This window comes from Methanobacterium alkalithermotolerans (assembly GCF_018141185.1).
Classification (GTDB): domain Archaea; phylum Methanobacteriota; class Methanobacteria; order Methanobacteriales; family Methanobacteriaceae; genus Methanobacterium_F; species Methanobacterium_F alkalithermotolerans.
The window spans coordinates 749728-807398 of sequence record NZ_CP058560.1; the positions used below are offsets into that span (position 1 = coordinate 749728).

General features: G+C 34.6%; 60 protein-coding genes and 1 tRNA gene (2 of these 61 only partly in view). 40 read left to right on the forward strand and 21 right to left on the reverse strand.

Annotation, left to right across the window (positions count from 1 at the left end):
• The 7 genes from hisA to pyrI all read left to right on the forward strand — a co-directional run.
• On the forward strand, positions 1 to 458 hold the 3' portion of the coding sequence (hisA, locus tag HYG87_RS03545) for a 1-(5-phosphoribosyl)-5-[(5-phosphoribosylamino)methylideneamino]imidazole-4-carboxamide isomerase (protein ID WP_211533852.1). 277 nt of this gene lie to the left of the window's left edge; only the last 458 of its 735 coding nucleotides appear in the window; its start codon lies beyond the left edge, outside the window; its stop codon occupies positions 456 to 458.
• Between the two features lie 102 nt (positions 459 to 560).
• Entirely contained in the window at positions 561 to 1016 is a 456-nt protein-coding gene (locus HYG87_RS03550; protein WP_211533853.1) for an adenylyltransferase/cytidyltransferase family protein, read from the forward strand.
• Positions 1017 to 1224: 208 nt separating this feature from the next.
• Entirely contained in the window at positions 1225 to 2235 is a 1011-nt protein-coding gene (argC, locus tag HYG87_RS03555) for an N-acetyl-gamma-glutamyl-phosphate reductase (protein ID WP_211533854.1), read from the forward strand.
• Positions 2236 to 2468: 233 nt separating this feature from the next.
• The gene (locus HYG87_RS03560; protein ID WP_211533855.1) at positions 2469 to 2963 is read left to right on the forward strand and encodes a flavodoxin family protein; all 495 of its coding nucleotides are present in this window, start codon (positions 2469 to 2471) and stop codon (positions 2961 to 2963) included.
• A gap of 59 nt (positions 2964 to 3022) precedes the next feature.
• A complete protein-coding gene (locus HYG87_RS03565) occupies positions 3023 to 3859 on the forward strand; it encodes a protein translocase subunit SecF (protein WP_211533856.1) in 837 nt (278 codons plus the stop codon).
• Positions 3856 to 5085, forward strand: coding sequence for a preprotein translocase subunit SecD (locus HYG87_RS03570; protein ID WP_211533857.1), 1230 nt, complete (start codon positions 3856 to 3858; stop codon positions 5083 to 5085). The genes HYG87_RS03565 and HYG87_RS03570 overlap by 4 nt, the downstream gene beginning before the upstream one ends.
• A gap of 271 nt (positions 5086 to 5356) precedes the next feature.
• A complete protein-coding gene (gene pyrI, locus HYG87_RS03575) occupies positions 5357 to 5821 on the forward strand; it encodes an aspartate carbamoyltransferase regulatory subunit (protein WP_211533858.1) in 465 nt (154 codons plus the stop codon).
• Positions 5822 to 5897: 76 nt separating this feature from the next.
• On the opposite strand, the gene HYG87_RS03580 is transcribed toward pyrI, so the two are convergent.
• The 3 genes from HYG87_RS03580 to HYG87_RS03590 all read right to left on the reverse strand — a co-directional run bounded on the left by HYG87_RS03580 (position 5898) and on the right by HYG87_RS03590 (position 9169).
• A complete protein-coding gene (locus tag HYG87_RS03580; protein ID WP_211533859.1) occupies positions 5898 to 7130 on the reverse strand; it encodes a GMC family oxidoreductase N-terminal domain-containing protein in 1233 nt (410 codons plus the stop codon).
• Positions 7131 to 7239: 109 nt separating this feature from the next.
• Complete coding sequence (locus HYG87_RS03585) at positions 7240 to 7626, reverse strand: 4Fe-4S binding protein (RefSeq protein WP_211533860.1); 387 nt, start codon at positions 7624 to 7626, stop codon at positions 7240 to 7242.
• A gap of 16 nt (positions 7627 to 7642) precedes the next feature.
• Complete coding sequence (locus HYG87_RS03590) at positions 7643 to 9169, reverse strand: homocysteine biosynthesis protein (RefSeq protein ID WP_211533861.1); 1527 nt, start codon at positions 9167 to 9169, stop codon at positions 7643 to 7645.
• 471 nt (positions 9170 to 9640) lie between these two features.
• Between HYG87_RS03590 and HYG87_RS03595 the strand changes: the two genes are divergently transcribed.
• The 4 genes from HYG87_RS03595 (at position 9641) to HYG87_RS03610 (ending at position 13257) form a co-directional block, all read left to right on the forward strand.
• Complete coding sequence (locus tag HYG87_RS03595; protein ID WP_211533862.1) at positions 9641 to 11014, forward strand: TldD/PmbA family protein; 1374 nt, start codon at positions 9641 to 9643, stop codon at positions 11012 to 11014.
• Entirely contained in the window at positions 11014 to 11580 is a 567-nt protein-coding gene (locus tag HYG87_RS03600; RefSeq protein ID WP_211533863.1) for a TIGR00296 family protein, read from the forward strand. Before HYG87_RS03595 ends, HYG87_RS03600 begins: the two co-directional genes overlap by 1 nt.
• A 218-nt stretch (positions 11581 to 11798) precedes the next feature.
• Positions 11799 to 12782 (forward strand): NOG1 family protein, encoded by a 984-nt coding sequence (locus tag HYG87_RS03605; RefSeq protein WP_211533864.1) that lies wholly within the window; start codon positions 11799 to 11801, stop codon positions 12780 to 12782.
• Positions 12772 to 13257, forward strand: coding sequence for an Hsp20/alpha crystallin family protein (locus tag HYG87_RS03610; RefSeq protein ID WP_249164887.1), 486 nt, complete (start codon positions 12772 to 12774; stop codon positions 13255 to 13257). The genes HYG87_RS03605 and HYG87_RS03610 overlap by 11 nt, the downstream gene beginning before the upstream one ends.
• A 141-nt stretch (positions 13258 to 13398) precedes the next feature.
• Here HYG87_RS03610 and HYG87_RS03615 read toward each other — a convergent pair whose 3' ends face one another.
• On the reverse strand, positions 13399 to 14403 hold the full coding sequence (locus tag HYG87_RS03615) for an SIS domain-containing protein (protein ID WP_211533865.1): 1005 nt from the start codon (positions 14401 to 14403) through the stop codon (positions 13399 to 13401).
• A gap of 69 nt (positions 14404 to 14472) precedes the next feature.
• On the reverse strand, positions 14473 to 15027 hold the full coding sequence (locus HYG87_RS03620) for a thiamine-phosphate synthase family protein (RefSeq protein ID WP_211533866.1): 555 nt from the start codon (positions 15025 to 15027) through the stop codon (positions 14473 to 14475).
• Between the two features lie 138 nt (positions 15028 to 15165).
• Between HYG87_RS03620 and HYG87_RS03625 the strand changes: the two genes are divergently transcribed.
• Together HYG87_RS03625 and HYG87_RS03630 are read left to right on the forward strand one after the other, a co-directional pair.
• Complete coding sequence (locus tag HYG87_RS03625) at positions 15166 to 15627, forward strand: DUF2124 family protein (protein WP_249164888.1); 462 nt, start codon at positions 15166 to 15168, stop codon at positions 15625 to 15627.
• A gap of 8 nt (positions 15628 to 15635) precedes the next feature.
• Entirely contained in the window at positions 15636 to 16283 is a 648-nt protein-coding gene (locus tag HYG87_RS03630) for a DUF447 domain-containing protein (protein ID WP_211533867.1), read from the forward strand.
• Between the two features lie 10 nt (positions 16284 to 16293).
• Here the strand turns inward: HYG87_RS03630 and ade are convergent, their stop codons facing one another.
• The 4 genes from ade to HYG87_RS03650 form a co-directional block, all read right to left on the reverse strand.
• Complete coding sequence (gene ade, locus HYG87_RS03635) at positions 16294 to 17913, reverse strand: adenine deaminase (RefSeq protein WP_211533868.1); 1620 nt, start codon at positions 17911 to 17913, stop codon at positions 16294 to 16296.
• Positions 17914 to 18530: 617 nt separating this feature from the next.
• Positions 18531 to 19754: an ornithine cyclodeaminase gene (locus HYG87_RS03640; protein WP_211533869.1), complete on the reverse strand. Its 1224-nt coding sequence runs from the start codon at positions 19752 to 19754 to the stop codon at positions 18531 to 18533.
• Positions 19755 to 20010: 256 nt separating this feature from the next.
• The gene (speB, locus tag HYG87_RS03645) at positions 20011 to 20928 is read right to left on the reverse strand and encodes an agmatinase (protein ID WP_211533870.1); all 918 of its coding nucleotides are present in this window, start codon (positions 20926 to 20928) and stop codon (positions 20011 to 20013) included.
• 30 nt (positions 20929 to 20958) lie between these two features.
• Positions 20959 to 21351, reverse strand: coding sequence for a translation initiation factor IF-5A (locus HYG87_RS03650; protein WP_211533871.1), 393 nt, complete (start codon positions 21349 to 21351; stop codon positions 20959 to 20961).
• Positions 21352 to 21776: 425 nt separating this feature from the next.
• On the opposite strand from HYG87_RS03650, the gene HYG87_RS03655 reads away from it, so the two are divergent.
• The 8 genes from HYG87_RS03655 (at position 21777) to HYG87_RS03690 (ending at position 29129) form a co-directional block, all read left to right on the forward strand.
• Positions 21777 to 22223 (forward strand): pyruvoyl-dependent arginine decarboxylase, encoded by a 447-nt coding sequence (locus tag HYG87_RS03655; protein WP_211533872.1) that lies wholly within the window; start codon positions 21777 to 21779, stop codon positions 22221 to 22223.
• A gap of 48 nt (positions 22224 to 22271) precedes the next feature.
• Positions 22272 to 23147 (forward strand): bifunctional fructose-bisphosphatase/inositol-phosphate phosphatase, encoded by an 876-nt coding sequence (locus tag HYG87_RS03660; protein WP_211533873.1) that lies wholly within the window; start codon positions 22272 to 22274, stop codon positions 23145 to 23147.
• On the forward strand, positions 23147 to 23986 hold the full coding sequence (locus HYG87_RS03665) for an NAD(+) kinase (RefSeq protein ID WP_211533874.1): 840 nt from the start codon (positions 23147 to 23149) through the stop codon (positions 23984 to 23986). Before HYG87_RS03660 ends, HYG87_RS03665 begins: the two co-directional genes overlap by 1 nt.
• Before the next feature lie 43 nt (positions 23987 to 24029).
• Positions 24030 to 25376 carry a coenzyme F430 synthase gene (cfbE, locus tag HYG87_RS03670; RefSeq protein WP_211533875.1) on the forward strand — a complete coding sequence of 449 codons (1347 nt, stop codon included), beginning with the start codon at positions 24030 to 24032 and terminating at the stop codon, positions 25374 to 25376.
• 252 nt (positions 25377 to 25628) lie between these two features.
• Complete coding sequence (gene hemC, locus HYG87_RS03675; RefSeq protein ID WP_211533876.1) at positions 25629 to 26498, forward strand: hydroxymethylbilane synthase; 870 nt, start codon at positions 25629 to 25631, stop codon at positions 26496 to 26498.
• Complete coding sequence (locus HYG87_RS03680; RefSeq protein WP_211533877.1) at positions 26495 to 27460, forward strand: Gfo/Idh/MocA family protein; 966 nt, start codon at positions 26495 to 26497, stop codon at positions 27458 to 27460. The genes hemC and HYG87_RS03680 overlap by 4 nt, the downstream gene beginning before the upstream one ends.
• A gap of 80 nt (positions 27461 to 27540) precedes the next feature.
• Positions 27541 to 28155, forward strand: coding sequence for an orotate phosphoribosyltransferase-like protein (locus tag HYG87_RS03685; RefSeq protein WP_211533878.1), 615 nt, complete (start codon positions 27541 to 27543; stop codon positions 28153 to 28155).
• A 92-nt stretch (positions 28156 to 28247) separates the two neighbouring features.
• Positions 28248 to 29129, forward strand: coding sequence for a UbiA family prenyltransferase (locus HYG87_RS03690; RefSeq protein WP_211533879.1), 882 nt, complete (start codon positions 28248 to 28250; stop codon positions 29127 to 29129).
• 65 nt (positions 29130 to 29194) lie between these two features.
• On the opposite strand, the gene prf1 is transcribed toward HYG87_RS03690, so the two are convergent.
• On the reverse strand, positions 29195 to 30424 hold the full coding sequence (gene prf1 / locus HYG87_RS03695; protein WP_211533880.1) for a peptide chain release factor aRF-1: 1230 nt from the start codon (positions 30422 to 30424) through the stop codon (positions 29195 to 29197).
• A gap of 328 nt (positions 30425 to 30752) precedes the next feature.
• Between prf1 and pyrH the strand changes: the two genes are divergently transcribed.
• Together pyrH and HYG87_RS03705 are read left to right on the forward strand one after the other, a co-directional pair.
• Entirely contained in the window at positions 30753 to 31424 is a 672-nt protein-coding gene (gene pyrH, locus HYG87_RS03700) for a UMP kinase (protein ID WP_211533881.1), read from the forward strand.
• 79 nt (positions 31425 to 31503) lie between these two features.
• Complete coding sequence (locus HYG87_RS03705; RefSeq protein WP_211533882.1) at positions 31504 to 31692, forward strand: DUF2116 family Zn-ribbon domain-containing protein; 189 nt, start codon at positions 31504 to 31506, stop codon at positions 31690 to 31692.
• A gap of 72 nt (positions 31693 to 31764) precedes the next feature.
• On the opposite strand, the gene HYG87_RS03710 is transcribed toward HYG87_RS03705, so the two are convergent.
• Both HYG87_RS03710 and HYG87_RS03715 read right to left on the reverse strand, forming a co-directional pair.
• A complete protein-coding gene (locus HYG87_RS03710; protein WP_211533883.1) occupies positions 31765 to 32256 on the reverse strand; it encodes a DUF308 domain-containing protein in 492 nt (163 codons plus the stop codon).
• A 141-nt stretch (positions 32257 to 32397) separates the two neighbouring features.
• Complete coding sequence (locus HYG87_RS03715; RefSeq protein WP_211533884.1) at positions 32398 to 33228, reverse strand: sulfite exporter TauE/SafE family protein; 831 nt, start codon at positions 33226 to 33228, stop codon at positions 32398 to 32400.
• A gap of 395 nt (positions 33229 to 33623) precedes the next feature.
• Here HYG87_RS03715 and HYG87_RS03720 point away from each other — a divergent pair, with 395 nt between their 5' ends.
• Both HYG87_RS03720 and HYG87_RS03725 read left to right on the forward strand, forming a co-directional pair.
• Positions 33624 to 34487 carry a hypothetical protein gene (locus HYG87_RS03720; protein ID WP_211533885.1) on the forward strand — a complete coding sequence of 288 codons (864 nt, stop codon included), beginning with the start codon at positions 33624 to 33626 and terminating at the stop codon, positions 34485 to 34487.
• Positions 34488 to 34562: 75 nt separating this feature from the next.
• Positions 34563 to 36386 (forward strand): MJ1255/VC2487 family glycosyltransferase, encoded by a 1824-nt coding sequence (locus HYG87_RS03725; RefSeq protein WP_211533886.1) that lies wholly within the window; start codon positions 34563 to 34565, stop codon positions 36384 to 36386.
• A gap of 64 nt (positions 36387 to 36450) precedes the next feature.
• Here HYG87_RS03725 and HYG87_RS03730 read toward each other — a convergent pair whose 3' ends face one another.
• From HYG87_RS03730 to HYG87_RS03750, 5 genes are all read right to left on the reverse strand, one after another.
• Complete coding sequence (locus HYG87_RS03730) at positions 36451 to 37383, reverse strand: transcription initiation factor IIB (RefSeq protein WP_211533887.1); 933 nt, start codon at positions 37381 to 37383, stop codon at positions 36451 to 36453.
• On the reverse strand, positions 37380 to 37658 hold the full coding sequence (locus tag HYG87_RS03735) for an H/ACA ribonucleoprotein complex subunit GAR1 (protein WP_211533888.1): 279 nt from the start codon (positions 37656 to 37658) through the stop codon (positions 37380 to 37382). Before HYG87_RS03735 ends, HYG87_RS03730 begins: the two co-directional genes overlap by 4 nt.
• A 199-nt stretch (positions 37659 to 37857) precedes the next feature.
• Positions 37858 to 38946: a UPF0104 family protein gene (locus tag HYG87_RS03740; protein WP_211533889.1), complete on the reverse strand. Its 1089-nt coding sequence runs from the start codon at positions 38944 to 38946 to the stop codon at positions 37858 to 37860.
• Positions 38947 to 38962: 16 nt separating this feature from the next.
• Positions 38963 to 39625: an RraA family protein gene (locus tag HYG87_RS03745; RefSeq protein ID WP_211533890.1), complete on the reverse strand. Its 663-nt coding sequence runs from the start codon at positions 39623 to 39625 to the stop codon at positions 38963 to 38965.
• 6 nt (positions 39626 to 39631) lie between these two features.
• Complete coding sequence (locus HYG87_RS03750) at positions 39632 to 39922, reverse strand: DUF211 domain-containing protein (RefSeq protein WP_211533891.1); 291 nt, start codon at positions 39920 to 39922, stop codon at positions 39632 to 39634.
• A gap of 351 nt (positions 39923 to 40273) precedes the next feature.
• On the opposite strand from HYG87_RS03750, the gene HYG87_RS03755 reads away from it, so the two are divergent.
• From HYG87_RS03755 to xerA, 4 genes are all read left to right on the forward strand, one after another.
• A complete protein-coding gene (locus tag HYG87_RS03755; protein WP_211533892.1) occupies positions 40274 to 40723 on the forward strand; it encodes a toprim domain-containing protein in 450 nt (149 codons plus the stop codon).
• A 127-nt stretch (positions 40724 to 40850) separates the two neighbouring features.
• Entirely contained in the window at positions 40851 to 41990 is a 1140-nt protein-coding gene (gene dnaG, locus HYG87_RS03760; protein WP_211533893.1) for a DNA primase DnaG, read from the forward strand.
• Between the two features lie 82 nt (positions 41991 to 42072).
• Positions 42073 to 43584, forward strand: coding sequence for an ATP-binding protein (locus HYG87_RS03765; protein ID WP_211533894.1), 1512 nt, complete (start codon positions 42073 to 42075; stop codon positions 43582 to 43584).
• A gap of 105 nt (positions 43585 to 43689) precedes the next feature.
• On the forward strand, positions 43690 to 44688 hold the full coding sequence (xerA, locus tag HYG87_RS03770; protein ID WP_211533895.1) for a site-specific tyrosine recombinase/integron integrase: 999 nt from the start codon (positions 43690 to 43692) through the stop codon (positions 44686 to 44688).
• Between the two features lie 42 nt (positions 44689 to 44730).
• On the opposite strand, the gene HYG87_RS03775 is transcribed toward xerA, so the two are convergent.
• Together HYG87_RS03775 and HYG87_RS03780 are read right to left on the reverse strand one after the other, a co-directional pair.
• Entirely contained in the window at positions 44731 to 45813 is a 1083-nt protein-coding gene (locus tag HYG87_RS03775) for a histidine kinase dimerization/phosphoacceptor domain -containing protein (protein ID WP_211533896.1), read from the reverse strand.
• A complete protein-coding gene (locus tag HYG87_RS03780) occupies positions 45803 to 47239 on the reverse strand; it encodes a sensor histidine kinase (RefSeq protein ID WP_211533897.1) in 1437 nt (478 codons plus the stop codon). The genes HYG87_RS03775 and HYG87_RS03780 overlap by 11 nt, the downstream gene beginning before the upstream one ends.
• A 170-nt stretch (positions 47240 to 47409) precedes the next feature.
• Here HYG87_RS03780 and HYG87_RS03785 point away from each other — a divergent pair, with 170 nt between their 5' ends.
• The 7 genes from HYG87_RS03785 to HYG87_RS03815 all read left to right on the forward strand — a co-directional run bounded on the left by HYG87_RS03785 (position 47410) and on the right by HYG87_RS03815 (position 53157).
• Positions 47410 to 48363, forward strand: a complete 954-nt coding sequence (locus HYG87_RS03785; protein WP_211533898.1) for a YbgA family protein — start codon at positions 47410 to 47412, stop codon at positions 48361 to 48363.
• 24 nt (positions 48364 to 48387) lie between these two features.
• A complete protein-coding gene (gene phrB, locus HYG87_RS03790) occupies positions 48388 to 49734 on the forward strand; it encodes a deoxyribodipyrimidine photo-lyase (RefSeq protein ID WP_211533899.1) in 1347 nt (448 codons plus the stop codon).
• Between the two features lie 318 nt (positions 49735 to 50052).
• Positions 50053 to 50664 (forward strand): biotin transporter BioY, encoded by a 612-nt coding sequence (locus HYG87_RS03795; protein ID WP_211534203.1) that lies wholly within the window; start codon positions 50053 to 50055, stop codon positions 50662 to 50664.
• A gap of 4 nt (positions 50665 to 50668) precedes the next feature.
• A complete protein-coding gene (locus HYG87_RS03800; RefSeq protein WP_211533900.1) occupies positions 50669 to 51085 on the forward strand; it encodes a DUF1284 domain-containing protein in 417 nt (138 codons plus the stop codon).
• 159 nt (positions 51086 to 51244) lie between these two features.
• Positions 51245 to 52390 carry an aldo/keto reductase gene (locus tag HYG87_RS03805; RefSeq protein WP_211533901.1) on the forward strand — a complete coding sequence of 382 codons (1146 nt, stop codon included), beginning with the start codon at positions 51245 to 51247 and terminating at the stop codon, positions 52388 to 52390.
• 26 nt (positions 52391 to 52416) lie between these two features.
• Positions 52417 to 52614: a hypothetical protein gene (locus HYG87_RS03810; protein WP_211533902.1), complete on the forward strand. Its 198-nt coding sequence runs from the start codon at positions 52417 to 52419 to the stop codon at positions 52612 to 52614.
• A gap of 114 nt (positions 52615 to 52728) precedes the next feature.
• Positions 52729 to 53157 carry a hypothetical protein gene (locus HYG87_RS03815; protein WP_211533903.1) on the forward strand — a complete coding sequence of 143 codons (429 nt, stop codon included), beginning with the start codon at positions 52729 to 52731 and terminating at the stop codon, positions 53155 to 53157.
• Positions 53158 to 53204: 47 nt separating this feature from the next.
• Here HYG87_RS03815 and HYG87_RS03820 read toward each other — a convergent pair whose 3' ends face one another.
• Complete coding sequence (locus HYG87_RS03820; protein WP_211533904.1) at positions 53205 to 54044, reverse strand: epoxyqueuosine reductase; 840 nt, start codon at positions 54042 to 54044, stop codon at positions 53205 to 53207.
• Positions 54045 to 54110: 66 nt separating this feature from the next.
• The gene (locus HYG87_RS03825) at positions 54111 to 55016 is read right to left on the reverse strand and encodes a 3'-5' exoribonuclease YhaM family protein (RefSeq protein ID WP_211533905.1); all 906 of its coding nucleotides are present in this window, start codon (positions 55014 to 55016) and stop codon (positions 54111 to 54113) included.
• Positions 55017 to 55244: 228 nt separating this feature from the next.
• On the opposite strand from HYG87_RS03825, the gene HYG87_RS03830 reads away from it, so the two are divergent.
• The 4 genes from HYG87_RS03830 to HYG87_RS03845 all read left to right on the forward strand — a co-directional run.
• On the forward strand, positions 55245 to 56276 hold the full coding sequence (locus HYG87_RS03830; protein ID WP_211533906.1) for a phosphoribosylaminoimidazolesuccinocarboxamide synthase: 1032 nt from the start codon (positions 55245 to 55247) through the stop codon (positions 56274 to 56276).
• Entirely contained in the window at positions 56266 to 56634 is a 369-nt protein-coding gene (locus HYG87_RS03835) for a carbonic anhydrase (protein ID WP_211533907.1), read from the forward strand. Before HYG87_RS03830 ends, HYG87_RS03835 begins: the two co-directional genes overlap by 11 nt.
• 250 nt (positions 56635 to 56884) lie before the next feature.
• A tRNA-Gln gene (locus tag HYG87_RS03840) sits at positions 56885 to 56956 on the forward strand.
• Positions 56957 to 57097: 141 nt separating this feature from the next.
• Positions 57098 to 57671, forward strand: the 5' portion of a protein-coding gene (locus HYG87_RS03845; RefSeq protein WP_211533908.1) for an ATP-grasp domain-containing protein. The gene runs 551 nt beyond the window's last position; 574 of the gene's 1125 nt are visible here — the first part of the coding sequence; it begins with the start codon at positions 57098 to 57100; the stop codon falls past the right edge of the window.

Below are 57671 nucleotides of genomic sequence, written 5' to 3' on the forward strand. Positions count from 1 at the left end.
AATATGCTGAAAAGTTGCTGGATTCTGGAATTGAAAGGTTGATTTTAGGGACCATGGCCATTGAAAATCCAGAAATAATTTCTAGCCTATCACAAGAATATGGAAAAGATCGTATAATGGTAGCGCTGGATAGTAAAGACTCACTGGTAGTTATTAAAGGATGGAGGGAAAAAACCTCCCAAACAGCACCAGAACTGGGCAAGCTATTAGAAGCTAAAGGTGCAGGTAGCATCCTCTTTACCAATGTAAATGTGGAAGGACTCTTAGGAGGGTTCTATACTGAACCACTTATAGATTTATTAGATGCGGTTAATATTCCAGTGGTATACTCTGGAGGAATTACCTCTTTAGATGACCTCCAGAAGTTAAGAAAAACACAAGTAAAAGGAGTAGTGATTGGATCTGCTCTTTACAAAGAAAAAATTGATTTTGAAGAAGCTTTGAAATTACAGGATTAGAATTTATAATGGAAATAACTATCATAGAATAATCCGCAGTATTAAAAAAAGTTGGACATCCGGTTAATATTAAAGATATTTCCACTTAAGATGGTGAAAGATATGAATACAGTGATGGCTACAGGTACTTTTGACATAATACACCCGGGTCATGGTTTATTTTTAAAAGAAGCGAAAAAATTAGGGGGAAAAAACGCCAGACTGGTGGTGGTGTTGGCCAGAGATTCCACTGTTCGCTCCAAAAAAAGAGTGCCTATCGTAAGTGAAACCCAGCGTTTGGAAGTAGTAAAAATGCTAAAACCAGTGGATGAAGCTTATTTAGGCAGCGAAACAGACATGTTTGAAATAGTAGAAAAAATCAAGCCAGATATAATTGCTATAGGCCCTGATCAAAAGTTCAACATAATTGATTTGGAAAAATCCCTTGAAAAAAGAGGTCTTAATTGTGATGTAAAAAGAGTAAGTAAATATAGAAAAGCCACACTTGATAGTTCCTGTAAAATCATAAAAAAGATAAAAGAAATGAAATTCGATGAAAAAGCCTTTAAAAATTGTTAATATATATAGAAATATTCTATAAAATGGAATTACCTATAATTTAGGTATTATTTGAGGTAAATTTTCTTATTTTATTAAATATAAATGGTAAAAAAATTATCTTTTTTATTAAAATCACAGTATATGAATTTCTATTTCAGGAAAAACCTATTTAATGAAATGATAATCTTTAATTATATACTAAAATATAATTTAATCTGGTGAAAAAATGTTAAAAGTAGGTATTATTGGTGCAAGTGGTTATACTGGAGGCGAACTTCTTAGATTCTTACAAAATCATCCCCAGGTAGAAATTGTAGCCGTAACTTCCCGCCAATATCATGAAACCCCGATTAAAAAGATACATCCCCATTTAAGAGACAGTGATTTAGTATTCAAAGATATAGCTGCAAGTGCTATGGACGCAGACTTAATATTTACTGCGACTCCTCATGGAGCATCAATGAAACTGGTTCCTGAAATTTTGGAAACCGGGACCAGGGTTATTGATTTAAGTGGAGATTATCGCTTTGATGATGTTAAAACATATGAAAAATGGTATGGTTTTTCTCATGAAAACCCTCAAGAGGCAGTTTATGGGCTACCTGAACTTTATCGGGAGGAAATAAAAAAAGCCAATCTAGTTGCAAATCCGGGATGTTTTCCTACCGGAGCTTTAATGGCTACTTTACCTCTTGCCAAGGAAAAAATCGTGGAAAATGTAATAATAGACTCTAAAACAGGAGTCAGTGGTGCCGGGATAACCCCCACCTCAGTTACCCATTATCCTAACTGCAGTGATAATGTAACTCCCTATGCCATTATTAACCACCGTCACATGCCTGAAATTGAACAGGAACTTAGTAAAATATCCCCAGTAAAAGTTTCTTTTACCCCTCATCTGGTTCCAGTGATAAGAGGTATTTTAAGCACGGTGCATACCTTTTTAACTGAAGAAATTAGTAGTTCAGAGCTGGAATTAATTTACCAGAAGTATTTCCAGAAAGAACCATTTGTTAGAATACTGGAAGAAGGAGAAATACCTGCTTTAAGTGCAGTTAGGGGTTCAAATTACGCCCATGTAGGTTCTTTCCAGATTGATCAGCATGGAAGAGCTGTAATTATATCTGCCATTGATAATCTGGTAAAAGGTGCATCAGGGCAGGCCGTGCACAACATGAATTTAATGTGTGGATTTGATGAAAAAGAATCCCTGGATATTTATGGTATGCACCCTTAATTAATTTTCCCGGAAAAATGTGGAAATTAAGGGATAGAATATCCCTAATTATTTTTTATAGAATTTTTATTTATTCTTAATTTCTGCACCAATTAAAAACATCAAATAAGTATATGTATTATAAAAAATCAAAAACTTAATGATAAGATAAAATATATGTTTTTTAAATTTTTTTAAAATGAAATTTATATAATTATATTCAAATACAAAATAAGGATAATAAGGTGTTTTAAATGAAAACGGTGGTCTTGTACTATTCCCGAAGTAGAAAAACTGCTTCAGTAGCTGAAACTATTGCTCAGGAACTTTCAGCAGATATAGTAGAAATAAAAGATTTGAAAGACAGATCTAGTTTTTTTAGCTACTTAAATGCTTCGATTGATGCTTTAAGGGAAAATAAAACTAAAATAAGCCCTGAAAATATAGATCTTAGCGATTATGGCCTGATATATATTGGTTCACCTACCTGGGCAGGTAAACCTGCTCCGGCTATGCTGAGTTTAATTGACAGTTGTGATTTTCAGGGCAAAGATGTGATCCTGTTTACTACTATGGGTAGTCAAGGTGGGCGCACGGTTATAAAAAGAATGCAAGAAAAAATAAAAGCCAGAGGCTCACGAATGGTTAATTTCTTAATCATAAAAACCGGGGGTAAAGAAATAAGTGAAATAAAAGAGGATACCCGGAAAAAAATTGATGAATTAGACCTTAAAATTTATGGAATTTAACAATAACAAACCAGAAAAATCCAAATAAAAAAAAATGGGATCTGATAAACGGTGATTCAATGATAGAACGGATTTTAGAAAATTACAAGCCATTAATTGCAATCCCGGTGGCCATAGTAATAATTGCCTTACTATTAATTGCATTTAATGGATTAAATCAGGGAATTGATCTAAAAGGAGGATCTATAGTAGATTTAAATTTAGAAACCCCTATTTCAGCAAGTGAATTAGAATCAGTGATAAAGGAAGGTCTTGATATTAACGAAGTAAAAGTATCATCCATTAATTCTGAAGAAGCTTCCATTGAAATTGGGACTGATACAGATGTAGTTACCTTAACTAATATTCTCCAAGGTAAAGCAACAATTAGCAGTTTTAAATCCATAGGACCTGTTTTAGGAGAAGAAGCTCTAAATCAAGTGTACTGGGCATTGGCGTTTGCTTTTTTATTCATGTCCATCACAGTATTTATCATATTTAGAACTTTCGTCCCTTCCATGGCAGTTATTCTGGCCGGGCTTTCTAATATAATAATAGCAGTGGGAGGAATGTCCTTATTTAGTATACCTCTATCCATTGCATCAGTAGGGGCACTGCTAATGCTTATTGGTTTTAGTGTGGATACAGACATACTTCTCACCACCCGGTTGATTAAACAAAAAAAAGGTACGGTAACTGAAAGATCCATTAATGCAATTAAAACTGGTTTAACCATGTCTATAACTGCTATTGCAGCAATGGCATCATTATACATTGTTACCGTCGTTTTTATACCTCAAGCAGATGTATTAAGTAATATAGCCGCAGTATTGATAATTGGTCTGACTGCAGATATTTTCATTACCTGGCTTATGAATTTAGGAATACTGCGCTGGTATCTGGAGGTTCGAAGATGAAAAATAAAGGATTTTCAGAATTCATTAAAGATCGCCGGGTAATTTTATTCATAATCCTGGTGATTGGAAGTTTATTTGCCATATCAACTTTAGGTATCCAGCAGGGTCTGGACCTGAAAGGAGGATCATTAATCCAGATAGAATTAGAAGAACCAGTGGACGCGGCCACCATGAATACAGTGACCAGTGTTCTGGATAGGCGTTTAAATATTTTCGGAGTAAGAGATGTTATAGTTCGAGCCAGTGGGAATCAAAATGTTCTGGTAGAAATTGCCGGGGTTCAGCCCAATGAGGTATCAGAAATTATAGGATCTCCCGGAAAATTCGAAGCAAAAATTGGAAATGAAACTGCTTTAAGAGGTACCGATATTGTAAATGTGCAGCCTTACCAGATTACAGGGACCCAATGGTCTGTACCATTTAAAATATCCACCGAAGGTGCACGTGAATTTGCAGAAATTGCCCGGGGAAAAGCAGGACAACCAGTGGATATGTACCTTGATGATGAATTAATATCCTCACCAGAATTAGATCCTGGTCTGGCAACAGGTACTGCTTCTACTGAAGTTCAGATAACCGGAACTGAACCTACCAGGGAACAGGCTGAAATTAAGGCCAAAGAAATCCAGACCGTGTTACAATCTGGTGCCCTTCCAGTTCAGGTTAGAATTGTGGGAGTTAGCAGTGTTTCTGCTGAGTTGGGAGAAGAATTTGTGCAGGGAGCTTTAATAGCCGGTTTGCTGGCAGTTATAGCCATATCTGCCATTATCCTCATCAGATACAGGGCCCCTATACTGGTAATACCTATCATGTTCACTGTTTTAGCTGAGGTGATATTGATACTGGGATTTGCATCTATCATCCGTTGGAACATGGATCTAGCTGCTCTAGCAGGGATTATCGCTGCAGTGGGTACTGGTGTTGATGATCAGATAATTATCACTGACGAAGTCCTAAAAGGCCGTAGAGTAAAAGAAAGAAGAAGTTCGGGAACACGTATGAAAATCAAGAATGCATTCTTCATTATTTTTGCTGCAGCCAGTACTTTAATTGCGGCCATGTTACCTCTAGCCTATGTAGGGTTTTCCCGAGGTTATACTGGTATTGGAGTCCTTTCTGGTTTTGCATTTACTACTATAATTGGTGTTGTAATAGGAATACTGATTACCCGACCAGTATATGCAAAATTCATTGAAACCATGATGGATATCAAAGGTCAAAAGTGAGTAATCTAAAAAATTAGATTACTCCTATTTTTTAAATTTAAATTTTTTTTATCTTATTTTTTTAAAAATCCAGCCAAAATGATACTTCATTAAATAACTATTTTATTCTGAATATCTGAATTAAAGAGTATTTTTAAATAAAATAACATTCACTGTGGTTTAATTTTAAAAATAGCTCTTATTATTAAGTTTAATATAAACTAAATTTTATATGGAATCAGTATAATATAGTCTTATAATATTATTCTGTAGAAATTTAATGGGGCGCACTATGAAAAAGCCAAAGGAGATGAAGGTTAAGCCCATCAAAAATGGGACTGTAATTGACCACATTACTGCCAATAAAGCACTTAATGTATTGAGAATACTGAATTTACCTGATAAAAAAAGCAAGGTGACGATTGCTATCAATGTACTTTCACCAAATATGGGAAGTAAAGATATAGTAAAAATTGAAAACAGGGAACTTTATTCCAGCGAAGTAGATCAAATAGCACTAATTGCCCCTAATGCAACCATAAACATTATTAGAGATTATGAAATAGTAGAGAAAGGGAAAATTCAACTTCTAAATGAAATTAAAGGGTTATTAAATTGCCCAAACCCTAATTGCATCACCAACACCAGTGAACCGGTTATAAAACGGTTTTATGTTATAAAAAAAGAGCCGGTTATTTTAAGGTGTCACTATTGTGAGAGGATTGTAGAAGAAGATGAAATTGAGTCCCAGTTCTAAAGTATTCAGATAAAATAAAAAAAATATTTTTTTATTAAATATGATATATTGTCCTGGTAAAAATATCCTTTAAAGTTTATTGGGCCTGGTTTTCAATAAGGTAACCCGCCAGTCTTTTAGCCAGAGCAATTATGGTTAAAATAGGAGGAGCGCCAGGAGCAAGTGGAAGAACACTAGCATCAGCCACAAAAAGACCTTTTATTTTGGTTTCAAGATTTTCATCAACTGTTTTTCCAATAGGGGCAGTTCCGCCCGGATGAGCCCCCCGGGGATGAGTTGCAACTATAGTGTCTGGTTTTACACCTGCAGCAGATAGAATAGATCCTGCTACTGCGGATCCTTCTGCTAAAAATCTGACATCCTGCAGAGTATTATATTTGATTACTCTTTCGGTGGTTATCCTGCCTGAAAATTCATCCTTAATTTTTACCATTAAGCCCAGGATATCTCTATCATGGGCCCCTTTTTTTTTAAGTTTTTGGGAGATAAAAGTGGAAAAATGAGGGGCTAAAATAAAATTATCACCTTCAATTAGGGCATTCATGGTTACTTCTTCATTGAAGCCCACCCCCTCTAAAATACCTCCTACAGTAACAAAGGTATCCATGAAAAAAGAATCTCCTGCTTCAATGCCTGATTTTTGAAGTATTCTGGCAGTTTCAATTGCTCCGGCAGCAAGCACAACCTGATTTGAATTTAAAGTAGAGGTTTTTTCAAAATCTGCGGAAGCATCCTGCCTGGAGCTAATATTTACCCCTTTGATGGTATCCTCTTCAATAATAAGGTTATTAACCTCAGTATTAAAAATAACATTTGCCCCGGCCTTTTGAGCCTGTTTAACAAAGTCCATAGAGGTCCATTTTGCATCCCGGGGGCATCCAAAAGCACATTTTCCACAGGGTTTACATTCACCAGGGCGAATAAATTTAGGCATGGGGATAACATCCAAATTCAGTGCCCGGGCTGAATCCATTAAAATTTTAGTTCCATCCCCCTGATGGGAATCAGGTAAAGGTTTAACACCTAATTCCTGCTCTGCATCTGATAGTTGAGAGGATATATCAATACCCATGGAATGAAGTTCTTTCTGGAGAACTCTAACCCCATTGCCAGCAGCAACCATAGTTGAACCACCCCCACAGGTGGTTTTTAATAGATCCAGGCCATAATCAGTAGGATCATAATTATGAAAAGCATTTTTAGTTTTAATTAAAGGGCCTTTTTCAATTAAAGTGACTGATAATCCAGATAAAGCAAGTTCTTTAGCAACAGTAGCTCCTCCTGCTCCAGATCCTACTACTATAATCATATATATCCTCCGTTATTATATTAACACGGATATCGATAAAATAGTTTAATATAATGCTTTTTTAATGGTATTGCTATCTTTCAAAGTTTTTGAGTTTCAATTGAATTATTTATTCCATTAATGATATGGCCCGGGTGGGGCAGGAAGATATGCAAAAACCACAACCAATGCATTTTTGATTATCAATATCAATGTCCCAATCATCCATGATACAAATTGCATTCACCGGGCATAAGGAAACACAAGCTCCACATTCAAAGCATTTTTCACTATCTTTTTTTACCACTTTCAATATCGGTGTGACTTCAATACCCTTTTCTTCCATGAAAATTATGCTTTCTGATTCCTGGGGTCCACTGATATCCACCAGCATTTTACCCCCTCGTGGGGAAATATTGGCTTTTAGAATATTAAAATCAATATCATACAACTTCATGGTATCTGAAATAATGGATTTATTGATTATGCTGGGTAAAAATCTTAACCACGCTTTCATGATGATTCCTCATTAATTATTTTTTCCCTATCAAACGGGATATATCTTCTGCAGTTATCATACCTTTAACTTTACTGTCTTTATCCACTATAGGAAGTCCGGATATATTGTTTTTATCTATTCTACGAGCAATTATATCCACAGATTCATCTTCCCGGGCAATTATAACTTTTCTGGTCATAACTTCTTCCAATTTTGTTTTCCCCCGAGCAACAGCATCGGCAATATCCCATGATGTCACAATACCTGCTAATTTTCCCCTACTATCTACCACCGGAAGATGATTGATATTATTTTCCACCAGTTTTAAGGCTACTTCCTTAACCGGGTCAGTGGGATGGGTTATGATTACCGGTTTACTTTCTATGTCCCTTACCATTTTAGAAGGTTTGCTGATATTCAATGGTTTTACTATCTGCCCTTGATTTGGAAGCATTTTAACCGGAGAGGATAAGAAAAAATCTCCTTTTTCAATCCATTTTTTTAGTTGTTCAGCCACTAGCGTAGCTCTTTTATGAGACGAAAGGGGAGAGGTAGGTACCTCCATTCCATTAATTTCAATTTTCCCCGATTTCAATTCTTTATAATTTGTTTCCTTAATAACCGGGCGGCTTCTTCTAGGAACACCATAATCAAATATGCGGCATTTGATATCCTCATCACTTATAGATGTTCTAAGGGCTATCTCCTCATTTAATACAGGAATAGGTACACCGGCACCCACATAAAGGGTAGGACCGTAACGAGGCATGGTCCCTCCTCTAACATAGTCCGGATCCATTTTCTTAAGGTCACCTTTAAGCATCAAGGTACCAGAAGGAGTTACAGGTACTCCCTTATGACGATCTGCCTGAGTAAAATGCTGAGTCCCCTCCCCAATGATATATCCTTCCGTTCCACAAAGGAATATTCTGCTACCTATCCCTAAAGTCTGCAGATAAGGATCATTTATCAAAGGACTCAATTCTCCAGCACTGGAATAGGTCACATTACCAAAATTAGGAAGAAGTGTCCCCATATAAGTATATAAAGTTTCTTCTGTGGAATTTACTGCCACAGCATAGTTCTGGTAACAGTTCCGGGGATTTATCATGGTGGCCTGGTTTATGTTATCCAGAGTTATATGAGTTTTAATTTTTTTAAGAGGATAACAGTCAGTCCCATATGCTTCTGCTATTAATTCTATTTCTTTGCCCCTTATTAAATCTTCAATGACATGAGCCCCACCATAATCTAATCCAATATCAGGGTTCTGGTTGATTTGAGTTGCCCCCAGATAGGAATCAACTGCAGCTAATCCAGAATATGCCTCCACCCCATTCAGATATGTTTTAGTCATTTTTACAGGAGGATCGCTATGACCAAAGTTTAAAAAGGCTCCAGAAGAACACATTGCACCAAATGTTCCAGTAGTTACCACATCAATTTCATGGGCAGCGGCTTTACTACCATTTTGCTGAACTATTTGAGTCATTTCAGCTGCAGTAGCCACTACAGCTTCGCCTTCTTTAATTTTCTGGTTAATCTCTTCAATTGTTTTCAAATTTACCACAACCGGTGCTAATGCTCTTTAAAAAATTTTATCATAATAATATAATTACCAAATCAAATAAGGGATATGAGGGCTTAAAACCCAATGAATATAATTTCATATCAAATAAACATCATTCATGAACTAATATAATTTTAATTATTCCCTATATTAAAGTGTTGAATTTCCAACCATTAAAATATATTTTTTAAATAAAATAAAAATATTTAAATCTATAAATGATCTTTTTGAATTATTTAAATCCAAAAATAACAAAATAGGGTTTAGAATCCTTTTAAATATAAATTAATAGTTTAGAATGTCTTAATCATTCCCTAAATAGTCCTTATTAAAAATTAAATAAAAGGATAATCTATTTTTAAATATTGATTTTAAAAAAATTTACAAGATTATATTAATAATATAAACAACCATATATGACACGAAGTACCTTAATTAATTGGCAATAAACTGGGAGATATTATGAAAAATCAGCTGGATATTGATTTATTTACCAAAATTATAGCTTCAATTGAAGAAAATACGGATTATGTTGATATTAGAGCAGGTAGTGGAGACAGCACATCTATTTTAATGAAAGATGGTCAAATCCAGGAAATAAAATCTGGTTTCGATTTAGGGGGAAGAGTGAGAGTGCTTAAAGATGGTGCCTGGGGCTTTGCCTATACCAGTGATTTATCTAAAATAGAAAAAACAGCTAATCATGCCCTTAAATTAGCAAATTCTTTAAAAAGTGATGTGGAATTAGTACCTGCCCCTGCAATTAAGGATCATGTGAATTCGCCCGCTGATTTACTCCCCTCCACTATTTCTACTGAAGAAAAAAAAGAATTAATAAAAGAAGCAAATAATTCTGCCAGCTTAGATAAGGTGGTAAGTACCACGGTAAATTACGTTGATATGGAATCTGAAAGTGTTTTTTTAAGTTCAGAAGGTTCAGAAATAACCCTGGAAGAATCTAAAGTAGGTTTGTTCCTTAATGCAGTTGCTTCATCTGGAGAAATGATTCAATTTGGTCATGGGAGCTTAGGTGGTGCAAGAGGATTTGAAGTTCTAAAAAATGCAGATATTGAAAAATTTGGACGTAAAATCGCACAAAAAGCTGTGAGACTTCTTGAGGCAAATAAACCTCCGTCTGGAAAATTCCAGGTATTAACTGATTGTGAATTAACCGGCGTTTTTATCCATGAAGCACTGGGTCATGCTGCTGAAGCAGACCTTATACTGCAGAATGATTCCATACTAAAAGATAAGATGGGAGATCGTATTGGATCAGATATGGTAACCATTATTGATGATGCCAGCATGGATGCTTTTGGTTACTATGCCTATGATGCCGAAGGAACCCGGACGGCTGAAAATGTATTGGTGGATAAAGGTGTACTAAATTCGGTTTTAAGTTCCAGGGAAACAGCTTCTAAATTAAATATCAAATCTTCAGGAAATGCCCGTTCTATAATTAGTGAGCAACCCATAGTTAGAATGAGCAATACTTATCTAAAGCCCGGAGAACTTAAATTTGAAGAATTATTAGAAGATATGAAAAATGGAATTTATCTTAAAGGGTCTCGTGGAGGTCAGGTTGATACCGGTAAGGGCATATTCCAATTTAATGCTGCAGAATCATTCCAAATAGAAAATGGAGAAATTAAAAATCTTTTAAGAGATGTTTCACTCTCGGGAAATATTTTAGAAACTTTATTAAAGGTAAATGGTGTTGGATCTGATTTTAAAATGAGTATAGGTTTTTGTGGTAAATCCGGTCAAACCGCTCCTGTGGGGGATGGTGGGCCACATGTAAGGATAAGTGAAGCCATGGTAGGGGGTGCTCAGTAATGATCTCATCTCAAGAAGGAAATTTTTTAATAAAATTGGCTAGAAATGCAATTGCAACATATTTAAATGAAAGGAAGGTTATTGATATACCCATTGATACTCCTGATTCTCTAATGGAAAAAAGAGGTGCTTTTGTTACTATTAATGAATCTGGAAATCTAAGAGGGTGTATCGGGTACTCTGAACCAATAAAACCTCTCGTTAATACCGTTATTGAAGTAGCCATCTCTGCTGCTACTTCTGATCCTCGTTTTTATCCCTTAAAAAAAACTGAACTTGAAAAAATAACTTTAGAAGTAAGTGTTTTAAGTAAACCCCATCTTATACAGGTTACTGAACCTCAGGAATATTTAGAAAAAGTTAAAGTAAGTGAAGACGGCCTGATAGTAGAAAAAGGGTTTAATAAGGGATTACTTCTTCCCCAGGTTGCTAGTGAATGGGGTTGGGACTCGGAAGAGTTATTATGTAATACCTGTATGAAAGCAGGTTTATCTCCTGATTGCTGGTTAGATTCCGATACAAAAGTATATAATTTCCAGGCTCAAGTTTTCCAGGAAAAAGAATAGTAAGATAAAGATAAAAATATGGCCGAATAACGGTTACATTATATGCCAGCGGGAACATACGAAAGATATAGTTTTAATTTATTCCCCTTTATTAATAAATAATTGAATTTTTCAATTACGGTAAAATTTAAAGAAAATATCAATTAATAAATTCTTGAGATTTAAATGAAATATTACTATTTATAAAATATTTACCAAAAATAAAATAGAGTGATTTAATGCTTATTCCCACAATTCCCACAACAGATGAACTTCTGGATAAAGGTTTCAGGAGAGCCAAAAAAGCGGCTGGTTTAGTAAGGACCTCCAAGATTCCAAGATATAAAAAATCAAAAAGGATTGAAGAAACCAGAGTTATAACTGCCGGTCAGGTTATCAAAGATAGGATAAAATTAATTTTAGATCGTGTGCCTGATATTGAATCTTTGCCCGAGTTTTATCAGGACTATATAGACGTGGCTGTAGGTGTTGACCCTATGAAACAAGCACTTGGTGGTTTGAACTGGTCTATGGGAATCATAACTCAGCTTGAAAAAGATTATGCGTCTCGTATACGGCGTTCACCCCCTGAAAAAGCAGCTCAACTTAGAAAACAAGCCTTTGGTAGGGTATCTTCTGTGGTTAATAAAATTGGCGATGATTTAAATTTTTTAGATTTTGCCAAGCAGAAACTAAGAAACATGCCCACTGTTGATTTTGATGCCACCACGGTGGTCATAGCCGGATTTCCCAATGTAGGTAAATCCACTCTTCTACGAAAACTAACTACTGCTGAACCTAAAGTAGCTGATTACCCCTTTACCACTAAAGGTATTCAGATTGGTCATTTAGAGAGGAAATGGAAAAAAATTCAAATAATAGACACTCCTGGATTACTGGATAGACCCATAAAAGACATGAATAATATTGAACTCCGGGCCATGGTGGCCCTGGAACATCTGGCAGATGTGATTTTATTTATATTCGATGCATCAGAAAGTTGCGGTTACCCCCTGGAAAGTCAATTTAATCTTTTAAAAGAAGTGGAAAAGGTTTTTAAAACCCCTGTTATCTGTCTATTTAATAAAATGGATTTAACAGATAACATTAAGTATTTAGAACAATACATTAATAAAGTGGAAAATCCCTTGATGATTTCTGCCTCCCAGGGTACGGGGGTTTCAGAAATAATTGAAAGGCTGGAGGAATTTGGTGAACGATAAGAAAAAATTAGAAAGACAAATCGAAAAGCAAAAAGATAAATTAGAAAAAGGAAGAACTGTTGCAGAAAAAATGATGGATGACATGGTTAAGAGCATAAAAGAAATGCAGGGTGACCTGGAGAGAAAAATTTCCGAGTATACTGAAGCAGTACCTGAAAAACCTTATATGGATCTAATTGAAACTGAAGATATGATAGTGGTTAAAACTGATCTTCCAGGGGTTAACAAAGAAGATATAGGAATAGAACTCACTGAAGATAAGTTAACAGTTTCAGCTACTTTCAAAGAAGAAATAGAAATAGAAGAATCCAATTACATTAAAAAAGAACGGAAGTACGGTCAGGCTATGAGACAGATAACCCTCCCTGCAGAAGTCAAAGTAGAAGAAGCCAGTGCCAAGTTTGATAACGGTGTCTTAAGCATTGAATTACCAAAAGTGGAAGTAAAAACAAAATTCAATGTGGAAATTAAATAGATAACTAATATAACAGGGGATAAAACCCCTTTTTTAGTATTTTAATTAAAATTAGGTCCTGCAATTTGAATTTATTAAATTTAATTTAAAGGTTTTAGCACTTCTAATTATAAAAAATTTATTTTTTAAATATAAAAATAATTAATAACGAACTTTACCAATGTGTCTGGTGTTTCCAGGGTCTTCTCCATTATAATGGGCCAGATAATAGGTGAACCATTCTAGTGGAATTACCAGGACAAAGGGAGATAAAATATTATTAATGTTACTATAATCCTGCATCCTGAAAATAATATTTTTAGTGCCTAAATTTTCACAAAATTGAATGCCCTTCAGGGTAACTTTATCACCAGGATATCCTGCATCTAAAAACATTACAGGAACATTTTTTTCCACTCTTTCTATTAAACCATGCCGGAATTCCCCGGAATATAGTGGACAGGCATGTTTTAAAGCCCCCTCCATCAACATGGTCATGGCCAGTTTATAAGCCAAACCATAGTTTGGTCCACTCCCCATACAGTAAAAAATATCCTCATCTTTAAGTTCTAATGCCCTTTTCTTATTATCTTCTCTGGTAGTTTTGATTAATTCCTCCATTAAAGAAGGGATATTATGGAGTTCTTTTAAAATTTCTTTAGAGGTGCTTGAATCCTGTGCCTCAAATAAAAGTTTATAAAGACACATAAGTTGGGTAATGTACGTTTTAGTTCCAAGAATAGCTTTTTCCCGACCACACCGGGTAAGAATAGCTTCTTCTGATTCCTTCATCATGGAACTATCCTCTTCATTGGTAATGGAAATTGTTTTTAAGTTTAAATCATTTGCTTTTCTTAAAGCAGCCAGTGTATCAGCAGTTTCACCAGACTGGGAAGTAAATATTACTCCGGTGTTTTCCAGGTCAATATTTTTATGATAATAAAATTCATAACCAGTGTAAACATCCACATTAGAATCTACAACCATATTTATGGCATCTTTAGCAGAATAACATGTAGATAATGAACTCCCACATCCTACCAGGAATATACGGTCCATTTCAGCTAATTCTTCTGATATTTGTTTAAGATGAGAATTTTCAGCCTTTAAGGTTTTTATAAGAGACCGCGGTTGTTCTAATATCTCTTTTTGCATTTCATATTCCATGATTATTACCTTCAGATGATAGTATAAAATATTGTAATAAACAAAATCGTGAAAAGTTAATTTATTTAATTAAATATTAATAGTTTTGTAGAGTCGGGCTATACAGTCTGCAGTCCTGGCTGCTTCTACTGCATCCGGAGCAAGAAGGCATATTATCGGTTCTTTACCCCAGGCACCTTTATGGTAAATAACATCAGGGACCTGCCCTAATTTTTTGATTGACTCTTTTACTCCCCAGGGGATGGTTCCGCCTTCTATGATGCTTATGTCTTCTGGTTCCTGATTACGATCATAAGAAGAAACCAGAAGCCCTAGTTTTTTACATATCTTGATTACAAGGGGATCGTATCTTAGATTAATAGCACTCCTCTTTTGGGAATCGTATTTTAAAATATTCAAAACCATACGGGCCATGTGAGAAGAAGCCCCAAATTCAGGATCCATGCATACTATTACCTTATTGTGGGCTGTGGTTATTCTGCCTGGAAATCCTGCCACATCTTCTATTTTTTTTGCATTTTTTCTAGCCATAACCAGATTGGTTCTGACTTCAGGTACCAGTTGAGCGAAATCCTCAGAATCTTTTAAAATTTTAATGGCCTTTTTAAGGTTCTCTAATTCCATGTTACTACTATAAATTTAATTAAATATAACTATTTGCATGAAATAAATTAAAAGATAAAGGGATAATGTATACTCAAATTTTATCAGTGAGGTATTATGAATTATGTACATAGGAATAATCTTATTAAGGGGAGGTTCATGATGGAAAAGGTTAGTACATTTAAAGGTATAAGTGGACAGTTAGGGGCTTTTAAAAAGGAAGTAGCATCTGCAGAAAATGTAGTATTTGCAGGAGTACCGGGCGTTTGCACTCCCTTTGCCCAGCTTTTAGCTTATGCTATACGGGATAAGAAAACTTATTTTATACCAAATACTGAAATTGAAAATGCACGGAAAATGAAATTGACTGATTATGGAATTGAATTAGGAAGTTTATCTCAATTTGAAGCAGATGTTATGGTCATACTTGGTGGTTTGGCCATGCCTCGAATTGGTTCTGAAATTTCAGCCGTGCAGGAATTAATTAAAAAGAGTGTAAATAATGAGTGTTCTATAATAGGTGTCTGTTTCATGGACATTTTTAGAAAAAGTAGTTGGGACCATAAAATCAAATTTGACTCAATAATTAATGTAGATATGGAAGGATATGTGCTGGAATAATCATGATTATGAAACATAATAATTTAAAAGCCATGGGGATGGAAAAAGGACAGCTATATGAAACCATTATTTCATCCATGAGTACAAATGGGCGAAAAAATGCAGCTCCCATAGGGGTTCTATGTAAAAGTGAAGAGGAAGTAGTAGTATACCTTTATCAGGGAAGCCATACCCATAAAAATATATCTAATTCCGATTATTTTGTGGTAAACTTAACCACAAACCCCTTATTATTAACAGAGTGTACCCTGGGAGATTTTCCAGCAGATTATTTCTATGAATTTAAAGGAAATCCTGTTTTAAAAGAAAATGATGCCTTTTTCATTTCCAGGGTTATTAAGAAAAAAGAACTGGTTCATAAAAATGAATTAGGTTCTTCCCCCATGACTGTGGTCACCGCAAAAGTAGAAGAAATTGTGAAAAATAAAAAAGTCATCCGACCTTTAAATAGAGGTATTTATGCAGTGATTGAATCATTAATACATTTTTCCCGGTTAGAAATAGGGGATGCGAAAAACAGGGAAAATCTTTATCATAAAATAAAGGAAATGGACAGAGTAGTCCGTAGAGTAGGTAGTGCCAGTGAAAAAAAAGCCCTGCAGGAAATAATGGATGCCATACATGAAAAATATAATAATCTGGATGAAAAAAAGTAAATTGGGAGTTTCAGAATATAATCTCTTTTATTACATCCACCAGCTGGAATTTATTCCCATCAAAGAGACCCTGGTCACTTATTTTTAGTTCAGGAATAACCAGCAATGCTAAAAATGACAGGGTCATAAAGGGAGATTCCAAAATACACCCCATATCTTTAACCAGGCCCTGAAGTTCTTTTAGATGGAAAATAGCTTTTTTGCCCGGTTGATTGGTCATTAATCCAGCTATAGGCAATTGAAATATTTTTTCAGATTCTTTTGAAGTTGCAGAGAGCCCTCCACCATTTTTCCTAACCAATTCCACAGCACGAGACATGTAATCTTCATGGCTTCCTACTACCACAATATTATGAGAATCATGGGCTACACTAGAAGCCAGAGCTCCCTCTTTTATTCCAAATCCTTTAACAAATGCATTGGACATTTTATTTCCCCCATATCTCTCTATCAGGGAAATTTTTAACACATCCGAGGTTAGGTCAGGAATTAGTATTCCACCTTTAATTTCTAAATCCGCCTGGGACTCATGAGTTATTATCTGGCCATCTTCCACCTGGATAACCCTGACCCGGGCCTTAGACCCGGGGGAAAAAATATTAAAATCAGATGGTTTTTTAGGGGTAAAATTAAAGCTGCTTTTTAAGGAGGCAGAATTAGCCTTAAATAATGATTTACCATTCCTGGCCACCAGCTTACCCCCAATATATACTTCCTGAACATTGAAGTTCTCCAGATTATCAACTTTAATAAAATCTGCCAGTCTGCCAGGACTTATAGCACCCATAGGTAGTGAATAATGATTTGCAGGGTTTATAGTAGCCATCTGTATAGCTTTAAAAGGATCCATTCCTAATTTTATTGATTTTTTAATCAATATATCCATATGTCCTTTTAGTAAATCTTCCAGGTCTTTATCATCACTTACTAAGAATTCTCCCCCAACTTTCCATAATGATTCCAAGTTTTGAGCAGAGGAACCCTCCCGTATCATGATTTTCATTCCCAGTTCTTTTTTTTCCCGGGCTTCTTCCAGAGTACTGCATTCATGATCAGTACTTATACCCACCGAGGCATATTTGCATATATCTACTCCAGATAGGAGTGGTGCATGCCCATCAACAGGTTTATGATGTTTATGGGCGATTTCGATCTTTTTTAAAACTTCTGGATCATCATGGATCACCCCCGGGAAATTCATCATCTCACCTAAAGCCACAATTTCATCTTTTTGCATTAAAGATTCTATTATCTGGGGAGAGATGGCTGCGCCAGAAGTTTCAAAGGATGTGGCAGGTACACAGGAAGGCGCTGTATAGAAAAACCTTAAAGGAATCGTGGATGAATCTTCAATCATATAATCAATACCCTCTATTCCCATTACATTGGCAATTTCATGGGGGTCTGCCACCACTCCCACCGTACCATGGGGTACAACAGCCTGGGCAAAAAAAGCAGGGGTTAGCATGGAACTTTCAATATGTATATGGGCATCAATTAATCCCGGGATGATTATCCCTTCAAAGTCACCTTTTATTTTTTTTACACAACTTATAATTCCGGATTCAATTTTAATTTCTGCAGGATAAATTTCCCGGGTGAATACATTCAAAATATTTCCTTTAATCAATTTATGGTCCCCTCTTTCTTAGATAATAAAATAAATAAAGTTTTTTATTCCTTAGAAGGTAATTGTTTAATTAAATATTTAATTTTTAATCCTTTAAAAGAATATAAAAATTATCAGGTAAATATAGATCCGGTTTAATAATAGTAAATAAAAATATATTTAAGTGAATTTCCCTTCATACGGTCTAAATTTTTATAATTAAAAATCAGAATATGAATTATATTATGAAATAATTAAGGTTGGGTTATTAATGGGTCAGGTGGAAATATTGAAACTGGTTGTCCTTTTATTTTATTTAATAGCAGGTTTAAGGGTAAGGTAATGTTAACATAAAAAAGAAAAAATGCATTCTAATCTATTTTTAAGATATGAAGATGTTAAAAAGAGTGTTGTTACATCTGTTTTATCATTAATTTTATATTTGGCTCTTAATTCACTGGAAATATTGGATTTATAGTTCCAGATTATTTGCATATTACAGTGGATTTATTGCTCTAATAGTCCTATTGATTTCTCTGTACTATCTTCTATTTAGATTTTCCAGTAGAAAGTAGTTTGATTATTAAAATAAAAAATTAAAATGGAAATAATAATATTTCCAATAAGACCTATTGGTTTTATTTATCTGCATTTAATTGATTATAAAGAATAGGTAAAAATGCCCCTACATCAGTAACTATACTTACAACCTGAGCACTTCCCCTATCTGCAAGTTTAGTAACTGTAGCTGGATTAATATCAACGCATATGCTTTTAACTTGAGAAGGCAGTATGTTACCCGTGGCGATGGAGTGCAACATGGTTGCAATCATGATGACCATGTCCACCTCCTGTGCATATTTTCGCATGGCATCCTGGGCCTCTATAACATCAGTTATGACATCAGGTAGGGGACCATCATCCCGAATAGAACCTGCTAAAACAAAGGGAATGTCATTTTTAACACATTCATACATAATCCCCTCTTTTAAGACTCCTTTTTCCACTGCTTTCTTGATGGAACCTGCTTTATTAATTTCATTAATAGCATTGATATGGTGACGGTGTCCTCTAGCCACTGCTTCGCCACTTTTTACACATATCCCTAAAGAAGTTCCTAAAAGAGCATTTTCTATATCATGAGTAGCCAGGGCATTTCCTGCAAATATAACGTCTATATATCCTTCCCTTATCATTTTAGACATTATAGGTGCAGATCCAGTATGTACAATAGCCGGGCCACCTACAATGGCAATTTTTCCACCTTTTTCTTTAATTTCTTTAATTTCAGTAGCAATTTTATTTATGATGGACATTATGGGTTTTTCTGACGATACATCACTTCCCATGAATTCAAATACACCTTTTTTGCCTCTTGGCCTTTCGGGAGGGGTTACCCTGATACCCTCTCTTCCTACCACTACCATTTCACCTTGTTTTATACGGCCAATAGGTCGGCAATAGGCTTTTTGATTGTGAGTATCCACCACAATCATACAATCCATTTCGATATCCTCCACCAATAACCACTCACCCTGGTATCTTATATGAGTGGTGTGATTGGTGGTAGAATAGAATTCAGAAGGTACTACTCTGTCTTTTTCTGATTCTTTTAATTGTGCATCTTTAATCTCAGCAATAGATGCGCCGATTTCACTGAGTTCATCCAGTATTTCATTTAAAAGATCTCTTTTGTGTGCTGAGACTAATATCCTGGCTTTACTAATATCCGTCTTCCTTTTACCAATCTTAAATTCTATTATTTTAAAGTCGCCCCCCATATCCATGATTATATCAAGTGTTCGGGGAAGCATAAGACTATCAATAATATGTCCTGAAAGTTCTACTTCTCTTGTGTTCATTAAAAACCCTCGAAACATCCATAAAGGCTATTTTTTAAATTAAAGGAGTTAGTTGCCTATTTTATTTATGTTTATGATTTAATTTATCTGGAATATATATTATTATCATATAATCATATTAATTCCACATCTCAAAACATGGTTTTTAAATATAGCCCCTAATAATTTTTCTAAATTATTTATCATATTGAAATATATTAAGTGGGGGTAAGTAAGAGCATGAGGAATATAAGAAAATTTGATGATATTGTCCTGATTATTCCTGTAAACAGATAAAATCAAGTATTATTTTAGCAGCGTTAACTGAAGTAAGATCTCCAATCTTATCCGAAGCAGTTTCCACCACATCCAGAGCCACCACATTTTTCTTAGATAATATTAACATGAATTTTTCCATTTGATGTGATTTAATACCACAGGGGGTGGGATTTCCAACGCTGGGTGCTTCGGAAGGATCAAAAACATCCATGTCAATGGTAAGATAAATCGGACCATTAATAGAAGATAATACCTCTTTGATCTGGTTAATATCATCATTTATAGTTGCAGCAGTGTAGTATTCTATTCCTTTATCATCAGCAAATTCCTTCTCCTCATAAGAAGCAGAACGAACACCAAGCTGTATTATCCTGCGGGGATTTAATTCAGATATGCGCCTCATAACTGTAGCATGGGAATACTTTTCACCCATATAAGAATCAATCATATCCATATGGGCATCAAAATGGACCACGGTAACCTCATAGAAAATATTATGAAGTTTCAAGGCCCTAGCCATAGCATAACTTAGAGAATGCTCACCTCCTATAAGTAGAGGTGTTACATCTCTAGATAGAAGTTCAGAAATTGTATCTTGAAGTTGAATACATGTCTTTTTAAAGTTTCCATGAATTACTTCCACATTTCCTAAATCAAAAAAAAGAGAATCTATAACTCGATTCCAGGTTAGATTATATCTTTCAAAATTATATGATGCCTCTCTAACTCCTGCTGGACCAAAACGAGTCCCCGGGAGGTAAGTGGTGGTACCATCAAAAGGCACCCCCAATAAAGCAAAAACAGGTTTCTGGTTGTTTTTAGCTCCGGGTTTAGATTTTGAAATAATTAACTTTTCAAAATCAGTTCTATCCTGGGAAAAAGCAAATTTTGAAGGGTTATGAGTATAAAATAGCATTATATCCTCATTTCCCAGTAATTATAATAATTATCCTTTGGTTCTCATGAGTTTTTTATTACCCATGGCCAGGATATACTCCACTTCCACACCTTCTAAGAGTGAATCCCTCAGATCATCAGGAATTGGCACTTCAAAAGTCTCATAGGTTTCCAGGTCCATGAGCTGTACATCACTTCCCATTAAAGCAAGAACCTGACCTGTTCTTTTATCAATGATAGGTATATCTATTTTAGTATCCACAGGTTTTACAATACTTCTTTTTTGATTGTCAAATATACCAAGGGCTTCTACTCTTGCTTTAGCAGAACCATGCTTACCTGGTGATGATGTTGAAATACTGGTTATTTTAGATGCTTCACCATCCAGGATAACATATTTACCAACTTTTAGAGTTTTAACTTCTACCACTTTCTTCGACATATTATTTCCTCCTAATGATATGATAAATTTACAATCTATAGAGATTTTATTAGTCATTTTGCTAAACTTAAAACGATAATTATCAAAATTGTTTGCTATACAAGCCAAATATATAAAATTTTATTTAATAATTAAATACTATTAATAAATTCCATTAAAAGATCATCATATAATAAATTGATATCATCTTAAGTCAGATAGTACAGACTATTTATCAGTAATTAAATAGTAATTAAACCAGCATATAAACTTTAATATTTTATTAAAACAATCCTTATAATAATTGATTGTCCCTTAATAATTTAGATTCCTTTGAATTATAATTTTAAAAACACCAATGTAGAATAAAATATAAATTATCCAACGAAATAATTTATTTGAATTAAAAAAGCAGTATTATGTACAAAAAAATTTAAGTGATTACTATGAAGGTCGCAATAACGTCCGGAACTGCTGAAGGACCCAGCCCATTGAATGCTTTTGATAATGCCCTTTTAAATGCAGGAATTGGAGATGTAAACCTTATAAAGGTTTCCAGCATCATACCCCGCCATACTAAAATAGTGGAGCTTCCTGAATTAACCCCGGGAGATATGATAAACTGCGTACTTTCACATGTTAGCTCGGATAATAAAGGAGACTTTATTTCGGCAGCCATAGCCGTGGCTACATCTTCTGATTTTGGCTGTGTGGTAGAACACAGTGGAGTAAATGAAGATCCATCTAAAATTAGAGCAGAAGCCATATCCATGGTAAAATACATGATGGATGTAAGAAATAAATCAATTAAGGAATTAGTAGTAGAAGAAATAAATCATAAAGTAGAAAATCAGGGTAGTGCAGTGGCTGCTTTAGTTTATTTAGGTGATTAGGTTACCCATCATTAATTTTAGAGTAGTTACCAGGAAGGTGCTAAATGTATGGATGAAAGCGAATCAATTTTTTGGAGAAATGTGGCCCTTAAAATCACCCAACAAGTGGAAAAAGCAATAAATCAGTTAATTGGGAAAAAAGAAGCCGGCGAAATTATTAAAATGGGGGCCGATGGAACCCCTACCAAATTGATTGATCTGGTGGCAGAAAACGAAGTAATTTCAGTGCTAGAAGGGGTTTCCAGACAGGTTTTACTGATAAGTGAGGAAATTGGAGAACTGGAAATAGGAAATGAAATAGAACCCATATCTGGTGAAAATAAAATAATCAATCCTGATTCTAAAATAGTTTTTGTGGTAGACCCTCTCGATGGTACCAGTAATGCCATAAAAAATATACCTGCATTTGGGATATCAATAGCAGTGGCAGAATACTCCTCTAAAAATGATTCAGCTCACTTAAATGACATTCAAATGGGATTTGTTAAAAATTTTGCCACAGGAGATTTTTTTGAGGCTTTGAAAGGCAAAGGTGCCTTTTTAAATGGTGAGAAAATTCACCCTTCTTCCCTGAGTGAGTTGAGTAGCTCCTGTCTGGGAATATTCATATATGGAAACAGCCCGGATATGATTAATAATCTCTCTCAGCAAATTAGAAGAATGCGAATCATGGGATCTGTGGCCATTGAGCTTTGTTATGTGGCCAATGGTGCCTACGATGCTTTTGTAGATATTCGGAATAATTTAAGAGTAATTGACATTGCTGCTTCCCAGCTCATTATAAGTGAATCAGGTGGAAAAGTAAGTGACACTGAAGGAATACCTCTAAATAGTTTACTAAAAATAAATGAAAGAACTTCAATTGTTGCTGCAGGAAATAATAAATTACATGACGAACTTATAAAAACAATGGAGGTTATCTAATGCACATGGGTATTGTTGCACGCTTTGATATCCCTCGAGCTGTTGAAATGGCTCGTGAAATGACGGAATTTCTAATTGAAAAAGAAATAAAAGTTTCCATAGACTCTTCTTTAATTCAATTTATGCCTGAATTTAAAGAAAGGAGTGTGGAACTTGCAGAAATGGATACTGATATGATTATAGCCATAGGTGGCGATGGAACCATTTTAAGGACCCAAAGATTTGTAAATGGTAAAAAAATACCTATTATTGGAATAAATATGGGTACTGTAGGATTTTTAACTGAAATAGATCCAAAAAACGCATTTGATGCTGTGAAAGATGTTTTAGAAGGGAAATACTTTATAGAAAAAAGGACCCAGTTACGGGTATGCCATGGTGAAGAGTTACCATCCGCTTTAAATGAGGTGGTTATGATGACCCGTAAGCCAGCCAAGATGTTACATATAGAAATTTCAGTGGATGAAGAAATTGTAGAAGAATTAAGGGCAGATGGACTTATAATATCCACACCAAGTGGTTCTACTGCATATTCTATGTCTGCAGGAGGCCCCATAGTTGATCCCAGGGTAGAAGCATTTATAATAGTCCCCATATGCCCATTTAAATTGGGAGCCCGTCCTATTGTAGTTCCTAATAAAAGCCAGATAAAAGTAAAACTACTAAAAAAAGGCAAGAAGGCCATAGCAGTAATAGATGGACAATATGAAGAAGAAATTAATTACTTAGAAGAGCTTATATTTGTAAAATCCACTACTAACGCCTATTTTGTACGGCTTACCCACAATTTCTATCAAAGGGTAAAAGATCTGCTAACCGAGGGTGGTATTAACTCATAAATGGATGAAATATTTTTTAAAGCTTTTTAATTCTGGTGTTAAAATGAATGCCCTGGTTATAGACCTGACCCATGGTGGATTTAAAATAGCCATGGAACTATTAGAAACAAAATATGAAAATATATGGGCTTGGGATATTTACCATAGCCTTAATAACACCCAAAAAGATCTTTTAGAATCCAAGGGAATTAAATTAACCAATGAAATACCCTTAGTTGATAATCTGGATATAATTGCACCGGTACATTGCCCTCTGGATATAGAAATAGACCTTACCCATCATGGAGCTGTAAAATATATCCTGCAAGATTGGAAAAAAAGTGAAATACCGGTTATTGAAGTAACAGGAGTTAAAGGCAAAAGCAGTGTGGTGGGAATACTCAAAGAAATTTTTAATTCCCGTCAACCTTTAGTACTCTCCAGTTTAGGTGCAGAATATTTAGAAAATGAATCAGTAATAAATTTAAAAAAGAATATTAGTATAACCCCTGCCAGCATCATAGAAACTATACAGTTAGCTAAAAATTGTGAATATGGTATTTGTATATTTGAAACCTCCCTGGGAGGTACTGGTTTAGCCGAAGTAGGAGTATTAACTAATGTAGTGGAGGATTATAGTATTGGCCAGGGTAAAAGTAAAGCCAGTTTAGCAAAAAGACAGATATTTGAAAGTCAGATTATATGCTGTGAAAAAGAGACATTAGACCAGTATTATCCTCATCTAAATGAGAACATCCTTTCACGTATTAATAGTTACAGTTTAAAGAATCCACATGCTAAGGTGAATGTTTTAAATGTTAAATACAGACTGGATAAAACTTTTATAGAATTAGATGTTAAAAATTTAAAAACCATTAGTGGAAAAAGTGTTAGCACCCGCTTAAATATTGAAACATTTGCCCCGGCCCCCCATCACGTCAGTAATGTTTTAGCTGCCCTTACTGCTGCTTTAAGCCTTGATTTAAATATAAATGATATATTATCCGGTATTAAACGGTTTAAAGGGGTCAAAGGACGTACTTCAATAAAAAAAGAAGGAAACATTATTATTATCGAGGAGATTAATCCCGGGATAAATGTCAGGGCCCTGGAAAAAACAATTAAAATGGCCCAATCCATGAAAAACTCCATTGTAATTTTAGGAGGAGAATATGGAATCACCTGTGAAGAAATTGATGAATTAGAAGCTGCTAAACTTTTGGATAGTTTAAAAATGCATACTCCTTTAATTTTAACCGACCAGTTAGGAAAAGGGATATTGAAAAAAATGGAATCCCCCTCAATTTTCATTGAAAATCCTCAGGAAGCCTTAAATTATGCCATAAATAAGGGTGCTAGAAAAATTGTTTTTATCTATCGTTCCAATTATTCCAATTTAAAAAAAAGATAGTTTCACATATCATAGACTAAAATATATTCTATTACCTCCTGGTCAAGAAAATATTTCATTACCTGCAAAAAAAATTAATCTTTTTTATAACGATAATTTATATAGACCAGAAAATTATAGTTTTATAAAGCTTTGAGGGGAATAATAATTTACTTTAAAAAAAAAATAGTTAAATAATAACAGGCAAATAAAATTTAAATTTTGATTTAATTACTAATTAATTTAACAACATTTATCTTCGGAGATGATTATTTGATTGTGGGAACCAGAGGAAGCAACCTTGCCACAGTACAGACAAAGTATATAATAAGCGAATTATCAAAAATAACTGATGAAGAAGTAGAAATTTCCATAGTTAAAAGTACTGGAGATAAAATAACTGATACTCAATTATATAATATGGATCCCAAAGGTATTTTCACCCGAGAACTGGATTTAGCAGTATTGGATAATGAAGTAGATTTTGCTGTGCACAGTATGAAAGATGTGCCAAGTGAATTGGATCCAGATTTGGAAATTGTTGCGGTGCCTATACGTGAATCTCCCCATGACGTCTTGATATCAAAATTGGGATGGAATGAGCTTCCTCCCGGGTCTAAAATGGGAACCAGTAGCTTGAGAAGGGAAGCATTTTGCAATCATCACCAAAAAAATTTTAAGTTAGAGCCCCTAAGAGGAAATATAGAAACTCGAATAAAAAAAGTTATGATGGGAGAATGTGACGCCACTTTAATGGCAGAAGCAGGCTTAATAAGATTGGGTTTAACCGAATACATTAAAGAAAGGTTCCCTTTAAATTATATAACTCCCCCTGCAGGGCAGGGTGCTCTGGCAATAATAACCCGTAAAGATAGTGAATTAAAAACCCAGCTTAATGAATTGAATCATTTTACATCATTTCAGGAAATTTTAGCTGAAAAAACAGTGCTAAAAGAATTAGGAATAGGATGTCAATGGCCTTTAGGGGCTATTGCAAGGTCTAAAAATGGTAAATTAAATCTTTATTGTGTACTTTTAGATAAACAGGGACATGTTTTATCTGATGTGACAATTACCGACTCTATTAATAACGCCGAAGAATTAGGAAAAAAAGCTGCAAATCATATGGAGGATTATATTTGAACAAGATTAATGTAGGTGTAATTGGTGTAGGTGCCATGGGTTATAATCATGCCCGGGTATACTATCGTTTGGAAAACGCCAATTTGGTGGCTGTTTCAGACCTAATGAAGGGGAATTTGGCCAAGGTTTCCCAAAAATATGGGGCTATTGGTTATGTAGATTATGAAAATATTCTTGAAAATCCAGATATTGAAGTGGTGAGTGTTTGTGTTCCCACCACACACCACCACAATGTGGTTATGGATGCTATAGATCACGGAAAACATATTCTGGTAGAAAAACCCATTGCATTTACCCTGGATGAAGCTAAAGAAATGGTAAAGGCTGCCCGTAAAAAAGGTGTTAAGTTAGGGACCGGGCATGTAGAGCGATTCAATCCCGCAGTACAAAAAGCCAAAGAACTCATTGAAAATGATGTTATAGGGGATGTGGTATCTGCTTCGGCAAAAAGAGTAGGTCCTTTTCCACCCAGAATTAAGGATGTAGGGGTTACCATTGACCTGGCCATACATGATCTGGATGTGATGTACTATCTCTTCAGTGAGCCTGTGGCAGAAGTATATTCCACCATGGGCAGTATCCTGGAAAAATGTGAATTCGAAGATCACGCCGAGATTATGACTAAATTTAACAGCGGTATAACCGGTATGCTGGAAGTAAACTGGCTTACTCCTTATAAACGGAGGGAGCTAGAAATCACCGGCACTGATGGAATAATATCCATTGATTATATTGATCAAAGTATTGATGTATTTGGAAAATTCGCCCAGGACGTTCATATTAATCATGAAGAACCGTTGAAAGGGGAAATAAAATCATTCCTTTCATCTATTATTAATGACGAAGAACCAGAAATTACTGGTGAAGATGGTATTTATGCACTTAGGGTGGTATTAGCTGCCATGAAATCAGCACGTGATCATTCACCAGTTAAAATTAATGGTGATTTAAATCCAGAATAAGAAAAATTAGATTTTTATGAGGAATTTTTTATAAATCTAATGTCTTATTGATTTTAGTTTAAATTTAAAGGGGTGTTAAAATGAATCAAGAACTGATAAAAAAAGCTCAGGGGTTGCGTAGTCAGGGTTTTACCACAGGAGAAATTGCAGATGAATTAAATGTTTCTAAAGATACTGCCCGATGGCTAACCTTACAGACCACTGGAAAAAGAGATGAAGAAAAAAGTCAGGCCCCCCTTGATTTTGCCATAAACTGGAAAAGTTTAGGTGGTAGTTCTGCACGTTTAAGATATGTGTCAGCTGCCATGGCAGATATAGCATTAAAACACGGTCCTAGTGATGTTATAGTGGGTATTGCTGTTAGTGGAGTTCCTTTTGCCACCATGATGGCTGATGTGGTTGCTTTAGAAACCGGGATTGAAACTTCCATTTCTGTTTTCCATCCTATTAAACATAGAAAAGGCAAAGATGCTGAAGGAGCTATAAGTAGTAACTTTGCCTCAGTAGAAGATAAAAGAGTGGTTATAGTGGATGATGTTATAACCAGCGGCCGCACTATAAAAGAAGTAATTGATGTTCTTAAAAAACAGGGTGCTGAACCCACCTGTGTAACGGTACTGATTGACAAAAAAGGAATATCTGAAATAGAGGAAGTTCCTGTAGAATCATTGATTAAAGTCAGTAGATTGGGATAATAAATTTCCAGGGTTAAATCTTCTTTTAATAATTAAAAAGAATAGATTAAGCTAACCCTTTATTTATTTTTACAAAAATACATAATTTAATAATGCCTGTCTCAATACGGCCAGTGTTTCAAAGTTTATTAAGATATTTATTTATTATAAAAAACTTATTTCTTTATGGTGGATTCATTCCCGCGCTTTGGGGACCTTCACTGCTCTTAACCGTTTCTATAAGTACGGATCTCCCCCATGATATAATAATTATTCTGGTCTCTTTTTTACTTCCTTTAATCATTTACAGCTATGATTATTATGCTGATATTGATAAAGATCTTAAAACCAATCCGGAAAGGGCTAATTTAGATAAAAAATTAAATTATAATTTGATAATAGGATATGTGTGTTTTTTAATTGGTTTGGTAATTTATATTTTTAATTATATGATCATACTCTTTGTTCTAAGTTTATTTGCCATGGGAATATTATATGCCAGTGTATTTAAGAGGATAACCCTGAAAATACCTGCTTTTAAAAATTTTTACCTGTCATTTATCTGGAGTTTGTGGGGTACTTTTTTATTAGTAATGTACAACTATGCAGGGATAAATAGAAGATTAATAATGATATTTTTATTTATTTATGCAAAAGTGCTTTTAAACACTATTTTTTTTGATATTAAAGATGCAAAATCAGATAAAAAGGAAGGTTTGAAAACTTTACCTGCTGTTTTAGGTATATTTAAAACTGTAACCTATCTTCATATTTTAAACCTTTTAACTGCATTTATTTTAATATTAGGGGTAGTTCTAGATATTTTACCCCCATATTGCCTATTATTGACCATTTTCTATTTATATGTATTTTATTATCTGGAAATCATAAAAAGTAAATCCCAAACCCTTTCTAAAAAATCGATGCTTGCCGATTTAGAGGCTATTTTTTATCCATTCCTATTATTTTTTTTTAGATGGATATGGAATAAATAAAAAGAAAAATAATGATTAAAGGGGTTTTTTGGAAATATAATAAATAAAAAAAATAATTAATTATTTCAGGTCCGGTATCTTAGTATGGCCCCAATACCTCCAAAAGCACGTAGAAGTTGCATTCCTTCCTCGGTTTCAGTTGATACTATTTCAACTTCTGTTCCAACCTCCTCTGCCATTTCTACCAGGTCATCAATAACATCTCTATTTTCAATTTCTTTCATGGTTTCGCCACATTTATCACATATTTCTTCCACGTCTTTTTTAAGATTTTTAGAGGTGGCATCCACTTTATTTCCGCAGGAGCTACACTCATAAGCTATCCTTTGGGAGTCTATGCCCTCAGATAATATGAGAATTTCCACAGCACCCATTTGTAAATTTTTTCTAACATCTTTTTCCCCATAGGATGCCAGGCTATCAGCTGAAACCAGTTCAGTTAAAAATTTCTGGATTAGTTTTTTTTCCCTCATTACATCTATTTCATTTAAAACATCCATGGATTTTTCGATAACCTCTCGGATACCAAATTCTCCAGTATAAGAAGTATCAACAGTGGTTATAACTTTTTTCTTAATTTCATGGTGGAGATAATCGCCATTAAGGAACTCTTCTTTGGTATGTCCCGGTCCCCCTAAAATGACTCCGTTTAACTCTTCTAATGACAGGAATGCATCGTTAATGGCATTACCTATTCTTTTTAGAAATTCGTGAGCAGCAAGTTCAATTAAACGATCAAAACGGCGCTGAGATTGACCACCAGCCTTATGTTTACCAGGTACTCCACTGGTTAAAGTTTTAACAATTTTTATTCTTTTTCCAGTTAGAACCGCGACGGTGGCTTCTTTACGATCTAAAACGGCCAGTCCATAAACATCTTTATCACCCATCATATCCTGTAGAGGTTCCAGATAGAAATCTGAATTACAGTGATAAGTATAAGTCTGGATGGGTTCTGGTGGTTCAAAAACATAGGTTTCCATTTTTTCAGTACCCGGCCCTCCTTTAGGAATCATACCCACAAAAAGAACCAGGCCTTTAGTCGGGGGGTTTGGGAACAATTTTAATCGCTGCATGATAACTTCAATAGAAGATTGAACATTTTTTTTAGTCTGTTTGCTTTTAATATTGGCACTCTGGCTAAGTTCTTCTCTCATGTGTTTAACTACATCAGATATCTTTTTATCTGGAGGAATGTATACTGATACCAGTTCAGTGCCCCTACCTTTTTTATCAGACAATTCTTGAAGCGTCCTTTTAAATTCATAAAGTTCGGTTGATGATACATCAGTCAAGATAACTCACTCCTTAAAAACTATAAAAATTAAATTTATCTCTATATTTTAATTAAATCGGGTTTTAATCCAATTAAGGGTCACGCCCGGTCATAAATGAAGAATAGTATGTACATGATAAACCTGCAATAATTGTTTTAAAATATTCTATTAATTTATTTATGTTAACTCAGGGTATAAAACTTATACCTATTAAATGATATTAAAAAAATAGACCGGATAATATTAGAAATAAGTTTAAAATAAGAAACTCATATGACTTAAATAAGATTTCAAGTTTTATGAAAATAATCAGTTATATTTTATTTAAATTAGCAGGTGAAAATAAATGAGAGTAGTAATTACTATTGGTGGATCAATTATCATGAAGGATGAGAGTCCTGAAAAATTCCAGGAATATGCCCGGATTTTAACTTCTCTGGCAAAGGAACATGAAATATTTGTAGTGGTAGGTGGAGGTAAACCCGCCCGAAATTATATAAAAATAGCACGGGGTATGGGTGCAAGTGAATCACATTGTGATGATATTGGTATTGAAATAACCAGATTAAATGCAAAGCTTCTTATAACAGCACTTAAAGGCGAAGCCTATCCAATGGTCCCAGAAAATTTCAACGAGGCCATGGAGTATTCTACCAGCAATAAAATAGTGGTGATGGGAGGAACTGAACCGGCCCATAGTACCGATGCAGTAGGGGCTATTTTAGCGGAATTTGTAGATGCAGAACTTTTAATAAATCTTACCTCGGTAGATGGTCTTTATGATAAAGATCCCCACCAGCATGATGATGCCCGAATGTTTGAAGAGGTAACTGCCCAGCAAATGATGGAATTTCTAAGGGAAAAAGAGGTAATGGCAGGAACCTATGAATTTTTTGATATGACGGCAATTCAAATGATAAAAAGATCCCGAATTAAAACTATTATAGCTAATGGCAAAGCACCTGAAAATTTAATTAAGGTTTTGAATAATGAAAAAATTGGAACCAGAATTATTTAAGATATAAAAATATTTAATAAGAATTTGATTTTATCAAAGGATTACATTAATCGTAAGCAATTAGTAATTAGGTGAAATAATGACCAAACCACATAGACACTGTGCTGTTTGCGGTACCCCTATACCGCTAGAAGAGAGAACCTGTTCTGATAAATGTCAAAATACACTGGCAGAAAGCCGGAACAAAGTTAGAAAAACCAGAATGATCGTATACGCCATATTTGGAGTCTTTATAATTTTATGGTTGTTTTATGTATTATTCCGTTAGAAAATATACAAAAAAGGAATTCTACTTTAGAATTCCACCCATTTCTACTTATAGTATATTATAATTCTTCAATTATTTACGACCCACCCTTAAAGCAATAAGTCCAAAAATAATAAACGCCAGACCAATTATTGCTCCTAAAAAGAGTGGATTTAATGCCAGAGATGCAACCAGCAAGTACAGAATACCCAGGATAACACTGATAAGTCCCGAATACTTTTTATATTTGCTGTCCTGGGATGCAGATAATATCAGAATCCCGGCAATTAATAGCAGTATTCCAGTTACAAACAGATATGAACCTGCTAAATATTCTATGCTAAATATCTGAAATATCATGGAGAGTCCAATTGCCAGAGAAATTATGGCAAAAATTCCCCATACCAGGGCCGTGCTTTGATTAAATTTTCGATCTTTAAAAGCATTAATCGCCATCCATACACCCAAACCAGTTAGGATGAATCCAGATACAATACCTATTGCTACCAGTCCTAAAGCAGGGCTAATTAAAAGAATTATGCCTAGTATAAGTGCAATAGCACCCATTAAATTAAATTTCACCATAATATCACCCGATTTTTATATTATTCTAATTCTATAATTAATTATGTAAATTAATGGATAAAATTTTTTTTAAAAAATTATATGCCCCTGTCCCCACCTTTATTATGAAGTTTAATTCATTAGTAATTAAGTTAATAAAACTCAAAGGGGTATCCCTATTAATTCAAATAATCCTGATAATTTAAGGGCAATGAAAATCAATATAACTGCAAATAAGTATCTTAACTGTTTTTCAGGTATTTTGTGTGCATAGTATGAGCCTAAATATGCCAAAGGGATGCTGAAGATAGATAACAGCAAGAATTGCAATAAATTAACATAACCGGCAGAATAGGGAGGTAGGTTAGGGATATTTAATCCCTGGTAAATATAAGAAAGTATGCCCCCTACAGAAGTAAGGAGAATAACCACAGTAGATGTTCCTACTGCTTCTAGCATACTAAATCCAAGCAAAATTAACATTACAGGAACTAGAATTACACCTCCCCCAATGCCCAGAAGGCCAGAACAGACACCTGCCAAAAAACCCCAAAACAAAAGATGGTAGGGGTTTAAATTTTTAGTTTTACCTCCCGGTACTTTCTGGTATTTTAAAATTTGATAGGCGACAAAAAATAGCAATATTGAAAAAATAAATGTCAAAATATTGGCCGGAGTTATAGAAGCTATGTAACCACCGATAAAGCCTCCTGAAAAACCTGTTATCCCCATATAAATAGCAGGTTTCAATAGGACACATTTATTACAGTAATGACGATATGAGCCACTAATAGCGGTGGGTAAAATAACGGCTAAGCTGGTTCCAAATGCTATGCGGATGGCCATGTCAGGACTAATACCGGTAGATTGTAATAAAAAAAATTGGATAGGAACCATCAAGAATCCACCACCCACCCCTAATAGTCCTGTGGAAAATCCAACTACCGCCCCGGTGATTAATAAAATTATAATAAATTCTAAAAAAGTTTCCATAAATTTAATATAAAAAAGAATAAATAAAATGTTTGTGAAACTAATCATTTAATTTGAAGATAATATTTCTTCAAATCCAATTAAAATGTATATATACCGATTAAAATTTTTTTAAGTTAGTACTGCATCAGTATTAATCTTTAATTTCTATTTGCAAATAGTGGGCAATTATTAAAAAATACTGCCTGAATTCCATGCTACTCTAAAATATTTTTAAATTTGGTGATCTATTGAAAATTAACCGGCTTGTTTTTTTAGGTTTAATCATGATAACAATAGGATTGGTCCTATTTTTAACAGAATTTATCAACCATTTTATAAGGCCCTTCACCCACATCTTTCTGATGGGATCCTCAAAAGGAAAAGACATTATGTTTTTTTGTTTAATGGGGAGTATGTTAATTATTAGCCCTCTTTTTTCTCCAAAAAGTTATCTTAATCAAAAAATACGTACTATTAAGCCCTTTGAAAAATGGGAAAAAAATGATTTTTTGAAGATGGCTATTATAATAGTTTTATTTATCTATATAATGGGAATTATTCTGGAAATCTACTTGAGAATAAATGCCGGCGTTTCCTTATTTACCACCTTTGTTTCACTAAATCCCAGTCCCAGTACTAGCAGTATTTTGCATAGCCATATGTTTAAAGGTGCAATAAGTCCTTTTTTGAATTCATTTATATCCACTAATTCTAGTATCCACACCGGAGGATCATTATCAAGTTATATACCTGATGCAGGCTGGATAATTTTATTAGCTATCCCGGTAGTTTATTTAGGAGGCATGCTTTCCCTGGGAGATAGGAGAGAATACCACAAACTCATTGTCTTATTTGCCCTTACAACAAGTATTATTGGAATGATTGATGGGGGATTATTATCAACACCAGCCCTGGTGGGATTATCAGGTCTCTTAGGAATGTCTGCTCTTAAAATGCCCTTTTCATTTAAAAATTTAATTAGTCCCACCATTATAATTGCCTTTTTAATTATTTTAAGGGTTATTTTAGGACTTTTTGCTTCATTCCCTGATTATTATGAAGTGACCATTATTGATGCTCCCGAGGATTTAAAACTCTTAGATTATAATATTTTGTCCTCCCAGGTTGTTAATAATAAAACTATCATTACCCTGGATTCAAATTATAATGAGATACACCTGATTAATGATTTGGCCTCATCACTGGAAGGGAAAAGTGAAGTATTTTTTATTTCCTGGAATTTCTATTCCTTTTTTGGGAATACAGCTTATTCTTAAATGAAAATTAAAATGTTTTGAAATTAAGATTTTGTAATTAAAAACTAAAAAAAATCCCGGACGGGAGAAAAACAAATGAAAGTTAGTATTGTCATTCCAACTTACAATGAAGAAGATTATTTACCAGAATTACTTGACAGTATAAAAAATCAGGACTTTGCAGATTATGAAATAATTATATCAGATGCAAATTCCAGGGATAATACCCGTCAAATTGCTCAAGAATACGGCTGTAAAATAGTAGATGGCGGTTTACCGGCCCTGGGTAGAAATAAAGGAGCTAAAGTTGCTCAAGGAGAATTAATATTATTTTTAGACTCTGATTTGATTCTTTCACCCAGTTATTTACATAATGCAGTTGAAGAATTTGAAGATAAAAAGCTGGGGATTGCCATATCCCAGATGATTCCCCTTTCTGATAAAAAAAGAGATAAAGTACTGCATGAATTTGCAAACAGATTCATGATAATGGTGGAATCCATCAAACCACATGGGGCAGGTTGTTATGGTATCATAACCCGCAGAAGTTTGCATGAAGAGGTAAATGGTTTTAATGAATCACTTGATTTTGGCGAGGATAGTGATTATATTGAGAGGATAGGAAGAATAAGTAAGTTTAAAGTTTTAAGAAAAGCTCACGTCCTGGTATCTACCCGCAGGCTTGAAAAAGAAGGATTAAAGAGTTTGGCCATGAAATACACTAAAAGTACAGTATATGACTTTATGGGTAAAAAAATCACAGCTGAAGAGCTGAATTATAATTTTGGTTATGAAGAAGAAGTTTCAGATAAATTAAATTCAGAAAATATCGCTTCATCAGCCAATAGTCCGGTGAATAATGGTAAAAAAAGGGTTATTTATTCAGTTTGTGGGGAAGGGATGGGGCATGCCATTCGAAGTGGGGTTCTGCTGGAAGAACTAAATTCTCACTACGATTTAATGATTTTTGCCAGCGACCGAGCTTACCACTATCTCTCTAAAAAGTTTGATAATGTTTATGAAATATATGGTTTTAATACAGTATATGAAGATAACCGGGTGAAAAATAAAAAAACATTTGTTAGATCCATGAAAAGCTTGCCCCGGGATTTAAAAGAGAATTTGAAGTTATTATATAAAATTGCCCGGGATTTTAAACCACATGTTATCGTATCTGATTTTGAGTTCTATGCCAGTCTTTTGAGTAATGTACTTAGAATTCCCCTGATTAGTATTGATAACATGCATATAATTACCCAGGGAAAAATAGAATATCCTTCCAAGTTTAAAAAAGATAAGCTTAAAGCTGAAGCTGTTGTCCGGTCTTTCATTGTGAGACCGGAGCGATTTATTATCATGAGTTATTTTTTCCCTCCCTTAAAAAACAAAAAATCAGTTATTTATCCTCCTGTTTTAAGAAAAGAAATAATCAATCTCCAGCCAGCATATTGGGATTATATACTGGTATATCAAACCAGTACCTCTAATTTAAAGTTAATTGAAGTACTTAAAAAAACTCCTTATAATTTTGTGATTTATGGATTCGACAAGGCCCAGAAAAATGAAAATCTCCATTTCAAGATTTTTAATGAAAATGAATTCTTTAATGATCTGGAAAATAGTCAGGCCATTATAAGTAATGGCGGGTTTGGATTGATTAGTGAAGCCCTTTACCTGAAAAAACCGGTTTACAGCATTCCCGTACAGGGCCAGTTTGAGCAGATACTTAATGCCGTTTATCTTCAAAAATCAGGTTATGGTGAATTCCATGAACATATAAGTCTTGAATCTTTACAATTATTCCTGGAAAATCTTTCAAAATATCAGGAAAATCTTTCAACATACCAGGGAGTGGGTAATGAAGAGATAATTAAAGAGCTTACCTGTTCTATAGAAAGATATTCTAAAGAATATAAGTGATATGGAATAATAAATCGCAAAAATAGTGCTTAGATTAAAAAAATAAAAAATTATGGGTATTTTTTTATAAAGTTACACCCATATCCAGTTGTTCTGTTAGTTCTTTGTAACGGTTTCGGATGGTAACCTCGGTTACACCGGCAATATCTGCCACATCTCTTTGAGTTTTTCTTTCTCCTAAGAGAACTGAGGCAATATATAGTGCGGCAGCAGCTACACCCGTAGGGCCTCTTCCAGAAGTAAGACCTTTTTCCATAGCCTTTTCAATGATTTCAATTGCTTTAGATTGTACTTCCCCAGATAATCCTAATTCACTGGCAAAACGAGGTACATAATCCACGGGAGAGGTTGGTGGTAATTTGATGTTAAGTTCCCTGGTTAAAAACCGGTAGGTCCTTCCAACTTCTTTTTTACTCACCCTGGAGACCTCTGCTATTTCATCCAGTGTACGGGGCACATTACATCTCCTGCAGGCGGCGTAAAGTGATGCAGCTACCACTCCTTCGATACTTCTTCCCCGGATTAGTTTATTTTCCACTGCACTACGATAGACCACTGAGGCAGCTTCTCTCACACTTCGTGGGAGTCCCAGACGGGAAGAATCCCTATCAAGTTCACTGAGTGCAAAGGCCAGGTTTCTCTCAGTAGCGCCGGAAATTCTTATTTTCCTCTGCCATTTCCGAAGACGGTACCATTGGGCTCTGTTTCGAGCAGGAATATCACGTCCATAAATATCCTTGTTTCTCCAATCAATCATGGTGGAAAGACCCTTATCGTGAATGGTATAGGTTATAGGTGCTCCTACTCTGGTTCTTTTGTCTCTTTGTTCGTGATCGAATGCTCTCCATTCCGGACCCATATCCACCAGGTTATCATCTATAACCAGGCCGCATCCTCCACAGACTATCTCTGCTCTTTCGTAATCTCCAATCAGATCTTCAGATCCACATTCTGGACATTTTGTTTCCTTTTCTGTTTCAGAAACATCGTTTTTCATTTCTTGCTTCGTTTTTTACGCCCCCATTTTTTCACAGGTTTTGATGGTATATATAAAACTGCTCCAACCAGGCTATCTAACTTTTTAGAATTGGATCCACGATTAGGTTTGATGGTAATGTATGGTTCTTTAGTAGGTCCAAATACATCGTGTATTTTCCCCACCCTTTTTTTATTCTCAGAAAAAACAGGTAATCCTAGAGCGGGAGTTTGACTGGATCTAACAATGATATTTCCCTTGTTAGAGACATGTGAAATATTTCCTAAAATTTTCATATTATAAACCGAAAATGTTATATATACTCTTAATTTGACTAAGTTATATATAAATGTTTCGATAACAATATATAATATAATTAATTATTATAAAAGTATTTTGTGCTTTATATGAATAAAAGACACTTATATGGCTTTTTAAATCCATGTTTCCCTTAAAACGGACGTATTAATTTGATAAAAGTAATAATTTTAGATATTATGATGCATCTGGCTTTTTATCCGCCACAATAATTTTACCATAATAAAAAGCAGCAAATGCACCAATCATGGTGGGTATAATATAACTGGCCAATCTATCAATTATACTGGCGGCCATTACCACATCCGCAGATATGCCCACCACTGCAAATAATCCCACCAGAGTTGCTTCCCTCAATCCTAAAGACCCCGGGAGGATGGGTAGAAGTGATATCAAAATACCTACCGTATAAATAATAACCAGAGCAATTGCCGGGGGTTGAACCCCTACAGCCAGAAAGCAAACATACAGTCGGGTCATGTCCACCCCCCACATGCCAAAAGATAATAAAACACCTATTATCAATACTTTACGATCTTTTAAGGCCATAGTAAATCCGGTGGTAAATCGGTTGATATAAAAGATTAATTTATCACTGATATCATGAAAATGAATCTCTTTTCTGGTAATTTTTAAAAAGAAAGGAAAAACAGATCGAGCAATAGATAGAGTTATTTTCTGGGCTATCCTTTGATTCGAACCGGCATAAACCACCAGACTAAAGAATATAATAGTAATTATTATCAGTGCCGTGACAATTAGTCTGGTCCAGATAGATATGTTCCAGCTTAATATCAAAACTGCTGCTAGAATAGATATGATTATAAATGGTAAAAATTCAAAAACTCGATCAGCCGTGGAAGATGCGAATCCAATTTCAAAGGGAGTTCCTTTTATTTCCCTTAAAAGATAGGCGCGAAGTGGTTCTCCTCCTGCAGCACCAGGAGTAATGTTATTCCCAAATATACTGGCAAAAAGCATTACCAGAACACTACTATAACGGGGAGACTTATCCACCAGATCCAGGATTAATTTCCATCGAAGGGCCCATAGTAAAAATATGAATGTTTGCAAAACAAAATTTAAAGCCAAAAACCATAAATTAGTTCTTTCTAAAGCCGATATTATATCTCCCAATCCTGCTAGAGCAGTTATAGCAAAGATTAGTGCTGCAGCAGCTAAAAAGGAAATTATTATCTCTTTTTTATGATCTTTTATAAAAGCATAATAATCCTGTTTTTTTATATTAGTATCTGATGAAGACATAAAAGGCCTCTTTTAATTAAATATTCAAAATTTCAGATAGAGGCTTGCCTTCCTCAATCTGTTTTACTATAACATTTTCACGTTTTTTTATTTCTTCAGCGACTTCCATAACCTCTATGAAGTTTTCTCGGGGTACAACCACCACACCACATTCATCACCAAATAAGTAATCCCCGGGATGAACCATGGTTCCCTGACAATCCAGTTTAATATTTATTTTTCCCTCATTTCGAGGCCTTCCCGCATGAGGAATGACTTTCCTGGCAAATACAGGATATTTAATATTTTTAATTGAATCTAAGTCTCTACATGCACCAAAAATGATTGTTCCTGCAATTCCCTTATTTTTAGCAGCTTTAGAAGTTAGTTCCCCCCAGACAGCATTATTCTCACCTTCAGTGAAAATGAAAATTACCTCCCCTGGTAAGGCATGGTCAATTCCCCGGACGGAAGTCCCCCAATCATCATCTTTAGTAGATAAAGTTAATATATTCCCAAATAACTTTTGTCCATTAAGGGATTTTACACCGGAGATTGTGCCCTGATTTCCTGTTACCTGCTTTAAAGAATCAGATATTTGAGGAGTGGATAAATGAGGAATCAATTTTTTGAAATCTGACTTTTCAGTGAAAAATTTATCTAATAACCTGTGAGGGGATTTTCTACGTTTTCCATCCATTTTAAATCAATCCTGAGGTGTTGTAACCTCTTCCACCATGGTTCTACCTGCTACTACCTCATCAACACTGTGTATAGAACCACCATACTCTTCAATAGCCCTGCTGATTTCATCAAAATTGAGGTCATTCCCCTGGATGGTGACTTTGATATTTTCAGTTTCCTTATCAATTTCCATTAAAGTGATATTCACACCTTCCACTCCACTTAATTCACTTAAATATTTAGCATAGTAAGGTATTATTGGATCATGGGGCTTTAAAATATCCAGAACAATTCTAATCAAACCTTTTGCCAATTATGATTCCTCCCAAATTTTTATTATCAGGTTATATTTATTTTACTAATAGATTAAAAAATAATTATTGGTCTTTAATTAATTTAACTTTGCATTTTCTAATTGATAAATCTATAATTCTAGAAGAGGGATTATAAGTTTTTTAGATAAAAATTTTGGATATCCCCTGCTGCTTCTCAAATTTAAATTGTCTCATTACCAGATCTACAAGGCTATAGATTTTTGTGGGAATTGTATTTTTTTTAGAATATTAACACATCTTCAATTTTATATATGAGTTTGATTATATATTTCCTATAGATACTATTACAGTGATAATATATTTTACAGTCACCTTAAAAAGGGCTTAACATGAGCTATAGGAGATTATTACGTTTAAGTGAAGAACTAGATGAATTAAAAAAGAATGGGGAAGAAGGAGTACCTATCCTTATAGAGGGCAAAAAAGATGAGGAAGCTCTTGAAAAATTAGGCATAAAAGGGGATTTTATAAAAGTTTCCGGTTCTCATCTGAAACTTTTTGAAGTTGCCGAATTAGCTGCTAATTCATCTTCAAAGGTAATTATTCTCACCGATTTTGATAAAAAAGGAAATCAATTGGCAAAAAAATTATCCAGAGATATTCAAAGCCTTGGATCCCATCCAAATTTACAGATTAGAAAAAGAATAATGGGATTGACCCGTCGATATATCAAAGACATTGAAAGTCTTCCCAAACACATTATTCAACTGGAACTTGATGTTTATCCCCATAGTTGCTGTATACCATCACTGTTTTCATATCGCAATTCATTAATTTAAATTTTAAAATTATAAATTGCGAATGCAAGTCTATTTGATTTGCAAATATTCAGGTAATCCTAAAACAGAATTACAAGGATAACAAATTTTATCCCTGAAAGTATCTACATTAATAGGGAGGCTTAATATGGGAAAAGAAGAAATAAGTACAACTAAATATCTCATTCACGCTCAAATTAATGCTAATGGAATTGTAGAAAAGCCAGATGTGGTGGGGGCTATATTTGGTCAAACTGAAGGTCTTTTAAGTAATGATCTGGATCTTCGAGAGCTGCAAAAAACGGGCAGAATAGGTAGAATCAAAGTGAATATAACTTCAAGAGGAGGGCGTTCTAAAGGAGAAATAGTTATTCCTTCAAGTCTTGATCGAGTTGAAACAGCCATACTGGCTGCTTCTCTAGAAACAATTAACCGGGTCGGTCCCTGCGAAGCATATATACAGGTTTCAAAAGTGGAAGATGTCCGGGCGGTCAAACGTAAAAAAGTGGTAGATCGGGCCAAAGAGATATACGCGGGAATGATGGATGAAGTAACTCCAGAAAGTCTAAAAATGATTGAAGAAGTTAAAGAAGCCATGCGTATACATGAAATTGCCGAATATGGTGATGAAAAACTTCCAGCAGGTCCTAATGTTCCTACTTCAGATGCCATTCTGGTAGTAGAAGGTCGGAGTGATGTTTTAAATTTACTAAAACATGGAATAAAAAACGCCATTGCAGTTGAAGGAGTAAGTGTTCCCCGGACTGTAGCTGAATTGACCCGTAAAAAGACAGTAACTGCTTTTGTAGATGGTGATCGTGGCGGAGAATTAATTTTAAAAGAATTACTCCAAGTAGGGGAAATAGACTACGTAACCCGTGCTCCTAAAGGAAAAGAAGTGGAAGATCTGGGTAAAGACGAGATAATGGTTGCTCTCCGGGATAAAGTACCTATTGAACAGATGTACCATGACCTGGGCATTAAAGTAGAACCTAAAACTGAAGACAAGATGGTTTTACTGAAAAATATCCTGAAAGACCTGGAAAGTACAGGAAATGCAGAGATATTAGACGATGCTCTTAATATTTTAAAAGAAGTTAAAGTTGAAAATTTATATGAAGAATTGAAAAGAGTGACCAACCACCCCTATGCCGTGGTTTTTGATGGTGTAATTAGTCAGCGCCTGATAGATATTGCTATGGATAAAGGAGTGAAGCATATAGTTGCAGTAAGAACTGGTGAAGTGGTTAAAAGGCCAGAAAAAATAAAAATTATCACCCACCAGTAGAATAATGCTATAAAGCCTGTAAATTTTTTTTATTTTTTTTATTTTTTTATCCGTACTAAAAATATGCACTTGAGGCATTAAAATGTACATTAATCTGAAAAAAAAGTTTTTAGATGAAATAGAAACTACTGCAGAAATAAATATTCCCCCGGATCCTCTGGATAGAGTAATTGGGCACGATGATGTTATTTGGCTGGCAAAAGTTGCTGCCAGGCAAAAAAGAAATTTGTTACTGGTTGGTCCTCCGGGAATAGGAAAATCCCTTATTGCTCAATCCCTATCTTTTCATTTATCTACTCCCAGTGAAGAAATATCCACTGTTCATAACCCTGAAAGGCCAGAAAGACCTTTTATTGAGGTAAAAACGAAAAAAGAGATAGATAATGAAATTAAAGATAAAAAAAGAGCTGAAGGAGAATATATAAGTCCAGAAATGGTTCCAGATTTAGTAGCTGAAAGATTAGGATTTAAATGTATTCACTGTGGAGATTACAATAGTGCTTACCAGAGCATATGCCCCCAATGTGGCGGAGACAAATTTTCACATATCAGTGCCCGGAGGAAACACCTGGGTGACCTATTAGGAATGTTTGAAATGAACTCCGGTTCGGAAAATATTCCTCAAGAAAGGGTCACCACCACCCGAATAGTTAATAATCGGGAAGAAGTGGTGATATATGAAAGGGTGAATGGAAAAGAAATAAAGGTAATGGATCAACAATCACTGGAAAAAAGGCGGAAGATAGTGGAAGAAAATCCCCGCCATGTAATAGTTCCCCTTAAACGGAAAAATTTTATTCAGGCTACTGGTGCCAGTGAAACCGAGTTATTAGGTGATGTGAGACACGATCCTTATGGTGGACATTGTGAACTGGGTAGTGCCCCCTATGAAAGAGTAATCCCGGGAGCCATACACGAGGCCCATGAAGGAGTGCTTTTTATCGATGAAATAATTCACATCGCCAGTTTGCAGCGATACATATTAAGTGCCATGCAGGAAAAAATATTCCCCATTGTAGGCAGAAATCCTCAGAGCGCAGGTAGTTCAGTTAAGGTGGAAAGTGTTCCTTGCGACTTTATTTTTGTTGCAGCATGTAATCTAATGGATTTGAAATATATTTTACCTCCCCTCAGATCCCGTATACAGGGAGAAGGATATGAAGTACTTATGAATACCACCATGAAAGCTAATCCTGAAAATGCTGAAAAAATAGGTCAGTTTATTGCCCAGGAAATCAATATAGATGGTAAGATACCTCACGCAACTAAAGAAGCTGTTCAAATATTAATTAAAGAGGCTAAAAAAAGAGCATATTTGATTGATGAAGAGAAAGATGCTTTTACCCTTCGACTTCGAGACCTGGGAGGAGTTATTAGAATGGCAGGTGATTTGGCTGTGATGGAAGAAAGTAGCGTTATAAGCAAAAAACATATGTCCCTGGCTGTAATTAAATCTCTTTCTATTGAAAATCAAATATTAAAGCGTTATGAAAGCTATGAAAAAGCTATCCAGCAAGATTTAGCTTCGTCCCATGTTATCCCTGATCATCATGCTCCCTTCAAAAATGAAAATGTGGATCGCAGCTACCTTTAAAAAATATTATTCCAAATATACCGTCTATTTAATCCAGAGACAACAAACACTATAATATAAATAATAATAGATTTGAGTTATATAAAATCATTAAAACTTGATATCATGAATCCTTATCCTCAAAAAAATGGAAAAACTCAGATTAATCCTTCAGGAGATTTTAATTCATCACCATCTACCTGGTCCCAGGAAGGTGGAAGAAAAACTATTTTAGAAGTACTGGATTTTCCAGATATGATTGAAGAATATTTAATAGAACTGGAAATTCGAAATTATTCTATTAACACCATAAAAACATATAAATCAATTGTTAATAATTTTTATAAATTTTTAATGGGTGAAAAAGACCTTTATGACGATCGTAGAGTTTTAAGATCCTTCAAAAGATATATTCAATTCCTCAAAAGGGATAAGCAGGTTTCACAAAATTATATTTATCTGGTGACCGTGGTGGTGAAAAAATTTTTGGAGTACCACAATATTTACATTTTGAATGAAGTTAAAACTCCAAAAAGAACCAAATCTCTGCCTAAATCTTTGAATGAAACTGAAGTAAAGAATTTAATTAATGCAGTTGAATGTAATCTCCATAGTCAGGAAGAGTCACATGGACAAAAATGTATCAAGTTGCGTAATAAAGTTATACTTGCTCTATTATACTCGTCTGGACTTCGAATATCTGAACTGGTATCTTTAAAGTCGGATGATGTGGATCCTGATGATAGAACTATTCGAATAAGAGGTAAGGGTGAAAAAGATCGTATTGTGCTGTTTGATGAAGAAACAAAGAATTTAATTAAAAAGTATATTACATTTATAGGCCATGAAGATGATTATCTATTTTTGAACCGTTTTGGAAACCCTATAACTCCCCGGTATGTGCAGATGATGATAAAAAATTATGCCCGGCAGGCCGGTATCAAAAAAAAAGTAACCCCTCATATTTTAAGGCACTCTTTTGCCACCCATCTTCTAAAAAATGGTGTGGATATAAGGGCCATACAGCAGCTTTTAGGACATTCAAACCTTTCTACTACTCAAATTTACACCAGTGTAGATATGCAAACCCTGAGAAATGTTTATGACCGTGCAAGATTAAAGTAGTTTAAAAAAAATGAAGTGTAATTCATTAAAATTAAAAAATAATTAATTAACTCCCTCTCTTTTTATTATTCTTTGATTGTATTTCAACTCCTCAAATATAATCATAAAATGAGTTCCCCTGTTTTTATCAAGTTTAATGGTTCCTCCCAATTGATTAACTAAAGTATAAACCATGCGAAATCCAAATGACCCCTTCTGGGGAAATTCAATTTCTGGAGGAATTCCCTTACCATTATCATATATATTAAGACAAATCTTTCCATCATCTAATCTAAATAGTTCTATTTTTATTTTCCCCGGCCTTTGAAAGGGAAAGGCATGTTTCAAGGAATTGGTCACCAGTTCATTTATTATTAAACCACAGGGGATAGCACTTTCCAAATTAAGCAATATTTCATCAGCTTGGAATAATATATTAACTTTTGAATGCTTATTATAAGAACTAGAAAGTTGTGAAAATAGTCCGGGCAAATATTCGGTGAAATTAATACGATTCAAGTCATTTGATTGATACATTTTCTCATGAATCATAGCCATTGATTTAATCTGGTTTACATAATCCCTGAAGAAATTATTTATGCCTGGATCATTAAAGTATTTGGCTTGAAGAGAAAGCAGACTGACTATTATCTGTAAATTGTTTTTAACCCGGTGGTGAATCTCTCTTAAAAGAGTATCTTTTTCTTTTAGTGAGTTTTCAAGTTTTCTATTGAGTGCTTTTTGTTTTAAAAAGTACATTTTATTTTTCTTTGCTTCATGTTTATACAGGGCCAGTTCAATATTTACTTTTAAATCCTGCTCCTGAAAGGGTTTTAAAATATAAGCATATGGTTCTGTTTTTTTTGCACGTTTAAGAATATCTCCATTAGAATAAGCTGTTAAATAGACCACAGGGATATCAAACCTATCCCCAATAATCTGGGCTGCTTCAATACCATCCATTTCGCCTTCCAGCATTATGTCCATTAGTACTGAATCCGGACAATTTTGTTCAATTTTTTCCAGGGCTTCTTCAGCAGAAGAACTTATGGCCGGTACTACATAGCCCAGATCTTCTAAAATGGATTTAATATCCTGAGCCACTAATTCTTCGTCTTCAACAATGAGAATTTTTTCATTCACCATTTGATGCCCTTCCTTCGTAATTTAACTCTTCAAAGCATATTTTAAAGCTGGTCCCCTGACTGGTATCCATTTTAATAACTCCATTTATACGCTTATTTAAAAAGTATACTAACTGAAGACCGAATGTTTGGGTATTATTAACTTCAATGCCTGGTGGAAGGCCCCTGCCATTATCTTTAACTATTAAAGTAATTTTATCCCCATCTTTAAAAAGTTTTAAGGTGATTTCTCCCTTTTGTTCTGGTAAAAAAGCGTGTTTTAATGAATTAGTGACCAATTCATTTATTATAAGGCCACAGGGAATAGCAGTTTCAATATTCAAAAAAATTTCATCCAATTCTAATTTTAATTTGATATTCTGTGCTTTGCTATGGAAAAAATGAAAAATATCCTTGCTGAGATTCCTTATATATTCTGAGAAGTTAATGCTGGCTAAATCCGGAGAATGATAAAGTTTTTCATGCACCAGGGCAATGGAACTAACTCTGTTTTGACTTTCTTTAAAAATTTCCAATGCTTCTGGATCTTTTATGAATCGAGATTGGAGTCTTAATAAACTGGATATAACCTGCAGATTATTTTTTACTCTGTGATGAATTTCCTGGAGTAGAATCTCTTTTTCTTTTAAAGATTCTTTAATTTTATTTTCATCCAATTTGCGCTGAGTAATATCCTGTTCTATTCCCAGTATTTTTAAAGGTTTCCCTGAGGTATCATTTATTATTTTGCCTAGAGAATATAAATATCTTAAAGATCCGTCTGGCAGCAGTATACGATACTCCTGAGAAAAGCTGCTTTTATTTTTCAAAGCTTCTTGAATGGTATCTGATACTCTTTTTTTATCAGCAGGATATATGAAATCTAAGAATCTGGAAAAATTAAAATCTTGTTCAATTTTTTCCACACCAAAAATTCTGAATAGTCCCTCAGAGGCATCCATATCTTCAGATAGAATATCAAATTCCCAGCTACCCATTTTACCGATTTTCTGAGCTTCTTTTAATTGCCAATGACTTTTAAGAAGTTCTTCTTCTGCTTTTTTTAGTTTGATCTGTTCTTGAACCTCTATCATGGCTCTTTTTATAGCAGGCCCTAATTTAGACAAATTACTTTTTAGTACGTAATCCGTAACCCCTCTTTTTAATGCCTCTACAGCAAATTCTTCCCCTATTTTTCCACTTACAAAAATAAAAGGTATTTCCGGGCATTTATTCTTGGCGATTTCCAGGGCAGATATCCCATCAAAATTAGGTAGAGAATGGTCTGCTAAGATTAAATTTGGCTTAAATTCATCAATTAATCTAACGTAGTCCTCTTCCAGTTCAACCGTCTTTGATAAGAAGTCTATGCCAGATTGGCTGATTTCTCTTTCAATTAATTCCACATCAAAGGGAACATCTTCTAGTATAAGAATTTTGGATGTCAAGATTATCTAAAAGGGAGTATATGATTTATTATTAATATTTTTATCTGATTTTGCCAAATAAAGAGAATGCGCAAATCTACAAAAAAACTATATGTTCTAAAATTAAAGTAATCTGTAATCATAATTATTTGAATTTTTATTAATTATATCGAAAGCTCTGGAGAGATAGTATGGAAAAATTTCCCACCCCTAAACTTATTTTAAGTCGATGTATTGAACATGATAACTGTAGATACGATGGTTCAGTTATTGGTAGTCCTTTTGTTAAGCAGCTGGAAGATTATGTCGAATTTGAAACTGTTTGTCCAGAAATGGAAATCGGATTGGGAGTCCCCCGAAAGCCTATTCGTATCATAGAAAAGAATAAAAAATTGCATTTAATCCAGCCAGCTAGTGGAAAGGACGTTACCGAGGATATGAAAGAATTTGCTGAAAATTTTTTAACGCCATTAGCTGATTTTGATGGTTTTATTCTTAAAAATCGCTCTCCATCTTGTGGAATGAATAATATTAAAATATATCCTGAGGTAGAAGGCCGTCCCCGTACAGATGGACAGGGATTTTTTGGAGGAGCTGTGTTGAATAAATTTCCTGAACTGGCCATAGAAGATGAAGGTAGGCTTAGAAATCTTAAATTAAGGGAAGATTTTCTTATTAAACTTTATACTCTCTCCCGATTTAGACAAATCAAAAAAAATAGGATATTTTCTGATTTAATTGATTTCCAAAGTCAAAATAAATTTCTCTTAATGGCCTACAACCAGGAGTTGGTTCGAAAAATGGGAAGAATGATTGGAGAAAAAAATGATAAAGGATCTGAAGATTTATATCTTGAATATGAAAAAATGCTTTATCACGCATTAAATAATCCTATTGAAGCCCCTTCCAATATTAATGTTCTCCTGCATGCTTTTGGTCACTTTTCCAAGCAATTAAATACCGAAGAAAAAGCTTTCTTTTTAGATGCCCTTGAAAAATATCGCCAGGGCGTTATGCCCCTATTAGTGTGTCTTAACCTGCTAAAATCATGGATTATACGCTTTGAAGATGATTATCTAAGACATCAAACCTTTTTTGAGCCATATCCCGTAGAATTAATACCAGTTACTACCGTTTATCGCTAAGATAGGAATTTGGGACTGTTTAAAGTGATCCAAGAGGATAGAATTAAATATTTAAATGATGAATCTGCAGTTAAAGGAGATTATATACTTTACTGGATGCAGTCTTCTCCTAGAAGCCATTATAATCATGCTCTGGAATTTGCTCTGGAAAAATCCCGTGAAATGGATTTACCCCTTTTATGTTTTTTTGGATTAACCCCTGATTTTCCTGAAGCCAACCACCGCCATTATCAATTCTTAGTGGAAGGATTAAAAGACACCCAAAAATCATTGCAGGAGAAAAATATCCAGATGGTGGTGCAGAATATATCCCCTGAAAAGGGAGCACTGGAAATATCTAAAGAAGCCGCATTAACCATTACCGATCAGGGTTATTTAAGTATACAGCGCCAGTGGCACCAGGAGTTGGCCAATAATATTGAAGTTCCCTTAATTCAAATAGAGAGTAATGTGGTGGTGCCTCTAGAAACTGCATCCCCTAAAGAGGAATATTCTGCAGGTACCCTGCGCCGTAAAATCCATAAGGTGCTGGAATTTTTTATGGTGCCCTTAAAAGAAAGGAAGGTTTATAAAAGCTCCATGGACTTTGATTTTGATTCAATGGATATAAGTAATCCAGGAGTTACGCTCCAAAAGCTTAAGGTGGATAAATCAGTTCCGGCCTCTATTTTTACTGGTGGAACCTCTACCGGTATTAAAATTTTTGAATCATTTTTAAAAAATAAATTGAATCATTTTGCTGATTTGAGAAATAATCCTACTGAAAATTTTTTATCTAATATGAGCCCTTATCTTCATTTTGGGCATATCTCACCACTTTATCTAGCATTAGAAGTTTCTAAAAGATCTGGTGTTGGAAGCGATGCCTATCTGGAAGAATTAATCATTAGAAGGGAGCTAAGCATGAATATGGTTTACTATAATCCCCATTATGATAAATTTGATTGTTTACCTGACTGGGCTAAAAAAACCCTCCTGGAACATCGTAATGATCCCCGTGAATATGAATATTCCTTGGAGGAGCTGGAGAATGCCCTTACCCATGATCCGTACTGGAATGCCGCCCAAAAGGAAATGGTTATCACCGGTAAGATGCATGGTTACATGAGGATGTACTGGGGTAAAAAGATTTTGGAGTGGGTTGATGATCCACGTAAAGCATATGATATGGCTTTGTATCTCAATGACAAATATGAGATAGATGGTAGGGATCCCAATGGGTTTACCGGCGTAGCCTGGTGTTTTGGTAAACATGACCGGGCCTGGAAGGAAAGGGAAATTTTTGGAAAAGTTAGATATATGAATGATAATGGATTGAGACGAAAATTCAAAATCGATCTTTATGTGGATAAAGTTAAGAATATGGGTTAATTTTAAAATAAGGATTTTAATTAATATATCGCCTGTGTTGTGAACTTACAATGATTTGATCATCATGGAGATAGTTCTTTTAAATTAGTTATTTTTAATTCTAGTCTTTTAATAAAAAAAATTTTTATACATAATACTATTAGTATTAAGATTCGTACTTGAAGCGATTTATAACTAAACTCTTTTATATCAATTTAACCTATTTAATTAAGGAAGTTAAATATTTCTTCAAATTTTCAAGATTTCAATAAGTATGTAGAATTATGATAGGTTTCTGTTTGAGTACCATTTGATAAATAGGGAGGAGTTTCTATGAATATAACTCTAAATGATTATTATAAAAAGCGTTATGATCTTTTTAAATGGAGAGCAAACCAAACTATGGCCAATAAAACAGTTATGGCATTTTTCATGGCCTGTATAACTGGAGTTATGGCCCAACTGGTAATTCCATTGCCCTGGACACCAGTACCTATTACTGCTCAGACCTTCGCAGTTTTGATTTCAGGCATCATGCTGGGCAAATACTGGGGAGGGTTAAGCCAGCTTTTTTACGTTGCGCTGGGAGTTATAGGAGTACCTTGGTTTGCGGGAATGACTGGAGGATATGAAACAATTCTGGGAGCCACCGGAGGATATCTGATTGGATTTATACTGGCCGCTTTATTTTTAGGGCATTTTGCAGATAAATATATTAAATCCCGAAACTTTGTACCTATGCTGGGATTAATGACATTTGCCAGCTTCATCCTGATTTATGTCCCCGGGTTATTGGTACTGGCTACCTGGATGTATACCAGCACCGGGACCACTCCGGAAATATGGAATTTAATGGCTATGGGATTGTTACCTTTTGTTGTAGGCGATATAATAAAAATTATTGGAGCATCTGCTTTTACAAAAGTAATTGTTCCCAAAGAAGAATTTTAATCCAATGAAGAAAGATTTGGAAGAGTTTTCTGATATATTAAATATCAGAGCTCACCATTTGCTTTGCATCCAGGGCTTCCAGGGACGAGGTTATAGTCAGGGATTTGTTAAAAATATGGATAAAATAGTTAATTTTCTAAAAAATAATCCCCAAACCCTGTTAAAAGTGATTAGCAGTACTGATGATATTTGTTATTGCTGCCCCCACAATATTGAAAACACCTGTAAACAGTCCCCCTCGGCTGAAGATAATGTTAAAAAAATGGATCTTAAAACTCTTAACTGTCTGGGCCTTGAAAAACATGATATTACTACTTATGAGCATATCATAGAATTACTATCAAATAGGCTAGATTCAAGTGATCTGAAGGAAATATGTGGTTTTTGTTTGTGGATTGAGTGTTGTAATCTACATAAATAGTTTTAATCTGATATTTGAAGAATAATAAAAGTTATGAATAGGGATTTAAAATAAGGGTATTCTAAATAAAAAAGATGCTGATTTTCATGATTTTATATGAACTAAAATCCTCGCTTTATCTTAAAACAATTGGCCCTATCAAAAATAACGGGTGAATAAGTGCTTTATAGAAAATTAGGTTCTACTGGAATAGATGTATCGATATTAGGATTTGGAGCAATGAGGCTGCCTCTTGATGGTAAGGGTGCTATTGATCCGGATAAATCAACATATATGCTTAAATATGCCATTGAAAATGGTTTAAATTATATTGACACTGCTTTTCCTTATCATAATGGCCAGAGCGAAATATTTCTGGGAAATTTTTTTGAACAGTATCCTGAACTGAGAAAAAAGGTATATATCTCCACCAAACTACCCACCTGGCTCATAAATAAACCAGAGGACATGGATTATTATTTAAAACATCAGATGGAAAACCTTAAAGTTGATAAAATTGATTTTTATCTTTTACATTCCCTGAATAAGGATTACTGGGAAAATTTAATGAAATTAAATGTACTGGATTTTTTAGACTCTGCGGTAGAAGAGGGTAAAATCAACTATACTGGTTTTTCATTTCATGATGAATTTGACATTTTTTTAGAAATATTGGAGTCCTACCCCTGGGATGTATGTCAAATACAATTTAATTATATGGATGAAAATTACCAGGCTGGGCGGGAAGGTTTAAAATATGCTGCTTCCCAGGGTCTGGGTACCATAATCATGGAACCTATGAGGGGAGGATGTTTGACCCGTAATATTCCTGAAGATATTATAGAAATATGGGAAATGGCTGATGAGCCAAAAAAACCCGTGGAATGGGCTTTGAAATATGTTTGGGATTATCCTGAAACAAATGTGGCATTAAGTGGAATGTCAAGTTTTAGTCAGGTGCAGGAAAATATAAAACTGGCATCAAAAACTCAGGCCAATTCATTGACTAAAAATGATTATGAAATAATAAAAGAAGTTAGGAGAACTTATCGGGAAAAAATAGTCATTGATTGTACTTCCTGTGGTTACTGCATGCCCTGCCCTAAAGGGGTGGATATTCCTAAAAATTTCAATATTTATAACACTTATAAAATGTTTGATAACGACAATGGAATAAAAAAACATTACCATGGACTTTTAAAAGAGAATCAGCGGGCTTCTCAATGTAGTGAAATGGAAGCTTGTGGTAAATGTAATAATATCTGTCCTCAGATGATTGATATTCCTCAAACACTGCAAAAAGTAAAAAAAGCTTTTGAAAAATAATAATAACTTTTATGGTGGAGATTTTTTTGAAAAGGCGTTTGTTTTATGCTCTGAGTATTGGTATGTTGTTAGGAGCCCTGGGGGGAGGGGTATTTTTTGTATGGGGAATGATTATAAATGATTTTAATCTAGAGTCAGTTATTGAATCCTCCCTTCAAGCATTTATAGTATTTAGCGTGCTGGGATTTACTCTGGGATTTTTGATTTACCATCTGGAACATTAGTCAATTGTAATACTCCCTCATTTTTTTAAAATGCGATTTTAAATATTTAAGCCACTTTAAACATGTTAATATTTAACAATTATTTAAAACATACTATTATAAGGAGGGTTTGTATTGAATACCCGAAATATAATAATATTGCTGGTATTAATCGTACTGGTTTTAGGATCTTTAGTGGCTTACCTGTTAATTAAAGATTCAGGTCCTGTTTTAAATAATAATACTATTAACCAGACCAATAACACCACTAACACCAGTCCAGAAACACCCCGCACCGAAGAAAGTCAGGAAAATATGATATCTGCTTCAGAGGCCCAAAAAATAGCATCAAATTATATGGCTTCTAGCTCTAATTTTAATAATTTGAGGGCAGGTAATCCTTCATTAAAAAGTGGAGTGTATTATGTTCCTATGATAACTATTGCCGAAGCCCAACATGCCGCCGGAACTATGGTGGGTAATGTTAGGGTGGATGCATATAGTGGAAAGGTGCTGGGAATTCAAAGCTGGAATATTGATACCGGTGAGTCCATATATGAATGATAAAGCTAAATTTTAAGCTTAGAATTAAATATGAAAATAATGCCTAGTTATGGTGATTTTTTTAACTTAGTTCCATAACTTTGAATGTGATTCCGGGCTTTTTTATATTTATCTTCAGCAATACCAGTCTTTATATCTCTTTTAAAATCAATTCTATCTTTTCCCACCGGGCAGACTTTAATACATATTCCACAGGGAGATCGGTACTCTTTTCTGAGGCTTTTGCTGCGAAGGGCGCATGATTTTTTATCAATTATATCTGGAAAAAATTCGTTTTTCAAGTTTTCCGGAGGTATGGAATTTGCAGGACATTTTTTAAAGCATTCCAGGCACCGGGTACATAAATCATTTGAGTTTAAAGGAGATGGTTCCAGAGGGGCAGAAGTGAATATGGAATTGAATCTAACCCGTGGACCGTATTCAGGAGTAAGCAGGACATTACTTAAACCAAATGAACCTAAACCAGCCAGATATGCAGCGTGTTTGTGGGAAAAAAATGCCAGAGGTTTTTTTAATAATACTTCAATGTCCCCATAACCGTCCCGAGGGAGAGAAATAGAGGGATATCCTTTTTCGGTGATAAAATTTGCCAGTTCATAAGCCCTTATATCCAGAAGGTTATTGACTGTTTTATATAGTTCATGGTAGTATATAGAAGGGGCTGTGTCTATAATAGGGGGAGGTACAGGTAGTCCAATGACTATCACTGTTTTGCACTCTGGATAAATAGATTGTGGCCAGAATTCTTCTGGTATCCATTCCTTAAATTTATTAGGAAGATGCTTAGATTGTTTTTCCCATCTTTCAACCGGGGCAAAACCGGTTAGAGGAATATTCATTTCCTTACATTTAAGGATTATTTGTTTTTTTAATTCATTTAAATTCATGATCTTAAAGTGGATGGGGTATCATAATTTTTTAGTATCTAATTTGATTTGTCTAATTAATAGCATCTATCTCTGCTGCAACATTCCCTTTACTTTAGCATCCAGGTTATCTGCATGGTGAAGAGCCACTGCTTCAGGAATTTTAGGATTTACCGGAGATCCCCATCCATTTTTTACCTCCCCATGGTGACTTAATATAAGATGTAGAACCTGGTTGGCCAGTTCTTCATCCATGTCTAATTTATTAATTTTTTCTTTAACCATTTCCGCAGTTAGAAATAAATGGTCCAGGAGATCTCCCCGACGGGAGTAACTTATAGAGAGGAAGTCATAATCATAAGTTTGCATCTTACCGATATCATGCAGGATGGCCCCGGTAAAAAGAAGATCCGGGTCAAGTTCCGGGAAAATCTGGCAGGTAGTTTTGCAGATTTCCAGAACCCCCACCGTATGTTCTAATAGGCCTCCCTTGAAATTGTGATGATAGTACTGGGCCGAAGGATAGATACTGAATTTGGATGTGAATTCCTCATCACAGAAAAAGGACTTGAGTAATTCCTTCAGTGATTTATTTTCCAGGCTTTTAATGGTACTGTAAATTTCCAGAAGCAGCAAATCTTTATCCTTACGGGAAGTTTGGATATAATCATTTAAGTCATATTCTTCAGGTTCAAGTTCCTTGAAATTATTAATTATTGCACTGAAGTTTCCAGAACTTCGTGGAAATTCGCTGACTTTTCCCTTTATCCGGTATATGCTGCCAGATTTAATAGAATCAGATATTTCATCTATATTTTTTTCTGGAAAAAGCCTCCCTGCGATTTGACCAGTTTTGTCTGATAAAGTAAGTTGAAGGTATTTTTTTCCTGTTTTTGCTCTTTTTATTTCTTTATTGGAAATTACAAATTGTGAAATAACTTCCCTATTAGAATTCAGGTTCTCCACCAGATCTTTCTCATCTTTTTTATACATAATTATACTCCTGTGGCTTATTTTTATTTCTGGTAAAATAACCTAATATAAATTTTTTTTTAAGTTCTTTTGAATTTATATTTTCATGAATATCTTGATAATAATATTGTTCTGCTTTATTATTAAATAAGTCGTTAAGTATAAAAGTATACGGCTACTAATCATTATTAATCATTAAGAATTAGGTGAGACCACCCTACTCACCAATGAAATTTAAGGAGTCAAACCATGGGTAGTGTAAAAGACTTAAAAGTACTAAAAAAACCAAATGAAGATCAAGAAGGTATTGGAAGATTTAAATTTTCAGATAGATACTCTATTTTTGATTGGGGTGAAATGCCCGATCTCATACCCCATAAAGGGGAAGCTATAGCCCTACTTGGAGCTTACTTTTTTGAAAAATTAGAGGAGATGGGATTCAAAACACATTACATTGGCCTGGTAGAAGATGGAAAGGCAAAAAAATTATCCCAACTAGAAAAACCATCCAGTGAAATGGAAATCAAATTGCTGAATGTTCTTGAACCTCCTTTACACCAGGATGGTTATGATTACTCTGCCTATCAAAACCTCAAAGGAAATTTTTTAATACCTCTAGAATTGATCTACAGGAACTATATACCTGAAGGAAGTAGTGTATTTGGAAGGTTAAAAAGAGGAGAAATAGAATTAAAAGATTTGGGGCTTGATGAATTACCTTCACCTGATGAAAAACTTGAAAAGCCGGTTCTTGATGTTTCCACCAAACTGGAGGTTACTGATAGATACCTGAAATGGGATGAAGCCCGGGCTATTTCTGGACTCAGTGCAGAAGAAATAGAAGAATTAAAAGACGCCCTTAAGGTTGTAAATGAAGTTATAACCTCTGAATTCTCAAAAATAGGGATAGTGAATGAAGACGGTAAAATAGAAGTTGGTTATAATTCCCAAAGAGAGTTAATCTTAGTGGATGTTATGGGTACTCTGGATGAGTGTCGTTTTACCTTTAATGGTTTGCCCGTTAGTAAAGAAATAACCAGAATACATTACCGGGGTTCAAGCTGGCATGCGGCAACTGAAGAAGCTAAAGAAAAAAATAGGACTCAATGGAAAAATATATGTGCACTTAATCCCGAATCGTTACCACCCCACCTTAAAGATTTAATTTCAAAGTTGTATTGTTCCTGTACCAATGAAATCACCGGTCAGGAATGGTTTAAAGACTTGCCTCCACTTAAAGAAATAATATCTGATATTGGTGGTGAGCTGGATGGAAAATAAATTTGCTACATGTTTAAATTGTATGGATGGTCGTACCCAGCTTCCAGTGATAAACTGGATAAAGGATAGCTATCCTGTAGAATACGTGGACATGATTACTGAACCAGGCATAGTGGGTCTTTTATCCGCGGAGAAGTATGACACCGGATTTTTAAAAAAATTGAATATTTCCACCAATCAGCATGGTTCCCGCCATATTTTTGTAGTTGGTCATCATGACTGTGCAGGTAATCCGGTTAGTGAAGAATTACATAAAAAGCAAGTTTTAATATCAGTGGCTGTTTTGAAAAGGTTGCTGCCCTCCCTGGAGGTAATTGGGCTGTGGGTTGATGAAAAATTTGAAGTAAACAAGTTATAATAAAATTTCAAATTTTTTTTTATTTTCTTTAGTTTATTTTTTATTTAAAACCCACACATAATAAATAAAACTAAAAAAAGAATTTTAAAGTAAAATAACTAAGTTTTAAAGCAATTTAATAGGCGAACGAAAAACAGGAAATATATATTCTGACTGGAATAAACTACTGGGCCGATAACTTTAAATAGTATATCAGTTAAACGTTTAGATTGCCTCATTTAAGCAGGTAATTTATACCAAAATCCTGAATAGTCCCGTGGGGTAGTGGTAATCCTGCTGGGCTTTGGACCCGGCGACGGCGGTTCGACTCCGCTCGGGACTATCTCTATTTTCATTTTATTGTAAATAATGATAAACTAAATTGCTACTTATTATTTTTTCATGAGACTTTAATCTGGGAAATTTTATAAAAAATAAAAAATATTTTTATCATTAAAATAAGAATTAGTTTAAAGGTTCAAAAATGGAAAAGATGCTTATTGTGGGAGTTAATACCCGACCTCTGGCCCATTCTGCATATCAATTAGGATACGAAATATATTCTACCAGCTACTTTTGTACCATAGATTTTGATAGATGGCATCATAAAAAGTGCATCTTAAAGCAAAAATCTTATAATTCCTGTGGTAAGTTTGAAGAATCTTTTGATCCCTCGCTGTTGATGAAGTTATCATCATCATATATAGATGAAGTGGACCACATTATAAGCTATACTGGTACTGTGCCTGAAAAGTTCCCCCCATCCAAAATAATTGGAAATAAAAAAGTGGAAAATGTGGAGAACAAATATAAACTATATCATAAATTGAAAAATAAATTCAAGTTTCCTGATACCTACCATTTATCAGAAATTGCTGAAGCACAGGAAATCGCGGCACAGTTTCCAGAAAAAAAATTTATTAAAAAACCAGTGCAGGGCTCTGGAGGATACGGGATAGAAAAATTTAAAAATATGAATTTGGAATCATATCCTGAATCTGAATTCATATTACAAGAATTTGTTTCTGGAGAAAACGTTTCAACATCAGTACTATCAA

Excerpts from the sequence above, each read along its gene's own strand:
- HYG87_RS03640 (WP_211533869.1), bottom strand. The coding sequence starts at position 19,754 with ATGAACACAAGAGAAGTAGAACTTTCAGGACATATTATTGATAGTCTT.
- HYG87_RS03835 (WP_211533907.1), top strand. The coding sequence starts at position 56,266 with ATGGAAAATAAATTTGCTACATGTTTAAATTGTATGGATGGTCGTACC.
- HYG87_RS03710 (WP_211533883.1), bottom strand. The coding sequence starts at position 32,256 with ATGGTGAAATTTAATTTAATGGGTGCTATTGCACTTATACTAGGCATA.
- HYG87_RS03820 (WP_211533904.1), bottom strand. The coding sequence starts at position 54,044 with ATGAATTTAAATGAATTAAAAAAACAAATAATCCTTAAATGTAAGGAA.
- pyrH (WP_211533881.1), top strand. The coding sequence starts at position 30,753 with ATGAGAGTAGTAATTACTATTGGTGGATCAATTATCATGAAGGATGAG.
- HYG87_RS03765 (WP_211533894.1), top strand. The coding sequence starts at position 42,073 with ATGTACATTAATCTGAAAAAAAAGTTTTTAGATGAAATAGAAACTACT.
- HYG87_RS03570 (WP_211533857.1), top strand. The coding sequence starts at position 3,856 with ATGAAAAATAAAGGATTTTCAGAATTCATTAAAGATCGCCGGGTAATT.
- dnaG (WP_211533893.1), top strand. The coding sequence starts at position 40,851 with ATGGGAAAAGAAGAAATAAGTACAACTAAATATCTCATTCACGCTCAA.
- HYG87_RS03565 (WP_211533856.1), top strand. The coding sequence starts at position 3,023 with ATGATAGAACGGATTTTAGAAAATTACAAGCCATTAATTGCAATCCCG.
- speB (WP_211533870.1), bottom strand. The coding sequence starts at position 20,928 with ATGCTATTTTATACTCATAACCCTTCAAAATTTGCTTTTTCCCAGGAT.
- HYG87_RS03655 (WP_211533872.1), top strand. The coding sequence starts at position 21,777 with ATGAAGGTCGCAATAACGTCCGGAACTGCTGAAGGACCCAGCCCATTG.
- HYG87_RS03715 (WP_211533884.1), bottom strand. The coding sequence starts at position 33,228 with ATGGAAACTTTTTTAGAATTTATTATAATTTTATTAATCACCGGGGCG.
- HYG87_RS03580 (WP_211533859.1), bottom strand. The coding sequence starts at position 7,130 with ATGATTATAGTAGTAGGATCTGGAGCAGGAGGAGCTACTGTTGCTAAA.
- cfbE (WP_211533875.1), top strand. The coding sequence starts at position 24,030 with ATGAATGCCCTGGTTATAGACCTGACCCATGGTGGATTTAAAATAGCC.
- argC (WP_211533854.1), top strand. The coding sequence starts at position 1,225 with ATGTTAAAAGTAGGTATTATTGGTGCAAGTGGTTATACTGGAGGCGAA.
- HYG87_RS03725 (WP_211533886.1), top strand. The coding sequence starts at position 34,563 with ATGAAAGTTAGTATTGTCATTCCAACTTACAATGAAGAAGATTATTTA.
- HYG87_RS03825 (WP_211533905.1), bottom strand. The coding sequence starts at position 55,016 with ATGTATAAAAAAGATGAGAAAGATCTGGTGGAGAACCTGAATTCTAAT.
- HYG87_RS03830 (WP_211533906.1), top strand. The coding sequence starts at position 55,245 with ATGGGTAGTGTAAAAGACTTAAAAGTACTAAAAAAACCAAATGAAGAT.
- pyrI (WP_211533858.1), top strand. The coding sequence starts at position 5,357 with ATGAAAAAGCCAAAGGAGATGAAGGTTAAGCCCATCAAAAATGGGACT.
- HYG87_RS03665 (WP_211533874.1), top strand. The coding sequence starts at position 23,147 with ATGCACATGGGTATTGTTGCACGCTTTGATATCCCTCGAGCTGTTGAA.
- HYG87_RS03625 (WP_249164888.1), top strand. The coding sequence starts at position 15,166 with ATGATGGAAAAGGTTAGTACATTTAAAGGTATAAGTGGACAGTTAGGG.
- HYG87_RS03630 (WP_211533867.1), top strand. The coding sequence starts at position 15,636 with ATGAAACATAATAATTTAAAAGCCATGGGGATGGAAAAAGGACAGCTA.
- HYG87_RS03755 (WP_211533892.1), top strand. The coding sequence starts at position 40,274 with ATGAGCTATAGGAGATTATTACGTTTAAGTGAAGAACTAGATGAATTA.
- HYG87_RS03550 (WP_211533853.1), top strand. The coding sequence starts at position 561 with ATGAATACAGTGATGGCTACAGGTACTTTTGACATAATACACCCGGGT.
- HYG87_RS03560 (WP_211533855.1), top strand. The coding sequence starts at position 2,469 with ATGAAAACGGTGGTCTTGTACTATTCCCGAAGTAGAAAAACTGCTTCA.
- HYG87_RS03740 (WP_211533889.1), bottom strand. The coding sequence starts at position 38,946 with ATGTCTTCATCAGATACTAATATAAAAAAACAGGATTATTATGCTTTT.
- HYG87_RS03720 (WP_211533885.1), top strand. The coding sequence starts at position 33,624 with ATGTTAATTATTAGCCCTCTTTTTTCTCCAAAAAGTTATCTTAATCAA.
- HYG87_RS03735 (WP_211533888.1), bottom strand. The coding sequence starts at position 37,658 with ATGAAAATTTTAGGAAATATTTCACATGTCTCTAACAAGGGAAATATC.
- HYG87_RS03705 (WP_211533882.1), top strand. The coding sequence starts at position 31,504 with ATGACCAAACCACATAGACACTGTGCTGTTTGCGGTACCCCTATACCG.
- HYG87_RS03650 (WP_211533871.1), bottom strand. The coding sequence starts at position 21,351 with ATGTCGAAGAAAGTGGTAGAAGTTAAAACTCTAAAAGTTGGTAAATAT.
- HYG87_RS03800 (WP_211533900.1), top strand. The coding sequence starts at position 50,669 with ATGAAGAAAGATTTGGAAGAGTTTTCTGATATATTAAATATCAGAGCT.
- HYG87_RS03660 (WP_211533873.1), top strand. The coding sequence starts at position 22,272 with ATGGATGAAAGCGAATCAATTTTTTGGAGAAATGTGGCCCTTAAAATC.
- HYG87_RS03785 (WP_211533898.1), top strand. The coding sequence starts at position 47,410 with ATGGAAAAATTTCCCACCCCTAAACTTATTTTAAGTCGATGTATTGAA.
- HYG87_RS03775 (WP_211533896.1), bottom strand. The coding sequence starts at position 45,813 with ATGGTGAATGAAAAAATTCTCATTGTTGAAGACGAAGAATTAGTGGCT.
- HYG87_RS03600 (WP_211533863.1), top strand. The coding sequence starts at position 11,014 with ATGATCTCATCTCAAGAAGGAAATTTTTTAATAAAATTGGCTAGAAAT.
- HYG87_RS03585 (WP_211533860.1), bottom strand. The coding sequence starts at position 7,626 with ATGAAAGCGTGGTTAAGATTTTTACCCAGCATAATCAATAAATCCATT.
- HYG87_RS03605 (WP_211533864.1), top strand. The coding sequence starts at position 11,799 with ATGCTTATTCCCACAATTCCCACAACAGATGAACTTCTGGATAAAGGT.
- HYG87_RS03690 (WP_211533879.1), top strand. The coding sequence starts at position 28,248 with ATGCCTGTCTCAATACGGCCAGTGTTTCAAAGTTTATTAAGATATTTA.
- HYG87_RS03685 (WP_211533878.1), top strand. The coding sequence starts at position 27,541 with ATGAATCAAGAACTGATAAAAAAAGCTCAGGGGTTGCGTAGTCAGGGT.
- xerA (WP_211533895.1), top strand. The coding sequence starts at position 43,690 with ATGAATCCTTATCCTCAAAAAAATGGAAAAACTCAGATTAATCCTTCA.
- HYG87_RS03745 (WP_211533890.1), bottom strand. The coding sequence starts at position 39,625 with ATGGATGGAAAACGTAGAAAATCCCCTCACAGGTTATTAGATAAATTT.
- HYG87_RS03615 (WP_211533865.1), bottom strand. The coding sequence starts at position 14,403 with ATGGAATATGAAATGCAAAAAGAGATATTAGAACAACCGCGGTCTCTT.
- HYG87_RS03730 (WP_211533887.1), bottom strand. The coding sequence starts at position 37,383 with ATGAAAAACGATGTTTCTGAAACAGAAAAGGAAACAAAATGTCCAGAA.
- HYG87_RS03620 (WP_211533866.1), bottom strand. The coding sequence starts at position 15,027 with ATGGAATTAGAGAACCTTAAAAAGGCCATTAAAATTTTAAAAGATTCT.
- HYG87_RS03595 (WP_211533862.1), top strand. The coding sequence starts at position 9,641 with ATGAAAAATCAGCTGGATATTGATTTATTTACCAAAATTATAGCTTCA.